The sequence below is a fragment of the Streptomyces sp. NPDC028298 genome (assembly GCF_055565895.1).
Genome location: NZ_JBVHTL010000003.1, coordinates 628,489 through 686,159 on the forward strand (window position 1 = coordinate 628,489; position 57,671 = coordinate 686,159).

Sequence of the window (57,671 nt, forward strand, 5' to 3'; positions counted from 1 at the left end):
CGCCCACGCGGTGAGGCGGGAGACCGACGCCGTGATCTGCCGACTCCGGTTCCGCCTTCCCTGACGCGGAGACCCGTAGGCCAAGGTGGCCCGCTCATCGCCGGGGGAGGCGGGCGCCGACGACTTCCTCGCGAAGGCGGGCCGCCCGGCCGACGGGCTCGGCTCGGACAGGAGCCACACCTGGCCGACGTGAACCATGGATCCTTTCCCGCATGCCAGGTGGAAAGCCGGGCTCGCGGAGAAGATGATGGCGTCCCCCCCTCGGCGCAGTGGGTGATCGGCCGACGCCCGGGGAACGTGACGGACTCCTGGACCGACCCCGCCTACATCAAGGGCCTCGTATGCGCATGCTCGTGAAGGCTGCACGGAGCAGGACTTCCGTGCCCCGCGCGGGACGCCGGAGCGGCCGATGACCGGCACTCCCGACCCCCGGCCGGCCCCGGCACGGCAGATGTGGCCGTTGTACGCGGCCGGGTTCACGACCGCGTTCGGCGCGCACGGCATCGCCGCGAACCTCGGCGGCCACGGGAGCGGTGCGGTCACGTCGCTGATGGTGCTCGGCGGGCTGCTCGCCCTGTACGACGGCGCTGAGGTGTTGCTCAAGCCGGTCTTCGGCACGCTCGCGGACCGTGTCGGGGCCCGTCCGGTCCTGCTCGGCGGGCTCGTCGCGTTCGCCGCCGCCTCCGCCGTGTACGCGGTGGCGGACAGGCCAGGACTGCTGTGGGCGGCGCGCCTGGGCCAGGGCGCCGCCGCGTCCGCCTTCTCGCCCTCGGCCTCCGCGCTGGTCGCCCGGCTCAACCCGGCGGCGAAGCGCGGCAGGGCTTTCGGCAGCTACGGCTTCTACAAGTCCGTCGGCTACACGCTCGGCCCGCTGCTCGGCGGAGTGCTCGTGTGGGCGGGCGGGCTGCGGCTGCTGTTCACGGTCCTCGCGGTGCTCGGCGCGGCCGTCGCCTGCTGGGCGGCGCTCGCCGTTCCCGTGGTGCCGCCGCTGCCGAAGGTCCGTCAGACGGTGCTTGACCTGGCCAGACGGCTCACACATCCGGACTTCCTCCGCCCGACCGCGGCGCTGGCCGCGGCGACCGCCGCCCTGTCCGTCGGCGTGGGCTTCCTGCCCGTCACCGGCCGGGCGGACGGCCTGGACACGGTCGCCACGGGCGCGGCCGTGTCGGTGCTCGCCGCCTGCGCCGCCGTCGTCCAGCCCTGGGCAGGACGCGCCCTGGACGCCGGGCGCCTGACCGCACGGGGCGGGATCACGTCGGGGCTGCTGCTCGCCGCCGCCGGTCTGGGCTGCGCGACCCTGCCGGGCGTTCCGGGGCTGCTCTCCGGCGCGGCCCTGATCGGCACCGGAACGGGCCTGATCACCCCGCTCGGCTTCGCCGCCCTGGCCGCGTCGACCCCCGCCGAACGGCTCGGCCAGACGATGGGCGCCGCCGAGCTCGGCCGTGAACTCGGCGACGCGGGCGGCCCGTTGCTCGTCGCCGTCGTCGCCACGCTCACCACCCTCGATCACGGCTACGCGACCTTGGCGGTCCTCCTGGCCGCCGCACCCGCGGTCGCCCTCGTACGGTCGGCCGCAGGGTCGCGCACCTCTCGTTGACCGACTCAGCACGGCACGTCGAGGGTGACCACGGCTCCCCTGACCCCTCCGGTCCCGACAGAGCTCGCTCGCGAGCTGGTCGCGGCCTCCGGCGCCTACGCGACAAACGGCGGGCCCGCTTCCTGCTACACGTCGATCTGAGAACCCATGATGACCGTGCGGTCCCGGGGGAGGCCGAAGTACTCGGCGGCGTCCGCGGTGATGTACGAGGTCGCGATGAACAGTCGCTTGCGCCAGGGGGCCATCGTCGGTGCCTTGCCCCGGCGGAGCTCGATCGTCGACAGGAAGTAGGACGCCCGGTCGAGCCGCAACGGTCCTTCGGTCCGGGCCGGATCGAGCATGGCCAGGGTGCTGGGTACGTCCGGGGCCCTCGTCGCCGTGGCGCGCGAGGCCGGCGTCCGCGACGCGCTCGACGTGCTGCTGCGCTCCTTCCTGCGCGAGCGCGACTCATAGCGGCGGGCTATGAGCGCATAGCGAGGTTCGCTTTGACCGGCGCGAATGACCCCGAGGATCGTGAACGGCACCTTCCCGCAAAGCCAGTTGAGGAGCCGAGACATGGCCAAGGTGCTCTGCGTCCTGTACGACGACCCCTCCGACGGATACCCGACGACGTACGCCCGCGACGACCTCCCCGCCATCGACCACTACCCTGGCGGCCAGACCACCCCGGCCCCCGAGGCGATCGACTTCACGCCGGGCCATCTGCTCGGCAGCGTCTCGGGCGAACTCGGCCTGCGCGCCTACCTGGAGAAGGCGGGGCACACCCTCGTCGTCACCTCCGACAAGGACGGCGACGGCTCGGTCTTCGAGCGGGAGCTGCCGGACGCGGACGTGGTGATCTCCCAGCCGTTCTGGCCGGCCTACCTGACAGCGGAGCGGATCGCCGCCGCGAAGAACCTGAAACTGGCCGTCACCGCGGGCATCGGCTCCGACCATGTCGACCTCGACGCCGCGATCGCGCACGGGGTGACGGTCGCCGAAGTGACGTACTGCAACAGCATCAGCGTCGCCGAACACGTCGTGATGACGACGCTCTCCCTGGTCCGCAACTACCTGGCGTCCCACCAGGTCGTCCTCGACGGCGGCTGGAACATCGCCGACTGCGTGGCCCGTTCGTACGACCTGGAGGGCATGCACGTCGGGACGGTCGCCGCCGGACGCATCGGCCTCGCGGTCCTGCGCCGTCTCGCCCCGTTCGACGTGAAGCTGCACTACACCGACCGGCACCGGCTCCCGGAGAAGACCGAACGCGAACTGGGGCTCGTCTTCCACGCCTCGGCCGCAGAGATGGTCCCGCACTGTGACGTCGTCACGATCAACGCCCCCCTGCACCCCGAGACCGAAGGCCTCTTCGGTGACGACCTGCTGGCGACGATGAAGCGCGGCGCGTACCTCATCAACACCGCCCGGGCGAAGATCGTCGACCGGGACGCCGTGGACCGCGCGCTGCGCAGCGGGCGGTTGGCGGGCTACGCGGGCGACGTCTGGTACCCGCAGCCGGCCCCCGCCGACCACCCCTGGCGGACCATGCCGCACCACGGCATGACCCCGCACATCTCGGGCTCGTCGCTGTCCGCGCAGGCCCGGTACGCCGCGGGCACCCGCGAGATCCTGGAGTCCTGGTTCGTGGGCCGCCCGATCCGCGACGAGTACCTGATCGCCGACGGCGGCGGGCTGGCCGGAACCGGCGCGCACTCCTACTCCGTCACGAACTGATCCTCGGAGCCGCCCTGGTCCAGGCGGAACGGCGGGTAGGCGTCCGTCATCAGGGTGACGTAGGCGGTGACCCGCAGGACCCACCGGTTGAGGCCGATGATCAGGGCGAACAGGTCCCTCGGGTATTTCTCGGTGAAGGCCAGGATCACGGCCGCGATGATCGTCAGCACGCCGATCAGCCCGCCGGACCACCATCCGAACTGGGCGCCGCCGAGGAAGAAGCCGATGATCACGTACTGCGGGATGGCCAGGAGCCACCACTTGACGAGGACCAGGCCGCGGGAGAGCCGCTCGGGGTAGGCGATGTCCAGCCGTGCCGGGTAGTCCGGTTCCTCGCCCAGGCTGAACGGCGGGTACCGGTCGGTGCCCAGGGCGTCGTACGAGTAGTACGAGACCCGCCAACTCCAGCGCAGCACACCCAGGTTGAAGTCGAACAAGCCGCGGGGGTAGCGCTCGGTGAACAGGATGGCGAAGAACGCGATCACGGTCACCACGGTGAAGGCGATCCAGAGGAAGAACAGCACCACGTAGTGCGGAATGGCGAGGATCCACTTCACGAGCCACAGCCATCGGGACAGTGGCGAGTCGACACGCGCGTTCACCCGGACCGGGCGCTGCGGGAATCCCGCCAGGTTCGTCATGGTGATCAGCTCCTTCACCTCGGCGAGGAGTGGCCGAGGGGGCTCATGACCAGCCTGGACGCTGCCGCCCGATGTCGCGAGGGCAGCGGGGGGCGGCAGGGTCGCCTGACCTACGACGCGGTCGGCGGTTCGGGGCGCAGTCACCCGGACAGGCGGCGGAGCATAAGCGGGCCGCCTGCCATGACCGGCTCACCCGGGCGGTCCGCCCGGGTGCAGTCCTCAGATCCAGCATTGGGCGGCCGGCCCTGGTGAGCAAGCGCTGGCCGGGGGTTTGTGGTGCGCGAGGGGCTCGGAACGGCTGCGCAGTGCGTCGGTCACGACGATGTGTCGCGGGCGTGCAGGGCGCGGGCGGCGAGGCGTTGCCCGTCGCTGTCGGCGACGACGACATTCCAGGCGGTTCCGTCACCGTCGTCGCCGTCCCACCAGCGCGCGAAGTCACGGGCCAGGCCGTGCACGCCCGGTCCCTCGGCTCCGGCGGTGTACGTGGTGGTGAGCTCGACGTCGTAGGCGTCGCCGTCGAGGTGGACCAGCGTGACCTCGGTGAGGTGGTGGGCGGAGTCCGCGGCCTCGTTCTGCCGCGCCCAGCTCCCGAAGCGGTGGAGCAGGTCCGGGTCGGGTTCACGCCGGGTCACGGGACCGCTCGGGGGGTGGGGGACGCTGTTCGCGCTGCCCTGTTTGCAGCCCAGAACCCATGCTCCCCGGTCGAGGTCCACCACGGCCGTGGGCTTCGCGGTGAGGGAGCGCCGGACACACCCACCGTTCACCTCCCGTACCGCGGAGCCCTTGCCGCCGTCCGTGAACAGCCGCTCGCCCCTGGCGAATCCGGCGTCGTACGCCTGCTGGTAGCCGGGCGCGGACGGCCGGCCGGGCCCGCCGGACGGCGCCGCGGACGGCCGGGCGGAGCCGCCCGTGAAACCGCACGCGCTCGCCGCCAGGCATGCCCCTACGACGAGACCGATCGCGCGGGCCCGCCCGGTCGAGCCGGTGGAGGGGTCAGGTGTCGTCGCCATATCGGGTCAGATGGCATTTCTGGAGCCCCCGTTGCCCGGCGGCGCAGGATGGCGCCGTCAGGCGGGAAGGCGTTCCAGCACCCCCGCGAAATCCGTGCCCGGGGGCAGGGTGCCGAAGGCCAGGCCCCGGTCGCCGGCCAGGCGGGAGGCGCAGAAGGCGTCGGACACCGCGGGTGGTGCGTGGCGGATGAGCAGGGAGGCCTGGAGGACGAGGGCGGCGCGTTCGGCGACCCGGCGGGCGCGCAGGGGCGCGTCCTCCGTCAGGACGAGCTCGCCCCGCAACTCCCGCCAGGCGGCGTCGAACCGGGGGTCGGTGCCGGTCGCCTGCTCGATCTCCGCGTGGAACGCCTCCAGCGAGTCGGGCTCACGCGTGAGGGCGCGCAGCATGTCGAGGGCGCTGACGTTGCCCGAGCCCTCCCAGATGCTGTTGAGCGGGGCCTCGCGGTACAGCCGGGGCATGCCGGACGCCTCGTCGTAGCCGTTGCCGCCCAGGCATTCGAGGGCTTCGGCGACCGCGGCGGGCTGGCGCTTGCACACCCAGTACTTGCCGACGGCCGTGGCCAGGCGCAGGAAGGCGCGCTCCCCGGCGTCCCCGCGCTGGGCCCGGTCCGCGGCGCCGGCCAGCCGCAGGGCGAGCGTGGTGGCCGCCTCCGACTCCAGTGCCAGATCGGCGAGGACGTTGCGCATGAGCGGCTGGTCGATCAGCTTCGCGCCGAACGCGGAGCGGTGACGCGCGTGATGGGCGGCCTGGGCGAGGGCCGCGCGGGTACCGGCGGCGGAGCCGAGCACACAGTCCAGGCGCGTCATGGTCACCATCTCGATGATGGTGCGCACGCCCTTGCCCTCGGGGCCGACGAGCCAGGCCACGGTGTCGTCGAACTCGGGCTCGCTGCTGGCGTTGGAACGGTTGCCGAGCTTGTCCTTGAGCCGCTGGACACGGAAGGTGTTGCGGCTGCCGTCGGGCAGCACGCGCGGGACGAGGAAGCAGGAGAGCCCGCCGGGCGCCTGCGCCAGGACGAGGAACAGGTCGTTCATCGGGGCGCTGGTGAACCACTTGTGGCCGCGCAGCCGCCAGGTGCCGTCACTCCGCTCGGTCGCGGTGGTGGTGTTGGCGCGTACGTCACTGCCGCCCTGCTTCTCGGTCATGCCCATCCCGGCGAGCAGGCCGGGCTTCTCGGCCGGGGTGCGCAGTCCGGCCTCGTAGACACGGCTGGTCAGCAGGGGCTCGTAGACCTTGGCGAGTTCGGGGGAGTGACGCAGGGCGGGGACCACCGCGTACGTCATGGAGACGGGGCACAGATGGCCCGGCTCCAGCATCGTGGCCAGCATGAAGCCCGCCGCCCGCGCGACATGGGCGCCGGGGCGGTCGTCCGCCCAGGCGGCGCCCGCGAGGCCCGCGCTCACCGAGGCGTCCATGAGCGCGTGGTAGGCGGGGTGGAAGTCGACCTCGTCCACGCGATGGCCGTAGCGGTCGTGGGTACGCAGTTCCGGCTCGTGACGGTTGGCCTGGTCCGCCCAGGTCTGCGCCTCCGCGCTGCCCACGTACCGGCCGAACCGGTGGAGCTCGTCGAGGTGCCAGGAAGCGCCCTCGCGGTTCACGCCTTCGAGCAGCACGGGGTCGGCCGCGGCGTCGTGACCCGTCAACGGCGGTGCCTGGTTGGTGACTTCGTGGGTCACGGCGGTGGGGTGACTGTGCGCCGTGGTGGTCGCGGTCATGCGGGAACCTCCGGTGTGCGGTCGGCGGGGAGGGGCGGGGATGAGCAGGGAGCGGCGCCCGCGCACCGCAGGGCCATCTCGGTGATTTCCGCGAGGAGTTCGTCCGGTGCTTGCTCCGCCGGGGCGCCGAGCGGGTCCACCAGCACCTCCCCGATCGCGCCGGTGAGCGCCGCGGCGGTGATCTCGCCGTTCTGCGCGGGCAGCAGGCCGGCCGCCATGCCCTGGCGCACCACCTCGGCGAACAACGCGCGGTAGCGGCGCCGGAATGCGAGGCGCTCGGCGCCCACCGCGGCCTCGGCCGGGGCGGCGAGCAGGGCGTAGGCCAAGCCGCGGTTCTCCAAGGCCCGGCGCGCGAACACCTCGATCCCCCGGGCGAGCCGTTCGACGGGGTCGCCCTCGCCGTCCAGGACCTCGCCGAGCACCTCCACCTCACGGCCCGCGGCGCGCCGGAACACCTCCACGGCGAGAGCCGCCTTGGACGGGAAGTGCTGGTACACCGAGCCGGCCGAGATGCCCGCCGAGTCGGCCACCGCGGTCACCGACGTCTGGGCCCAGCCCACCTCGGCCACGACCGCGGTGGCGCAGGCGATCAGGTTCTCTCGGGCCGCTTCCAGCCGGCGGATCTCGGAAGGGGTCTTGCGGTACGCCATGAAAGAAGTGAACCACCATTCAGAGCTTCACGCCAGAGCCCGCCCGGCCCCCGAGGGGCGCAGGGGGAATCGGTCCGGGCACGTCGACTAGGGTCGCGGCATGGCGGAACAGCGGGTGGAGGGCGCACGGCGGGGGCCGGGACGGCCGCGGCAGGAGCACGTCACCGCGGCGGTGCTGGACGCCGTCGTGGAGCTGGTCACGGAGAGCGGCATGGGCGCGCTGACCATGGACGCCGTCGCGGCCCGGGCCGGGGTCAGCAAGCCGGCGATGTACCGGCGCTGGCCCACCAAGCAGGACCTCGTCATCGCCGCCGCCGAGTCGCGGATCGGGTCGCTGAGCGTTCCGGACATGGGTGACTTCCGTGCCGAGCTGCGGGCCGTTCTGACGGCGCGCATGGAGGCGTACCGGCAGCCCGGTGTCGCGCGCCTGCTCGCCGGGGTGATCGGCGCCTCCGCCGAGGCGGGTGCCGAGCCCGCCGCCTACCGCGCCTACACGGCACGGGTCATGAGCCAGACCCGGAACCTGCTGGAGCGCGGTGTCGCCCGCGGCGAGGTGCGTCCCGACGTCGACCTGACGGACGCCTCGACCCTGGTCGCGGCCTCGCTGGTCTTCCGGATGATCGGGGAACTGCGGCTGCCGGACCAGGCGCTCGTCGACTCGATGGTGGACATGATCGCCCGAGCGGTGGCCGTCCGGCCCTGACGTCGGACGCCTGACCTCCGCTTCTCCGGAGCGCCGCAGCCGACCCGCCGGTACGTGACCGGCCACCGGTCCGTGTACAGACCCGCTACCGGTCCTGTGCAGACCCGCTACCGATCCGTGTGCCGACCGGCCACCGGGTCATGCGGCGACCGGCTCGCCCGTACGTGACGGGCTCCGCCCGTACGCGGCTCGGCTGCCGGCCCGTACCTCGCCCCGGTGAAATCCACCCGCCGTACCCCCTTGCCCCGCCGTCGCTCAATATCGATACTGCCGGTTACGTATTTGGTTCGCCGTTGGGAGGAACCCCCGTGCACCCTGTCGTGACCAGTGCCGTCGAGCGCCCGAAGCCCGTCCTGGACAAGCCGCTCATGCACTACGGAAGCCGCGTCCTGGAACGGCTCGCCCCCGGTGCCGCGCCCGCCGCCTATCAGCGCCTGGAGATCGCCCCGCTCACCCCGCACTTCGGTGCCGTGCTCGGCGGAGTCGACCTGACCCGCCCGATCGACGACGAGCTCGCCGAGGAGCTGCGGCAGGCGCTGCTGGAGTGGAAGGTGATCTTCTTCCGCGACCAGACCGGCTTCACCGCCGAACACCAGCTCGCGCTCTCCGCCGTCTGGGGCTCCCCGGAGCCCAACCCCTTCTTCCCGAAGACCGAGACCGCCGGTGTCTCCCGCCTCGCCAAGGACGCGAAGGCCGCCGGCAACAAGAACATCTGGCACAGCGACCACTCCTTCATGGCCAACCCGGCACTCGGCTCCGTGCTGCGCGCCGTCGAGGTCCCCGCCGCGGGCGGCGACACCCTGTGGGCGGACATGGCCGCCGCCTACGACAACCTGCCCGACGACTTGAAGGAGCGCATCGAGCACCTCACCGCCGTCCACGACTGGGAACCCAGTTGGGGCGCGCTCATGAACGACGAGCAGAAGGCCGCCTTCCGCGCACTGTCGCCGCGCGCCGAGCACCCCGTGGCGGTGCGCCACCCGCGCAGCGGCCGCCGGACCCTGTACGTCAACGAGCCCTTCACCACCCGCATCCAGGGCCTGACGGACGCGGAGAGCCGCGAACTCCTCGACATCCTGGTGCTCCAGGCGCGCATCCCCGAGTACCAGGTCCGCTTCCACTGGGAGCCCGACTCGATCGCCGTCTGGGACAACATCGCCACCCAGCACTACGCGATCAACGACTACTACCCGCGGCGTCGCGTCATGGAGCGCATCGCCATCGCGGGCGTCCCGCTGTCCTGAACCCGGCCCGGCCCGGCCCGGCTCGGCCCGATCCGGGCCGGGCCGATCCGATTCGGTCCGGCCCGCACCACTCCGACGGGCCTGCCGCGCAAGGCCGTCGTCCCTCTCCGACAGGAGCAACCATGACCGCGGTACCCACCGTGCACCGGCCGTCGGCCGGGACCTCCCCGGCCACCGGCGGCGGCACCCGCGCCTGGACGGTGACCGCGCTGCTCGTCGTCTTCATGATGGTCAACTTCGCGGACAAGTCCGTACTGGGCCTGGCCGCCGACGAGATCCGCGCCGACCTCGACCTGAGCGCCACTCAGTTCGGGCTCGCCAACAGCGCGTTCTTCCTGCTCTTCTCCGTGGCCGCCGTGGTCGTCGGACTCGCTGCCGACCGGCTGTCCACCAAGACGCTCATCCTCGTGATGGCCGTCCTGTGGTCGGTGGCCCAGGTGCCGGCCGCGTTCGGGGGCGGCCTCGCCGTCCTCGTCGCCTCGCGGATGTTCCTCGGCGCGGCGGAAGGGCCCGCGTTCCCCGTGGCGCAAAAGGCCACTCTGTCGTGGTTCCCCGACGAGCGGCGCAACCTCCCTGGCGCGCTGGTCACCCTGGGCGTCACCCTCGGCGTGATCGTCTCCGCGCCCGGACTGTCCTGGGTGATCCAGCACCACGGATGGCGGGCCGCCCTGTGGGTGCTCGCCGCCGCGGGACTGGTGTGGGCCGTGGCCTGGGCCGCACTCGGCGCCGATGGCGGACACTCCGTCGGCAAGGAATCCGGTACGGAGGCCGGTATGGACGCCGGTGCGGGCGCCGGCACGGAAGCCGGTACGGAAGCGGCAGTCGTCCGGCCGGTGAAGACGCGGGCGGACGTTCCGTACCGGAAGATCTTCGCCAGCCGTACCTGGATCGGCATCACCCTCGCCTACTTCACGAGCTACTGGTGCGTGGCCCTGATGCTCGTCTGGCTGCCCTCCTATCTGCGCAACGCCCTCGGATACTCGGCGGATGCTGCGGGCACCGTCGTGATCGCCCCCTGGCTCGTCGGGGCGCTCGCGCTGCTGGGCCAGGCGGCCGTCACCGGGTGGCTGATGCGGCGCGGGATCGGCAGCCGCCGCGCCCGTGGATGGGTGGGCGGCGGGCTGCTCGCCCTCGGTGCCGCCTGCTGTCTCGCCCTGCCGCTCGCCGACGGCAGGACGGCCACGACCGTCCTGCTCGCCCTCGGCTTCGGCCTCGGCGGTTCGTACCCGACGATCGCCGCGACCACCGTCGCCGAACTCGCCCCGCCGTCCCGCGGGGGCGGCGCCCTGGGCACGATGAACGCCGTGGTCACCGCGGCCGGACTCGCCGCGCCCGCCGTCGTCGGAGCCCTGGTCGACGCCCGGGGCGTCGGCGGATACCAAAGCGCCGTCCTGGTCTCCGGGCTGCTGCTCACCCTCGGTGCCGCCGCCTCCTTCCTGATGGTCGACCCGCAGCGGGACATCGCCCGGCTGGACACCTGACCTCGAAGCCGAGGCCTCACCGGCCCCACCACCGGTCCCCCGCCGGCCCCACCCCCGGCCCTGCGCCATCCGCACCCCCGGTCCCAGGCGCCCCCCACTCCCAACCACGCCCCACACCCCAGGAGTTGCCCCTTGACCACCGCCCCGGCCCTCGACACCGTCTCCCTCGACCGCGCGCTCGCCGACCTGCGCGCCAACGCCGGGAGCTGGACCGCCACCCCGCTGGCGCAGCGGATCGGCCTGCTGGAGCGCATGCTTCCGCGGATCGACGCCGCAGCATCCGCCATGGTCGCCGACGCGGCCCGCGCCAAGGGCTATGACGCGACGGCGGGTTGGGCCGCCGAGGACTGGGTGTCCGCGCCCTGGGCGCTCGCCCAGACCGTGGGCGCCCACCTCCACGTCCTGCGCAGGATCGCGGCCGGCAAGGAACCGCTTCCCGCCCGGGCCGTCCGTGACCGGGACGGCCGGACCGTGGTCGACGTGTTCCCGGCCACCGCCGGGGACCGTCTCCTGCTCAACGGCTTCTCGGCACAGGTGTGGACCCGGCCGGGGACGACGCCCGAGCAGGTACGGGAGCGTGCCGCCGGGCCGTACCGGGGAGCCGCGCCCGGCCCGGCCGTCGGGCTGGTGCTCGGCGCGGGGAACGTATCGGCGATCACGCCGCTCGACGTCCTGCACAAGCTGTATGCGGAAGGGCAGGTCGTCCTCGCCAAGATGAACCCGGTCAACGGCTACCTCCGGCCCCACTTCGAGAAGGTCTTCGAGGAGTTCGTGGACCGCGGCTGGGTCAGGTTCGTCGACGGGGGAGCGGAGGCGGGCGCCTACCTCACCGCCCACGACCACGTCGACGCCATCCACGTCACCGGCAGCGAACGCACCCACGACGCCATCGTCTGGGGCACGGACGAACAGGCCGACGAGCGCCGCAGGGAGAACGCGCCCCGGATCGACAAGCCCCTCACGAGCGAACTGGGCGGTGTGAGCCCCTGCATCGTCGTGCCGGGGCCGTGGAGCGCGGCCGACCTCCGCTACCAGGCCGAACACATCGTGACCAGCAAGATGAACAACTCCGGTCACAACTGCGTCGCCACCCAGATCCTTCTCGTGCCGCGCGACTGGGACGGCACCGAACGGCTGCTCGCCGAGATCCGCCGACTGCTGCGCGCCCTGCCGTCCCGCAGCGACTACTATCCCGGCGCGGCCGACCGCCTGGACGCGGTGGCCCGGGCCCATGGGGAGGCCGAGGCGCTCGGCGACGGAGCCTGCCGCCTCCTCGTGCCCGACATCACCGACCCGGACGACCCGATGCTCACCGACGAGGTGTTCGCCAGCGCCCTGGGCGTGGTCCGGCTGCCCGGCGAGGACCCGGCCGCATTCCTGCGGGCGGCCGTGGAGTTCGCCGACACCCGGCTTCCGGGCACGCTCGGCGCGACCGTGCTGGTCCATCCCCGCACGGAACACGCACACCGGACCGCCGTGAACGAGGCGCTCTCCGCGCTGCGTTACGGCACGATCGGCGTCAACTGCTGGTCGGCGTTCGGGTTTCTGCTCGGCTACACGCCCTGGGGCGCGTTCCCGGGGCACACGCGGCAGGACATCGGCAGCGGCATCGGATTCGTGCACAACGCCTTCATGCTGGAGGACGTGGAGAAGACCGTCCTGCGGGCACCCTTCGCGCCCGCGCCACGCGGCCTGTTCACCGGGTCGCCCTCCCTCTCGCCCCGGCCGCCGTACTACGTCACCAACCGCACGGGCCGCACGACGATGCGCAGGCTCACCGCCTACGCCGCGAGGCGCAGGATGTCCGCCCTGCCCGGCATCTTCCTGTCGGCCCTGCGGGGCTGAGCGTCCGGCCCCGCGGAACCCCGGCCTCACCCGGCGCGTACGCCCTCAGGGGGGCGTGCGCGCCGGTTCCGCGCGCCCTGTCCTGTCGTCGTACGCCCACGCGCCGCGCGGCAGCCCCGCACCGGGCGCCCGTCGCCGTGAGCCGACGCCGGGTGTCATGGGCACCACGGCGCGCTGTGTTCCCGTACGGCCGCGTCGGCAACGTACGGCCGGAGACATTCTCCCGACCGTGTCACGGCTCGGCCCCGGCTCGCCTTCGACGCCGTACAAAGTCGGCTGACCGCTCGTCATACTGGACGAGGCCAGGGGTGGGCTCGGGGCCGAGCATGACGGGGGCGATCACCGGAGATGGCGGAGAGCAGGCTGATCCAGGGCCGGTACCGGCTCCTCGATCCGATCGGGCGCGGCGGAATGGGCGAGGTATGGCGGGCGCGGGACGAATCCCTGGGCCGCCAGGTGGCCGTCAAGTGCCTCAAGCCGCTCGGCCCGCACCACGATCCGTCCTTCGCCCGTGTCCTGCGCGAACGGTTCCGGCGCGAGGCCAGGGTCGCCGCGTCCCTCCAGCACCGCGGAGTGACCGTCGTCCACGACTTCGGAGAGTCCGACGGGGTGCTCTACCTGGTGATGGAACTGCTGGAGGGGCACAACCTCGGCCAGCTCCTCGAGGACAACCGGCCCCACCCGCTCGCGGTCGACGACATCGTCGACATCGCCGACCAGGTGACCGCCGCGCTCGCGTACACCCACCAGCAGAGCATCGTGCACCGCGACCTGAAGCCGGCGAACATCATGCGGCTGACCGACGGCACGGTGAAGATCTGCGACTTCGGCATCGCCCGCCTCGGCCACGACATCGGGTTCACCTCACGGCTCACCGGCACCGGCGTCGCGATGGGCACCCCGCACTACATGTCGCCGGAACAGATCAGCGGAGCGGAGGTCGACCAGCGCAGCGACCTCTACTCCTTCGGCTGCGTGCTCTACGAGATCGCCACCGGAGCCCCGCCGTTCGACCTCGGCGACGCCTGGGCCATCCTCGTCGGCCACCGCGACACCGTGCCCGAGCCGCCGCGCGGCCACCGCTCCGACCTCCCCGAGTACCTGGAGCGGATCATCCTCGACCTGCTCGCGAAACGGCCCGAACAGCGCCCGCAGGACGCAAGTGAACTGGCCCGCCGCATCACCGCCGGGCGCACCGCGCCCCTGTACGTGCCGACCGTGGTCGCCCCGGCCCCGCCGCACCCCGGAGGCGAACGGAACTCCGCCACACCGCGGTTCCCGGCCCGGCCCGAGCTGCCGCCCTCCCGCGCACCCCGGCTGCCGTCCTGGACCCAGGGCATGACGACCGGCCACAAGGCCACCGGCGCGGGATGGCGCGCCACCCCGCCCGACGCGTCCGCCGGTCTCACCGGAGCCTGGACCACCCGCCCCTCCGCCGCGGTCCCGCCCCTCGGAAGCGGCGAAGGACCGGCACCCGCGGCGGAGGCGATCACCGCCCTGGTCGGGCGGCACAACGCGGGCCTGAGCCTCGGCCGGCTCGGCCGGTGGGCCGAGGCGGGCGAGATCCACCGGTCGGTCGCCGCCGAACGGGAGCGACTGCTCGGGCCCGACCACCCGGACACGCTCGCCAGCCGGTACGAGGTCGGCTTCACCCTCAGCCGCACCGGGCGCCCCGGTGAGGCACTCGGCGAGTACGCGCGTGTCGCCCAGGCCAGAGAGCGGGTGCTCGGCGTCGACCACCCCGACACCCTGGCCGCGCGACAGGAGATGGCCTACGTCCTTGGCCAGTTGGGGCGTCACTTCGAGGCCCACCAGGCCTACACGTCGGTCCTCGCCGCCCGGCAGCGCGCGATGGGCCCCGACCACCCGGACACCCTGCGCTGCCGCCACAACCTCGCCTTCAACCTCAGCAGACTCGGACGCCTGGAGGACTCGTACCGCATGGCGGCCGAAGTCGCCGTGGCCCGCGCCCGGGTGCTCGGCCCCGCCCACCCCGACACCCTGGTCACCCGCTACGAAGTTGCCTACGCACTCGGTCAGTTGGGACGCTGGCCGGAGGCGCTGCACACCTACCAGGAGGTGGCCGCGGCCCGCGCGCGGGCGCTCGGCCCCGACCATCCGGACACCCTCGCCGCCCGCTACGAGGTGGGCATCTGCCTGGGCAGACTCGGCCACAGCGCCCAGGCGCTGGAGCTGTACCGCTCGCTCGTCGGCGACCGCACCCGGGCGCAGGGCCCCACCCACCCCGAGACCCTGCGCGCCCGGCACGGGCTCGGTGTGAACCTCGGCCGCCTCGGCCGCTGGGAGGAGGCCCTCGCCGAGTCCCGTGACGTGTGCGTCATCCGCGAGCGCGCCCTCGGCCCCGACCATCCCGACACCCTGGTCAGCCGGCGCGAGGTCGCCGTCGGGCTCGGCTGGCTCGGGCGCTGGGCCGACGCGCTCACCGAGTACCGGCGTGTCGCGGCCGCCCGCGAGCGGGTGCTCGGCGCCGACCACCCCGACACCCTCGCGAGCCGCACCGACGAGGCGCACTGCCTGGAGCAGCTCGGGCACGGACGGGAAGCGGCGGAGCTGTACCGCAGGGTCGCCGCGCTGCGGCAGCGGCGCGCGGCCCAGGGGCGCTGACCGCCGGACCGGGCGCTGCGAGGACAGCCCGTCCGGGCGCCGCGGAGACCGCCGGTGGACGCGCCGATCGACGCAGCCGGTGTTGAAGTGGCCCGCCGGATGGTGCGCTGACCTGCGCTTCTCCACCGATCGCCGTGCGCGAGAAAAAATCTTGGCCGGTGATGTCGAGAACCCGTGGCCCGCTCCGTCCCAGCAGTGAAGGCGACCACAATGGGTCGCACCCGTACCGAGGAGATCACGATGGCCAAGTACCTGCTTCTCAAGCACTACCGGGGCGCCCCGGCCGCGGTCAACGACGTACCCATGGACCAGTGGAAGCCGGAGGAGATCACCGCCCACATCCAGTACATGAACGACTTCGCGGCCCGGCTGGAGAAGACCGGCGAGTTCGTCGACGGCCAGGCGCTCGCCCCCGAGGGCCAGTGGGTCCGGTACGACGGCGAGGGCCGCCCGCCGGTCACCGACGGTCCGTTCGCCGAGACGAAGGACCTCATCGCCGGCTGGATGGTGATCGACGTCGACAGCCACGAGCGTGCCGTCGAGCTGGCCGGGGAGCTGTCGGCCGCCCCGGGCGCGGGCGGCGAGCCGATTCACGAGTGGCTCGAGGTGCGCCCGTTCCTGACCGCCCACCACACGGTCACGGAGTGACCTCACCCATGGACGAGGCTCTGCTCCGGAGCCTCACGCCGAGCGTCCTCGCCGTCCTCGTCCGCCGCGGAGCCGACTTCGCGGCGGCCGAGGACGCCGTCCAGGACGCGCTCGTCGAGGCCGTGCGCGTCTGGCCGGCCGACCGGCCGCGGGACCCCAAGGGCTGGCTGGTCACCGTGGCCTGGCGCCGGTTCCTCGACGCGACCCGGGCGGACGCCGCCCGGCGCCGGCGCGAGGACCTCGTCGAAGAGGAACCGGCGGCCGGACCCGCGACCTCGGTGGACGACACGCTCCAGCTCTACTTCCTGTGCGCCCATCCCTCGCTGACACCGTCGTCCGCGGTCGCGCTCACCCTCAGGGCCGTCGGCGGGCTCACCACCCGCCAGATCGCCCAGGCCTACCTGGTGCCCGAGGCGACCATGGCGCAGCGCATCAGCCGCGCCAAGCGCACGGTGTCAGGCGTGCGGCTCGACCGGCACGGCGACGTCGCCACCGTGCTGCGCGTCCTGTACCTGGTCTTCAACGAGGGCTACTCCGGCGACGTCGACCTCGTCGCCGAGGCCATCCGGCTCACCCGGCAGCTCGCGGCCCAGGTCGACCACCCCGAGGTGGCCGGCCTGCTCGCGCTCATGCTGCTCCACCACGCCCGGCGCGCCGCCCGGACCGCGCCCGACGGCAGCCTGGTGCCGCTGGCCGAGCAGGACCGCGGGCTGTGGGACACCACGGCCATCGCCGAGGGCGTCGCGATCCTCCAGGCGGCCCTCGCCCGCGACCGGCTGGGCGAGTTCCAGGCCCAGGCCGCCATCGCCGCCCTGCACGCCGACGCCCCCACCGCCGAGGAGACCGACTGGGTCCAGATCGTCGAGTGGTACGACGAACTCGCGGGTCTGACCGACAGTCCCGTCGTCCGGCTCAACCGCGCGGTCGCCGTCGGCGAGGCCGACGGACCGCGCGCGGGCCTCGCCGCCCTCGCGGAGCTCGACGACTCGCTGCCCCGCCACACCGCGGTGGCCGCCTACCTCCACGAGCGCGACGGGGACCTGGCGAAGGCGGCACGGCTGTACGCGGAGGCCGCGCGCAAGGCGCCCGACCTGGCCGAACGCGACCATCTGACCCGCCAGGCCGCCCGCCTGAACACCCGTGGGAGACGCTGAGGGACCGATCCGTACGGGTGCCGCCGCTTGCCGCGCACCCCTGGCCGCCGTAGATCATCACGTGCTACGAAGAGGCATGCCTGTACACGAGGGACATGACGTCGTGATCGTCGGCGGAGGCCACAACGGACTGGTCGCCGCCGCTTATCTGGCACGCGCCGGACGGTCCGTGCTGGTGCTGGAGCGCCTGGGGAACACCGGGGGAGCGGCCGTCTCCACCCGGCCGTTCGCCGGGGTCGACGCCCGGCTGTCGCGCTACTCGTACCTGGTGAGCCTGCTGCCCCGGAAGATCGTGCGGGACCTGGGCCTCGACTTCCGGGTCCGGGGCCGGACCGTCTCCTCGTACACCCCCGTGGAACGCGACGGACGGCCCACCGGGCTGCTCGTCGGGGGCGGAGAGCGGCGCACCCGCGAGGCGTTCGCCAGACTGACCGGGTCCGAGCGCGAGTACGAGGCGTGGCAGCGCTTCTACGGGATGACCGGCCGCGTCGCCCGGCGGGTGTTCCCGACGCTCACCGAACCGCTGCCCACCCGCGAGGAGTTGAGGGCGCGCGTGGACGACGAGGACGCCTGGAGGATCCTCTTCGAGGAACCGGTCGGCACGGCCGTCGAGGAGTACTTCGCCGACGACCTCGTGCGCGGTGTCGTGCTCACCGACGCGCTCATCGGCACGTTCGCCGACGCCCACGACCCCTCGCTGCGGCAGAACCGCTGCTTCCTCTACCACGTGATCGGCGGCGGCACCGGCGCCTGGGACGTGCCCGTCGGGGGAATGGGCGCCCTCACCGACGCGATCACCGGCGCGGCGCGCGCGGCGGGCGCGGTGATCGAGACCGGCCACGAGGTGCTGCGGATCGAGACGGACGGGAAGTCCGCCGAGATCACCTACCGGACGGCCGAGGGCGAAGGCGTCGTCGCGGCCCGGCACGTCCTGGTGAACGCCTCGCCGCAGGAGCTCGCCCACCTCACGGGAGACGAGCCGCCGGCCCCGGCGGAGGGCGCGCAGCTCAAGGTGAACATGCTGCTCAAGCGGCTGCCGAGGCTCCGCGACACCTCCGTCGACCCGCGCGAGGCGTTCTCCGGGACCTTCCACATCGCGGAGGGGTACGAGCAACTGGCGGCCGCCCACGCGCAGGCCGCGGCCGGTGAGCTGCCCGCCGCCCCGCCCTCGGAGATCTACTGCCACTCGCTCACCGACCCCAGCATCCTCGGCCGGGACCTCGTCGAGCGGGGCTACCAGACCCTCACGCTCTTCGGCCTCCACACGCCCGCCCGGCTCTTCGAGCGGGACAACGACGCCGTACGCGACGAACTGCTGAAGTCGACCCTGGCGCAGCTCGACGCTCACCTCGCCGAACCGCTCACCGACTGCCTGGCCACCGACGCCGACGGCCGGCCCTGCATCGAGGCGAAGACCCCGCTGGACCTGGAGCGGGACCTGCGGCTGCCGGGCGGCAACATCTTCCACCGCGACCTCGCCTTCCCCTACGCCCAGGAGGACACGGGCCGCTGGGGCGTGGAGACCCGGCACGCCAACGTGATGCTGTGCGGGGCGGGCGCGGTGCGCGGCGGCGGGGTGAGCGGAGTGCCGGGCCACAACGCGGCCAAGGCCGTACTGGAGTCCCTGGGCCAGGGGGGCTAGGCCCAAGGCCCGTCGCCGGGAGGGGCGCACCGCCGTACGGTGTGGGTGCGCCCCGTCCTGCCGTCAGTCCCGTCAGTCCTCGGACGGCACCCATCCCGCCGCCGTGATCCGTCCGGCGTCCGCCGGGCGGGACGCGTCGAAGAGGGTGTGGTCGCCGCACTCGACGCGCAGTTCGCCGACGTACGCGCCGCGGCCGACGTACAGCCGGTCGGTCGTGTACCGCCAGCGCAGGGTGAGCGCCGGTGCGCTCGGCAGGTCGGCGTCGAGCCGGTGCCAGGCGCGGCCCGACCAGCCGGTGGCGGCGCCCGCCGGATGGTCCTGCGGGTCCTCGGTCCGCCGCCGGGTGGTGAAGGGGACCGGTTGCCAGGTCGAGCCGCCGTCGGTGGAGGCTTCCAGGAACAGCGCGTCAGAGCCGGGTTCGGTGTCCCACCACAGCGCGCAGCGAAGACGGGCGGGAGCGGCGGTGGTGTCGAGCGCGGGAAGGGCGAGGGTCGCCGTGGTCGCGCTCGCCATCCCGGAGAACCAGGAGGTACGGCCGTGCGCCGGACGCACCGCGACGGCGCGGGCGAGGTTGTCGCCGGCGGCGACCCGGGGAGCGGATCCGGATCGCCATGTGCGCACGGGGTGGACCGAGTTGCCGAGGACGATCAGGAAGGAGTCGGTCGTCGGGTCCAGGACGAGCGAGGTGCCGGTGAAACCGGTGTGCCCCGCGGTGCGCGGTGTCGCCATGGCGCCCATGTACCAGTGCTGGTAGAGCTCGAACCCGAGGCCGTGCTCGTCGCCGGGGAACGCGGTGTTGTAGTCGGTGAACATCAGGTCCACCGACTCCGGGCGCAGGATGCGCGCCTTGCCGTACGCGCCGCCGTTCAGGAGGGTGCGCCCGAGGACCGCCAGGTCCCAGGCGCTGGAGAAGACCCCGGCGTGACCGGCGACCCCGCCCAGGGAGTACGCGTTCTCGTCGTGGACCTCGCCCCACACGAGCCCGCGGTCCAGTCCCGACCACGGGAGCCGAGCGTCCTCGGTGGCGGCGATCCCCGGCTTCCAGGAGGCGGGCGGGTTGTAGCGGGTGCGGTCCATGCCGAGGGGGCCGGTGATCTCCTCGCGCAGCAGGGTGTCGAGGGTCCGGCCGGTGATCCTCTCCAGGACGAGCTGGAGCGAGATCAGGTTCAGGTCGGAGTACAGGTACGCGGTGCCGGGCGCGGTGGCGGGCTTCTCGTCCCAGATGAGCTGGAGCTTGCCCTCGCGCGTCGGTGCCTTGTACAGCGGGATCCAGGAGCGGAACCCGGAGGTGTGCGTGAGCAGTTGACGGATGGTCACGTCCTGCTTGCCGCCGCCCGCGAACTCCGGGAGGTACGAGGCGACGGGGGCCTCCAGTTCCAGCGTGTCGCGCTCCAGTTGCTGCACCGCGAGGATGGAGGTGAACAGCTTGGACACGGAGGCCAGGTCGTAGACCGTGTCCGCGGACACCGGGATCTGCTGTTCGGCGGGGAACTCGACGCCGGTGTCGGTCTTCTCGTCGTACGCCGCGTAGCGCACGGCCATGCCGATCGGCTCGTGCAGGGCGACGGTGCCGCCCCGGCCCGCGAGCAGGACGGCGCCCGCGTACCACGGGTGTCGGGGTGAGGGGCCGAGGAACGCCTGGGCGTCCGCCACGAGTTGGCGCAGATGGCCGGCGAGCAGTCCGGCCTGCCCAGGAGTGCCGTGCCTCAGTGTGCGGTGGCCCGCCCCCGCCGAGGCCGCCGCCGGTCCCGCGGGGAAGGGGGCGAGTGCCAGTGCCCCGCCCACCGCCAGTACGCCTCTGCCCCACTGACGGCGGGTCAGCCCGCCGCCTGCTCTGTCCTGCCCGCCGTTCGCCGGGCCCTGGACGCCTTCGGTCATCGGGTAGCCTCTCGCTCGCGTCGCCTGAAAGTATCTTTCCGGGTCTGCCGTGCCGAGTGAAACTTTCCCGTCACGGGCGGGCGTGTCAACCCTCCCGGATGGGCGTCCGGATATCTGACGGAGTATCAGAAAAGGCCTTCCCTCGTCCGGACGTCTGCGGCATCCTGCGCCCATGCAGACGGAGCTGAGCAAGGAACTGGGAGTCGAGCACGCCATTTTCGGCTTCACGCCGTTTCCCGCCGTCGCCGCGGCCATCAGCCGTGCGGGCGGGTTCGGTGTGCTCGGCGCGGTCCGCTACACCGCCCCCACCGACCTGGAACGCGACCTCGACTGGATCGAGGCGAACGTCGACGGCCGTCCCTACGGCCTGGACGTCGTCATGCCCGCCAGGAAGGTCGAGGGCGTCAGCGAGGCCGACGTCGAGGCGATGATCCCGGAAGGGCACCGCCGGTTCGTCGCGGACACCCTCGCCAAGTACGGCGTCCCCGAACTCGCCGAGGGCGAGGCCTCCGGCTGGCGCATCACCGGCTGGATGGAACAGGTCGCCCGCGGCCAGCTCGACGTCGCCTTCGACTACCCGATCAGACTCCTGGCCAACGCGCTGGGCTCACCGCCCGCCGACGTCGTCCGGCGCGCCCACGACCGGGGCGTGCTCGTCGCGGCCCTCGCGGGCAGCGCCCGGCACGCGCGCAAGCACGCCGAGGCCGGCATCGACATCGTCGTCGCCCAGGGCTACGAGGCGGGCGGGCACACCGGGGAGATCGCCTCGATGGTCCTCACCCCCGAAGTCGTCGACGCCGTGGGCCCGTTGCCCGTCCTGGCGGCGGGCGGCATCGGCAGCGGAGAGCAGGTGGCCGCCGCACTCAGTCTCGGCGCCCAGGGCGTGTGGCTCGGCTCGGTCTGGCTGACCGTGACGGAGGCCGACATGCACTCCCCGGCCGTCACCCGGAAACTGCTCGCGGCCGGCTCCGGCGACACCGTCCGCTCCCGCGCCCTGACCGGCAAGCCCGCCCGCCAGTTGCGCACCGAGTGGACCGACGCCTGGGACGACCCGGACGGGCCCGGCACGCTCCCCATGCCGCTCCAGGGGCTCCTGGTCGCCGACGCCGTCTCCCGCATCCAGAAGTACGAGGTGGAGCCGCTGCTCGGCACGCCGGTCGGGCAGATCGTGGGCCGGATGAACAGCGAACGCTCCGTCCAGGAGGTCTTCGACGACCTGACCCGGGGCTTCGAGCGAGCCGTCGACCGCATCAACCGCATCGCGGGCAGGGGAGAAGGAGCATGACCACAGCACCCAACGGCTTCTGGGCCCAGGCCGCCGCCGACCCCGGACGCGTCGTCCTGATCACCCCCGCCGGCGAGGAGTGGACCGCCGGGCGGCTGCACGAGGCGGCCAACCGCCTCGTCCACGGACTGCGCGCCGCCGGCCTCGGACGCGGCGACTCCTTCGCGGTCGTCCTGCCCAACGGCGTCGAGTTCCTCGTCGCCTACCTCGCCGCCTCGCAGGCGGGCCTGTACCTCGTCCCGGTCAACCACCATCTCGTCGGCCCGGAGATCGCCTGGATCGTCTCCGACTCCGGGGCCAAGGTCCTCATCGCCCACGAACGGTTCGCCGACGCCGCCCGGGGCGCCGCCGACGAGGCGAAGCTCCCCCCGGAGCGGCGGTACGCCGTGGGCGAGATCGAGGGCTTCCGGCCGTACACCGAACTCCTCGACGGACAGCCCGGCTCCGCACCCGCCGACCGCACCCTCGGCTGGGTCATGAACTACACCTCGGGCACCACCGGCCGCCCGCGCGGCATCCGGCGCCCGCTGCCCGGCAAGCTCCCCGAGGAGTCGTATCTCGGCGGCTTCCTCGCCATCTTCGGCATCCGGCCCTTCGACGGCAACGTGCACCTCGTCTGCTCGCCGCTCTACCACACCGCGGTCCTCCAGTTCGCGGGCGCGTCCCTGCACATCGGCCACCGGCTGGTGCTCATGGACAAGTGGACGCCCGAGGAGATGCTGCGCGTCATCGACGCGCACGGGTGCACCCACACCCACATGGTGCCGACCCAGTTCCACCGGCTGCTGGCCCTCCCCGACGAGGTCAGGGCCCGCTACGACGTCACCTCCATGCGGCACGCCATCCACGGCGCGGCCCCGTGCCCCGACCATGTGAAACGGGCCATGATCGCCTGGTGGGGGGAGTGCGTCGAGGAGTACTACGCGGCCAGCGAGGGCGGCGGCGCGTTCGCGACCGCCCAGGACTGGCTGAAGAAGCCCGGCACCGTCGGCAAGGCCTGGCCCATCAGCGAACTGGCCGTCTTCGACGACGACGGCAACCGGCTGCCGCCCGGTGAACTCGGCACCGTCTACATGAAGATGAGCACCGGCGGATTCTCGTACCACAAGGACGAGACCAAGACCCGCAAGAACCGCATCGGCGACTTCTTCACCGTCGGCGACCTCGGCCTGCTCGACGAGGACGGCTACCTCTTCCTCCGCGACCGCAAGATCGACATGATCATCTCGGGCGGCGTCAACATCTACCCGGCCGAGATCGAGGCCGCGCTGCTCTCCCACCCCGCCGTCGCCGACGCGGCCGCCTTCGGCATCCCGCACGACGACTGGGGCGAGGAGGTCAAGGCCGTGGTCGAGGCCGCGCCCGGACACGAGGCCGGAGCGGCGCTGGCCGCCGACATCCTCGCCCACTGCGAGCGACGGCTCGCCGGCTACAAACGGCCCAAGAGCGTCGACTTCATCGCCGCCATGCCCCGCGACCCCAACGGAAAGCTGTACAAGCGACGGCTCCGCGACCCCTACTGGGAGGGCCGCGACCGCACGATGTGACCCGGCCGCGCGCGGTGCCCGGATCCGCTCCGGGCACCGCGCGTGCCGTCACCTTCCGCCCGGGTTCAGCGCTGGTCGCTCACCCGGACCACCCGGAGCCCCGGCGACGAAAGGATGTCCTTCTCGCAGAACCGGGAGGTCACCCACCGCCCACCCGAGAACAGCCGCGTCTGATCGCTGAAGTGCGGCGAGTTCGGGTTCGAGGACTGGGAGTACGTCAGCAGGGTGCGGGCGACCGGGCAGCGGCCGCCGTCCCAGCCGACGGCCTGGATGTACGAGGACCCCGTGGTGACCTCCGTGTAGCCGCCGGCCGCCGGATTCCACGGCATCTCCACCTTGTTCCACACGCCCAGGGACTCCGTGCCGCCCGGCACCGGGATGCGCCGGCCGTCCCGTACGACGAACTGGCCGGAATCCAGCCGCGCGTCGAGGGCGATGCCCGCCGCCCCGAGCTCCGTCACCGTGTCGGCCAGCGCCGTCGCGAAGCCCGGTACGGAGGTGTCGAGGGTGTTCGGGGTGCGGACCGGATCGGCAGCCGAGAACGGCACCTTCCACAGCCGTGCCGCCGGCACCGTGGCCGTCAGCTTCCGCCAGAAACGGTCGAAGAACAGCGCGCCCCGGCTTCCGGTGTCCATCGAACGGTCCCAGGCCCCCAGCACACCGCACGCCGGACCCACGTCGACGGCCCTGCCGTCGGAGCCCGTCGCCGTGCCGCCCGGCAGCGCGGCACAGGCCCGCGCCGCGTCGGCCGCGACGAGATCACCCGCGGGCACCCGGTTCGCGAACTGCTGCGCCTGGAGATCCCGTACGGTCAGCCGACCCCGCGCGGCCATCGCGGCCACGTCCTCGACGGCGCCGCGCGTGCGCATCGAGCGTTGCGTGCCGATCGTGCCGAACACCCGCTCGTAGCCGGTCAGCGGCCGGTCGGCGTTCGCCAGCCAGGCACTGTCGTTGGAGTTCTCCGCGTACGCGGCGTCCTTCAGCACCGGCATTCTCGCCGGACCGAAGATGCCCGGCTGCACGGCGTCGGGATCGCTGCCGAGCGCGCAGTCGCCGCGCGACCCGTCCAGCACGGCGACCCCGGACGACGGGTACAGGGCCCGGCCCAGCGGCGTCGAGCAGCGCTGGACCAGCTCGTCGGTGATGCGCGGGAGCACCTGCGACTGGGTGAAGAGGGTGTGGCCGCCGGAGTCGGCGGCGATCGTGTTCACCCAGGGCAGGCCCTGGGTCCGGGTGAGCGCCGCGAGGACGCCCGCCGTGTCGCGGGCCCTGCTGAAGCCCAGCGCGGTGTCCGGGGCGCGGAGGTTGGCCGCGTTCGGGTCGTTGAGCGCGTACGCCGTCGTGGCCGTCCACGGCAGCGGCACCTGGGCGCCGAGCGAGGTGACGACGGGGCCGTACCGGGTCCACCACTGGGTGCGCGTCACCGGCGTGCCGTCCCGCACGTCGATGGTGACGCCGCGCCGGGTCATCCGCTCCGGCCTGCCGTCGACGAGATACGTCGTCGGATCGGCGGGATCGAGCGTGAGCTGATGGAGGTCGAGCGTGACGCCCGTCGCGACGGTGTGGCTCCAGGCGATCCGGGCGGTGTGACCGATGGACACCGTCGCCGTGCCGAGCAGGGCGCCGCCCTGGACGTTCAGCTCGCCGGGGATCGTCTGCTGCACCTGCCAGAAGCGGCGTCCGCCCTGCCAGGGATAGTGCGGATTGCCGAGCAGCAGACCGCGGCCGTTCGCGGTCGAGGCACCGCTGAAGGCCACCGCGTTCGATCCCATGTCGGCGGTGTCGAACAACTCGCGTGCGGCGGCGGCGGTGCGCTTCGCGTCGGGCCCGGCGACGCCCGCCGCCGTCGCCGGTCCGGTCGTCGCCCCCGTAGGTGGCTGCGCGGCCGTGATGCCGTCGGCCGCGCGCCCCTGGCCGCCGAGCACGGCCAGCGCGAACCCGCGTGCGGCGACGTCCACCTGGGTCACCGGGCGCACCCAGGCGGCTCCCCGGCATGCCGGATCGGTGACGCGGTTCCGTGCCAGCCACGCGTTGTAGCCGGCCGCCCAGCCCCGCATCAGGTCCTTGACATCGCGGCTGGGGCCGCGCGGCGCGGGCTCGGCGAGCAGGTGCTCGACCGTGCCGGCCTCGCGCACACCGCGGTAGTAGAGGTCGCTGGAGAGATTCGTGGACGCCGAGGAGAGCGAACCGTCCGGTGCCGCGGCGGACCCGAACCAGCGGGACCGCTCGCCGCGCAGGGTCACGAACCCGTCGGCCAGGGTGCACACCTGGTCGGCGGCCTGGGCCCAGCCGGTGCCGAAGCCGAGGTTCGCGTAGTCCTTCGCGACGATGTGCGGAATGCCGTACTCGGTGTAGCGGATCACGGCCGACAGGCCGCCGTGCGAGGGATGTTCCTGTGCGGAGTGCCGCTCGGCGGCGGCCGCGGGCAGCGTGGTCGCGGCCGTCAACAGAGCGACGGCCGCGACGAGTAACCGTCTTGCACGGGTGCGCATCGTGCCTCCCAACATCATTGAGGGAAGGGGCGGTTGAGGGTACCAACGGGTAGTGCGCCGCCGGAGTGTCCGCCGGGCTCGCGCCCGGCCTCCGTCCGGCTTCCGTCCGGCTCGCGTGCGGTGACTTGACCTCCCCCTCCCGTGGACCGAGGATCACGTGACATGACGCCTGGACACGGCAGTACGGTTGACGGGGTGCTGCGGCGCAGTGCCCGGCGCACACCGGCGCGGCGCGCCGTCGACTACCGGGAGCGCTCCTGGACGTACGCGGAACTCGACGAGGCCGTCTCCCGCGCGGCGACCGTCCTCCTCGACGCGGGGCTGAACCCCGGGGACCGCGTCGGCGCCTACGGCCACAACTCGGACGCCTACCTGATCGGCTTCCTCGCCTGCTCCCGCGCGGGACTCGTCCATGTCCCCGTGAACCAGAACCTGACCGGTGACGACCTCGCCTACATCGTCGGCCAGTCGGGATGCGCCCTGGTCCTGACCGACCCCGACCTCGCCGGCCGGCTCCCGGAGGGCGTACGGACCCTGCCGCTGCGCGACGCCGACGACTCGCTCCTCGTACGACTGGAGGCGGCACGCCCGTACGACGGTGACGAGCCCCGCGGCGACACGCTCGTGCAGCTTCTGTACACCTCGGGCACCACCGCGCTGCCCAAGGGCGCGATGATGACGCACCGCGCCCTGGTGCACGAGTACCTGAGCGCGATCACCGCCCTCGATCTGAGCGCCGGGGACCTGCCGGTGCACTCGCTGCCGCTCTACCACTCGGCGCAGATGCACGTGTTCCTGCTGCCCTACCTCGCGGTCGGCGCCTCGAACACGATCCTCGACGCGCCGGACGGCGGACAGATCTTCGACCTGATCGAGGCGGGCCGCGCGGACAGCCTGTTCGCCCCGCCCACGGTGTGGATCGGGCTGTCGAACCGTCCCGACTTCGCCGAGCGCGACCTGAGCGGCCTGCGCAAGGCCTACTACGGCGCGTCGATCATGCCGGTCCCCGTCCTGGAACGGCTGCGCGAACGGCTGCCGAAGCTCGCCTTCTACAACTGCTTCGGGCAGAGCGAGATCGGCCCCCTCGCCACCGTCCTCGGCCCCGACGAGCACAAGGGCCGCATGGACTCGTGCGGGACTCCGGTGCTCTTCGTGGACGCGCGGGTCGTCGACGAGGACGGCAAGGACGTGCCGGACGGGACACCGGGCGAAGTCGTCTACCGCTCACCGCAGTTGTGCGAGGGCTACTGGGACAAGCCCGAGGAGACCGCCGAGGCGTTCCGCGACGGCTGGTTCCACTCGGGCGACCTCGCGGTGCGCGACGCCCACGGGTACTTCACCGTGGTGGACCGGGTGAAGGACGTCATCAACTCCGGTGGGGTGCTGGTCGCTTCACGCCAGGTCGAGGACGCCCTGTACACCCACGAGCAGGTCGCCGAGGTCGCCGTCGTCGGGCTGCCCGACGAGCGCTGGATCGAGGCCGTCACCGCGGTCGTCGTCCCCCGGGGCGAGGTCGGCGAGGACGAACTGATCGCCCACGCACGCGAGAAGCTCGCCCACTTCAAGGCTCCCAAGCGGGTCCTGTTCGTGGACGAGCTGCCGCGCAACGCCAGCGGCAAGATCCTGAAGCGGGAGCTGCGGGACCGCTTCGGCAAGGCGTAGCGGACAGGGCCGCGGGGGTGTCAGGGGCCCCCGCGGCCCTGTCCGTGGCCGGTCAGGCGCGCGGACGCAGGTCCACGATCCGCTTCAGCTTGCCCACCGACCGCTCCAGGGACTCCGGCTCGACGATCTCCACCGTGACCGACACGCCGATCCCGTCCTTGACGCCCGCGGTGATCGCCCGCGCCGCCGCCTCGCGCGCCTCGGGTGTGGCACCCGGCCGGGCCTCCGCCCGCACGGTGAGCGCGTCCAGGCGGCCCTCGCGGGTCAGCCGGAGCTGGAAGTGCGGGGCGACGCCCGGTGTCCGCAGCACGATCTCCTCGACCTGCGTGGGGAAGAGATTCACCCCGCGCAGGATCACCATGTCGTCACTGCGTCCGGTGATCTTCTCCATCCGGCGGAAGACCCGCGCCGTACCGGGCAGCAGCCGCGTCAAGTCCCGTGTCCGGTAACGGATCACCGGCATGGCCTCCTTGGTGAGCGAGGTGAAGACCAGTTCGCCCTCCGCGCCGTCCGGCAGCACCTCGCCGGTGAAGGGGTCGACGACCTCGGGGTAGAAGTGGTCCTCCCAGATGTGCAGACCGTCCTTGGTCTCCACGCACTCCTGGGCGACGCCGGGGCCGATGACCTCCGAGAGGCCGTAGATGTCCACCGCGTCGATCGCGAACCGCTCCTCGATCTCGCGGCGCATCTCCTCGGTCCACGGCTCGGCCCCGAACACGCCGACCCGCAGGGAGGTGCCGCGCGGGTCCACGCCCTGGCGCTCGAACTCGTCGAGGAGGGTCAGCATGTACGAGGGCGTCACCATGATGATCTCGGGCTTCAGGTCCTGGATGAGCTGGACCTGACGTGCCGTCATGCCGCCGGACGCGGGGATCACCGTGCAGCCGAGCCGTTCCGCGCCGTAGTGGGCACCGAGTCCGCCCGTGAACAGCCCGTAGCCGTAGGCGATGTGGACCTTGTCGCCGGGCCGGCCGCCCGCCGCGCGGATCGACCGGGCCACCATGTCGGCCCACATGGACAGGTCGTTCTCCGTGTAGCCGACGACCGTGGGGCGGCCGGTCGTCCCGCTCGACGCGTGGATGCGCCGGATCCGCTCCTGCGGCACGGCGAACATCCCGTACGGGTAGTTCTCCCGCAGGTCCGCCTTCGTCGTGAACGGGAAGCGGGCCAGGTCGGCGAGCGAGCGGCAGTCGTCGGGGCGCAGCCCGGCCTTGTCGAAGGACTCCCGGTAGAAGGGCACGTTCTCGTAGGCGTGGCGCAGCGACGCGCGCAGCCGTTCGAGCTGGAGCGTCCGCAGCGCCTCCGCGTCCAGCCGCTCGCCCGCGTCGAGCAGGCCCTTCGAGTCCGTCGAGCCGCCCGCCATCGCGCCTTCTCCCTCGCCAACCATGCCATACCGGACGACCGATCATTCGGTCGTCCTGCTCCGGACAGTAATGAGGTGTCCGTGGCCGGTGCAAGGGGTCGGCGGCGCTTTTTGCGGCGGCCGGAGCCGGAGCGGGCCCGGCTCCGGGCGGTGGTCAGCGCACCAGGGCGGGTCGCTTGGGGTCGAACTCCCACCCGGGAACCAGGTGGCGCATGGCGACCGCGTCGTCCCGGGCGCCGAGGGCCTCCTTCAGGTACAGCTCGTGGGCCGCCAGCAGCCGGTCCATGTCCAGCTCGACGCCGAGGCCCGGTGCGTCCGGCACCGCGATCTCGCCGTCGACGATGCGCGGCGGCTCGACCGTGAGCCGCTCCAGGCCCTCCTGCCAGATCCAGTGGGTGTCGAGCGCGTTGTACGGGCCCGGCGCCGCGGCTCCGCAGTGGGTGACCATGGCGAGCGAGATGTCGAAGTGGTTGTTCGAGTGGCAGCCCCAGGTCAGGCCCATGGCGTTGCAGAGCTGGGCCACGCGCACCGAGCCCCGCATGGTCCAGAAGTGGGGGTCGGCGAGCGGGATCGAGACCGACTGGAGCGCCAGGGCGTGGGTGAGCTGCCGCCAGTCCGTGGCGATCATGTTGGTCGCCGTCGGCAGGCCCGTCGCCCGGCGGAACTCGGCCAGGATCTCGCGTCCCGAGTAGCCGTCCTCGGCGCCGCAGGGGTCCTCCGCGTAGGCGAGCGTGCCGACCAGGGGCCCGCACAGCTCGATCGCCTCGCGCAGCGACCAGGCGCCGTTGGGGTCGAGCGTGACGCGGGCCTCGGGGAAGCGGTCCTTGAGCGCGCGTACGGCCCTGACCTCCTCCGTGCCTTCCAGGACGCCGCCCTTGAGCTTGAAGTCGCGGAAGCCGTACAGCGCGTGGGCGGCCTCGGCCTGCCGGACGATCGCGGCGGGCGTCAGCGCCTCCTCGTGCCGCAGGCGGTACCAGTCCACGTCGGCGTCGGGCTCGCGGACGTACGGCAGATCCGTGCGGTCCGGGTCGCCGACGAAGAAGAGGTAGCCGAGCACCCGGACCCGGTCACGCTGCTGGCCGTCCCCGAGGAGGGCGGCGACGGGCACGTCCAGGTGCTGTCCGAGCAGGTCGAGAAGGGCCGACTCGACGGCGGTGACGGCGTGGACGGTGGTGCGCAGGTCGAAGGTCTGGGCACCGCGGCCGCCCGCGTCCCGGTCACCGAAGCGGTCCCCGATCTCGCGCAGGACGCGCTGGTGGTCGCCCACCTTCGAGCCGAGGACCAGCGGACCGGCGTCGCGCAGCGTCCGGGTGATCTTCTCCCCGCCCGGCACCTCACCGAGCCCGGTCCGCCCCTCGGAGTCCTTGAGGACCACGACGTTGCGCGTGAACCAGGGGCCGTGGGCGCCCGACAGGTTCAGCTCCATGCAGTCCCGTCCGGCGACGGGGTAGACGGAGAACTCGGTGATCGTCGGTTGCTGACGCTTCATCACATTCCTTGTGTACGAGGGGCGATGGCCGACCGGTGCCGGGGATTCCAGGATGACGGCGGCGGGCGTGGCCGAGGGCCGGTCCGCCCCGCGCCCTGCCGGGCCGTCCCCCGCGTGCCTCAGGAGGGCCGGCGCACGGCTCCGGCCAGGGCCAGCCCGGTGTCGAGGATCCGCTCCAGGGCCGCCAGATCGGCCGGTCCGGGGTCGGTGAGCGGCGCGCGCACCGGGCCGACGGGCAGGCCGCGCAGCCGGGCGGCGGCCTTGACCAGGGACACGGCGTAGCCGGGCACCGTGTCGCGCAGCTCGACGAGCGGGACGTAGAAGTCGCGCAGCAGCTTGGTCACCGTCGCCTCGTCATCGGCATGCAGCGCGGTGAAGAAGGCGCCGGCGATCTCGGGGGCGAAGGCGTGGACGGCCGACGAATAGGCGGGGACGCCGACGGTGGCGTACGCGCGGGCCTGGATCTCGGCGGTGGCGGCCCCGTTGAAGAACAGGAAGCCGTCGGGCGCGGCCAGCGTGAGGCGCTGGAGCCGGTCGAGGTCGCTGTGGCCGTCCTTGAGCCCGATGACGCCGGGGACGGCCGCCAGGGCCCGCAGCCCCGCGGGGGAGAACGTGACCGGTCCGCGCTGGTAGGCGATGAGCGGCAGCCGTGTGCCGGCGGCGATCCGGCGCACCTGCTCGACCAGGCCGGACTCCGGGGCCTCGACGAGATAGTGCGGCAGCACGAGGAGGGCGTCCGCGCCGGCCTCCTCGGCGATCCGCGCGAAGCGCAGCGCCTGCGCCCATCCGTAGCCGGTGCCCGCGACCACGGGCATGCGGCCGTCCGCGATCTCGACCGTGGCGGTGACGACCGCGCGGTACTCGTCCTCGTCCAACGCGCTGAACTCACCGGTCCCGCAGGCGGGGAACACCGCGCCCGGGGCCGTGGCGAGCTGTGCGGTGAGGTAGGCCCGATAGGACTCCAGGTCGAGACCGCCGTCCGCCGTGAAGCTCGTGAGCGGGAACGACAGAACCCCACCCGCCATGCCACCCCGCAACCGCTCGGCCACACTGTCCGGATCCACGCTGAACCCTGCCATGAGTCTCATCCCTGTATGCAGACGTCGTCTATGTATGAGAACACAGGTTAGATTCGTGAACCTCTTGGGTCAATGGGCGGGGCGATGGGGGCATGGAGTTGAGCCCAGCACTTCCGGCGGCAGCGGCACGGCGGTCACCTCGGCGGCCTCGGCGCGAAACCTGGATCGATCTCGATGGAGGAGCCCCCGTGAGCGCAGCGCTCACGGGGGCTCCAACGACGCGCGGGTCAGCCGCTGACTCGAGTGGTCACACCCGCAGTCGAGCTACTCGGCATCGGGCTTATCTGCTGTGGGGAAGCCCGACACCGACGCCAGGAACTGTGCCGACGTGAAGTAGGGATTGTTCGTACCGCCGAGCACCTCGATGAGGATCGCTTCCCCGTCGCACTCCATGACTCGGTACCGGTCACCTGCCCGGAGCGCGAGGCCTTTGCCGTCGTCGCCGTCGGACACGACGTCGAAGACCTGGCCCTTGGTCGAGCACGGAGCATTCCGCTTCTTGGCCGCAGCCTTGGCGGCCTTCCCGCCGGCTTCGACGCCCCGGCCGACGGCCCACCCGCTCAGGGCAGTGAAGGCGAGCAGCGCCGCGGGACCGCCCACCTTCTTCGCCAGCGTCGTCATCAGCTGGTATCCCCCCAGATTGCCCACCCGTGCCTCCTTGTCGGCCGCATCTCAGGGGCAAATCGTATGGAAGGCGGCCAGCTATATGTCCACCGACTGACGGGCCGCCTGCGCGCCGCACCACCGCCATCCTGCGCAACCGCGAGACCTGACCGAGAAGCCCGCCGGATAACGGATCCCGGGAACAGCGCAGCGGGCCCGCGGCCGGTGTGGCTGCGGGCCCGCTGGGTTCGGGCCCGCTGGGTTCGGGCCTGGGTGGTCCGGGGTGGACGGTGATGGGCCGGGGTGGTGGCCGGCCGGGGGTGTCAGGGGGACGTGGGCGAGGTCGCTGGGGTCGGGTTCGAGCCGTACGCGGTCATGAAGCGGTCGCGGAACTTGTTCATCGGCCATTCCGGCGCGTCGTCCGCGGGCTTGAGTCCGTCCGTCCAGCCCCAGTCGGCGATGCGGTCCAGCACCTTCGGGTCGCGGGCGACGACGGTGACGGGCACGTCCCGGTTGGAGGTGCCGCCCGTGACCGTCGGGACGGGCTGGTGGTCGCCGAGGAAGACGAGGACGGTGTTGTCGTCGCCGTAGCGCTGCATCCACTGGGTCAGGCTGTCCAGGGAGTACTGGATCGCCTTGCGGTACTCGGTCCGCACCCGCTTCGAGCTCTTCCAGACCTCCGTGGGGTTCGTCCCCTCCTTCTTGATCTTGTAGAAGATCTTGCCGTCCCCGAGGTCGTTCCAGTCGATCGTGTGGGCGATGGGGGACCAGGGGTTGTGGCTGGAGGCGAGGATGATCTCCGCCATGATCGGGTCGCGGTTCTTCTTGCCGTGCTCCAGTTTCTGGAAGGACTCCAGGCTGAACTGGTCCGGCACCGGCGTCCAGCTGAAGTACGGGCCCTGGTAGCCGAGGTGCGTCGAGTCGTAGATGTGGTCGAGGCCGAAGTACTTGCCCTCGGGCCAGGACTTGCGCACGCCGGGGACGATGCCGACCGTGCGCCAGGCGCCGGTCTTCTGGAAGTAGCTGGTGAGGGTGGCGCGGTCGCTGGTGGTCAGGGACCGGTACCGCTGCTGGTTCTTGACCCAGGTGCCGGACAGGAACGTCGAGTGCGCGAGCCAGCTTCCGGCGCCCGTCACCGGCGACTTGAGCCAGCCGCTGCGTGCCGAGAAGCCCGCCGCCTTGAGCCGCGCGCCGCCCTCCTTGAGCGTCGCGTCGACCTCCGGTCCCATCGTCGGATCGTCGATCGCCACACGGCCGTAGCTCTCGATGAACGTGAGCATCACGTCCTTGCCGCGCAGCCCGGTCAGCAACTGGTCGGACGGGGTCTTGGCGAAGGCGTCGACGGCCATCTGCTTCTTGTAGACGTCGGCGTCGCCGAGTCCGTCACGGACGTACTGCACCCGGTTGGAGAGGTACTGGGCGTAGCCCTTGGTGGCGATCGTGACGCCGCCGGTCTGCAGGCCCATGGTGAAGCAGACGACCCAGGCCACGCCGAGGACGAGCGTGCCGCGTACGGCCCCGGTGCGGTGCCGGGCCAGGACGTTCGCCAGCCGCATCGTGGCGAGCACGCTCAGGGCGAGCACGGCGATGACCAGGACGATCACGCCGACCACCGCCAGCACCTCGCCCGAGCGCCCGAACGAGTCCTTGACCCAGTCCGCCCCGTCGCTCAGCAGGACCCAGTCGAAGACCAGGTCGAACGGCCGGGCCAGGGTCTGGCGGAAGCCCATGTCGAGGCACTTCAGGATGCCGGACAGCCCGAGGAGCACCCCGAGGGCTCCGGCGGTGATCCGCCGCGCCCTCGCCGGCAGGACCAGCAGCACGGCCGCGAGGAAGACGGCCTCGACCGGGAGGCGGAGGAAGGCCCGGACGCTCATCCAGTCGAGGCGGTTGGGCACGATGAGGATCGTGACCACCAGCGCAGCGGCTAGGACGGTCGTGGCCACCCCCGCCGTACGGGCGGCCCGCGGGTAGCGGCGACGCCAGCCGAACCATCCCGGGCGGCCGGCGGAGGCCGCGTCCGCGGCGGGCCCGGCCGCGTCCGCGTCCGTGGGCGCGGGGTCGGCGGGCCGCGTGTCAGTGGGTTCGTCGGCGGGAGCCGACTGCGGTTCGGTGGCATCCGCGTCGTCGGGCCGCTCACCGGTGGGTTCGTTGGCGGTGCTCTTCACGGCCGTGGGTTCCTCCACGGCCACGGCGGGCTCCGGGACGGCGGGTTCCTCCACGGCCACGGCGGGCTCCGGGACGGCGGGTTCGCCTTCGGCCACGGCGGGCTGCGGGACCGTGGGTTCGTCCGTGGCCGCGCCGGGGTGCGGGACCGTCGGTTCGCCGTCGGCGGGGTGGGGGACGGTGGGCTCGGCCGCGGTCGCGCCGCGCGCCGCGCCGCCGGCCGGCTCCTCGGCCCGCTCGCCCGTCCCGGAACTCGCGTGCGTCCCGGTCCGGACGTCCGTACCGGACTCGTCGCGGGTTCCGTCCGTCGCCGTCGCGTCGGGGTCCGGACCCGCGTCGGCATCCGGCAGTTGACGTGGAGGCGTGTGGTGCGACACCCGAAGTCCTTCCGTGCGTAACCCGGTGCTGGTGCGACGGAGGCGATTCCGTCATCCCCCATACGGCTGTCGGCCACCTCCGGTTCAACGAGGCGGCCGGCCGCGCACAGAGTACGTCGCGAGGATCAGCCGGATGACACCGCAGGTCCTACCGGTCCGCGGCCACGGCCACCTCCCGGGCCCACCGGTAGTCGGCCTTGCCGCTCGGCGAGCGCTGGATGGAGTTCGTGATCACCAACTGGCGCGGGACCTTGTACCCGGCCAGCCGGGCACGGCAGTGCGTCTGGATGTCGTCGAGCGACAGCAGCGGCGCGCCCTCGCGGACCTGGACGACGGCCGCCACATGGCTGCCCCACCTCGGGTCGGGCACCCCGGCGACCAGGGCGTCGTACACGTCCGGATGCGACTTCAGGGCCTGTTCGACCTCCTCCGGGTACACCTTCTCGCCGCCGGTGTTGATGCACTGCGAGCCGCGGCCGAGGACGATGACGATGCCCTCCTCGTCCACCGTGGCCATGTCGCCGAGGAGCACCCAGCGTTCGTCGCCCTTGCGGAAGAACGTCTCGGCGGTCTTCTTCGGGTCGTTGTAGTAGCCGAGAGGCACATGTCCGCGCTGCGCGACCCGCCCCGGCTCACCCGCCGCGACCGGCTCGTACGTCACCGGGTCCACCACCTGCGTACGGGCGTTGACGCGGATGCGGAAGCCGCGCTCGGGACCGGAGTCGGCCGTCGCGGTGCCGTTGAAGCCGGACTCCGAGGAGCCGAAGTTGTTGAGCAGCATCACGTTCGGGACGAGCGCCTGGAACTGCTCCCGCACGGTGTCCGACATGATCGCGCCGGACGAGGAGACGCTGAACAGCGCGGAACAGTCCGTGCCCTTCAGCGGGCCGTTCAGCGCGTCGATCAGGGGCCGCAGCATCGCGTCGCCGACCAGCGACACGCTGGTCACCTTCTCCCTCTCGATCGTGCGCAGGACGTCCTCCGGCGAGAACTTGCGGTGCAGCACGACCCGTTGACCGAAGTTGAAGGCGATGAACGCGGTGAGCGTCGACGTCCCGTGCATCAGCGGGGGAGTGGGGAAGAAGGTGATCCCCGCGCCGCCGGCCGCGACGCGCTCGGCGAGCTCCTCCGGCCTCGTCACCGGATCGCCGGTGGGCGCGCCCCCGCCGAGCCCCGCGAAGAAGAGGTCCTCCTGCCGCCACATGACGCCCTTGGGCATTCCCGTCGTGCCGCCGGTGTAGATGATGAACTGGTCGTCCGCGGAGCGCGGCGGGAATCCGCGCAGAGGGGAACCGGAGGCTTCGGCGTCCCCGAAGTCCACGGCGTCCAAGGCGCTTTCGGCCCCCGCCGGGCCCTTCGCGTCCACCGTGCCCGCTCCGGGAGCGGCGGCCCCCACGCGGACGAGATGGCGCAGCCGCGGTGCGCGCGGCCGGGCGGCCGCCACCCGGTCGGCGAACTCCGCGTCGAAGACCAGGGCCGCCAGGTCGGCGTCCTGATAGAGGTAGGCCAGCTCTTCCTCGACGTAGCGGTAGTTGACGTTCACCGGCACGATCCGCGCCTTCAGGCAGGCCAGTACCGTCTGCAGGTACTCGACGCCGTTGTACAGGTGGAGGCCGAGGTGTTCGCCGGGGCGGATCCCGCTGTCGATCAGATGGTGCGCCACACGGTTCGCGGCCGCGTCCAGCTCGGCGTACGTCAGACGGCGCTCGGCGCCCGTGCCCGGGAGGTCGACGTGGACCAGCGCCTCGCGGTCCGGGACCGCGTCGACGACCGACTCGAACAGGTCGGCAAGGTTGTACTCCACCGCTCCTCCTGACCGTGCACGTCCGTGGCCGAGTGCCGCCAGGGCGCCTCGGCCCCGGCCCGACGGTCATCAGAGCAAAGCCCGACCCAAGTGGGAAGGGCCCCGGCACAAGAAATCTGACTGCCTGTCAGAAAACCCTTGTACTGGACGGACGCCTCCTGCAACCTGTTCTCGCATCCGAGACGGGAGGACGCCCATGGGTGGGACCGAACACCTCACCGTGCACCGCGAAGGCGCCACACTGGTGCTCACGCTCAACAGGCCCGAGGCCAGGAACGCGCTCTCGCTGCCGATGCTGGTCGGCCTGTACGACGGCTGGGTCGAGGCCGACGAGGACGACGCCGTCCGCTCGATCGTGGTCACCGGCGCCGGCGGCGCCTTCTGCGCCGGGATGGACCTCAAGGCCCTGGCCGGCCGGGGCATGGAGGGCGAGCAGTACCGGGACCGCCTCAAGGCCGACCCCGATCTGCACTGGAAGGCCATGCTGCGCCACCACCGGCCCCGCAAACCGGTGATCGCGGCCGTCGAGGGGTACTGCGTGGCGGGCGGCACCGAGATCCTCCAGGGCACCGACATCCGGGTCGCGGGCGCCTCCGCGACCTTCGGGCTGTTCGAGGTCAGACGCGGACTCTTCCCCATCGGGGGCTCGACGGTCCGGCTCCAGCGCCAGATCCCGCGCACCCACGCTCTCGAAATGCTGCTCACGGGACGCCCGTACACCGCGCAGGAGGCCGCGGCCATCGGGCTGATCGGTCATGTCGTGCCCGACGGCACGGCGCTGGACAAGGCGCTCGCCGTCGCCGAGCAGATCAACGCCTGCGGTCCGCTCGCCGTCGAGGCCGTCAAGGCGTCCGTGTACGAGACCGCCGAACTCACCGAGACCGACGGGCTCGCCGCCGAACTGCGGCGCGGCTGGCCGGTGTTCGACACCGCCGACGCCAAGGAGGGCTCCCGGGCCTTCGCCGAGAAGCGCCCGCCCGTCTACCGGCGGGCCTGACCCGCAAGCCCGGCCCCGGACGCGCCCGTCCGCCCCGCGGACACGGCCCGGCCGGCCGTTGGAAGGAGAGATCCGGGATGCCCGAAGTCCTCAAGGCCCCCCTCGTCGTCGAGTTCCCCTTCACCCGATCGCTCGGACCCGTGCAGAGCGCCTTCCTCACCGGCCTGCGCGAACAGGTCATCCTTGGTGTACGGACCGCCGACGGACGCACCCTCGTCCCGCCCGTCGAGTACGACCCCGTCACCGCCGAGGAACTGTCCGACCTCGTCGAGGTCGCCCCCACCGGCACCGTCACCACCTGGGCCTGGAACCACGAACCCCGCCGCGGCCAGCCCCTCGGCACCCCCTTCGCCTGGGTCCTGGTCAAGCTCGACGGTGCCGACACCGCGCTGCTGCACGCGCTCGACGCCCCAGGCCCCGACGCCGTGCGCACCGGCATGCGCGTCCGCGTCCGCTGGGCCGCCGAGCGCTCCGGCGCCATCACCGACATCGCCTGCTTCGAGCCCCACGACGGGGCACCCGACGAACCCGCGGGCCACGACGGCCGGTTCGAGGACATGGTGACCGGGATCGTCGCCCCCGCACGGCTCGACTACGTCTACTCACCGGGCCGCGCCCAGGCCGCGTACATCGCGGGCCTCGCCGAGCGGAAGACCCTCGGCGAACGCTGCCCCTCCTGCCGCAAGGTGTACGTCCCGCCCAAGGGTGCCTGTCCCACCTGCGGGGTGGCCACCTCCGAACAGGTCGAGGTCGGCCCGCGCGGCACCGTCACCACGTACTGCATCGTCAACATCAAGGCGAAGAACCTCGACATCGAAGTCCCTTACGTCTACGCGCACATCGCCCTCGACGGCGCCGGCCTCGCGCTGCACGGCCGGATCGGCGGCATCCCCTACGACGAGGTCCGGATGGGCCTGCGCGTGGAGCCCGTGTGGTCCGAGGACGGCCGCTACCCCGACCACTACCGGCCCACCGGGGAATCCGACGCGGACTACGAGACGTACAAGGAGATGCTGTAGATGGAGCCCATCAGGGACATCGCCGTCGTCGCCTTCGCGCAGAGCGACCACCGGCGCACCTCCGACGAGCACTCCGAGGTGGAGATGCTCCTGCCCGTCCTGCACGAGGTCCTCGACCGGACGGGCCTGCGGGCCGGCGACATCGGCTTCACCTGCTCCGGCTCCAGCGACTATCTCGCGGGCCGCGCCTTCTCCTTCACCATGGCGCTCGACGGCGTCGGCGCCTGGCCGCCGATCTCCGAGTCGCACGTCGAGATGGACGGCGCCTGGGCGCTGTACGAGGCCTGGACCAAACTGCTCACCGGCGACGCCGACACCGCGCTCGTCTACTCCTACGGCAAGTCCTCGCCCGGCTCCGTACGCGACGTCCTGACACGGCAGTTGGACCCGTACTACCTGGCCCCGCTGTGGCCCGACTCGGTCGCCCTCGCCGCCCTCCAGGCGCAGGCGCTCATCGACGCCGGCGAGACCGACGAGGCCGGACTCGCCTCCGTCGGCGCCCGCAGCCGGGCCTCAGCGAGCGCCAACTCCCACGCCCAGCTCCGTGGTTCGGTGCCCCAGGGCGACTACCTCGTACGACCCCTCCGCACCGGCGACTGCCCGCCCGTCGGCGACGGCGCCGCCGCCGTGATCCTCGCGGCGGGGGACCGGGCCCGCGAACTGTGCGAGCGGCCCGCCTGGATCCGGGGCATCGACCACCGCATCGAGCCCCACGCCCTCGGCGTACGCGACCTGACCGACTCGCCGTCCGCCCGGCTGGCCGCCGAACGCGCCGGAGCCTTCGAACGACCCGTCGACACGGCCGAGTTGCACGCCCCCTTCACCTCCCAGGAAGTCGTCCTGCGCAAGGCGCTGCGGCTCGACGACAGCGTGCGCGTCAATCCCTCGGGAGGCGCCCTCGCCGCCAACCCGATCATGGCGGCGGGCCTCATCCGCATCGGCGAGGCCGCGGCCCGCATCCACCGCGGGGAGTCCGACCGGGCGCTGGCCCACGCCACCTCCGGCCCCTGCCTCCAACAGAACCTGGTCGCCGTACTCGAAGGGGACGCCCGATGAGCAAGGAACCCGTGGCCGTCGTGGGCATCGGCCAGACCAAGCACGTGGCGGCACGCCGGGACGTGTCCATCGCCGGACTCGTCCGCGAGGCCGCCCAGCGCGCCCTGGCGGACGCCGAGCTGACGTGGGCCGACATCGACGCCGTCGTCATCGGCAAGGCGCCCGACTTCTTCGAGGGCGTCATGATGCCCGAGCTGTATCTCGCGGACGCGCTCGGTGCCACCGGCAAACCGATGCTCCGGGTGCACACGGCCGGTTCCGTCGGCGGATCGACGGCCCTCGTCGCGACCAACCTCGTCGCCGGCCGCGTCCACGGAACCGTGCTGACCCTCGCCTTCGAAAAACAGTCCGAATCCAACGCGATGTGGGGCCTGTCCCTGCCCATCCCCTTCCAGCAGCCCCTGCTCGCCGGCGCCGGCGGCTTCTTCGCCCCGCACGTACGCGCCTACATGCGGCGCACCGGCGCCCCCGACACCGTCGGCTCGCTCGTCGCCTACAAGGACCGCCGCAACGCGCTGAAGAACCCGTACGCGCACCTGCACGAGCACGACATCACCCTGGAGAAGGTCCAGGCCTCGCCCATGCTCTGGGACCCGATCCGCTACTCGGAGACCTGCCCCTCCTCCGACGGGGCCTGCGCGATGATCCTCACCGACCGCGCCGGCGCCGCCCGTTCACCGCGCCCGCCCGCCTGGATGCACGGCGGCGCGATGCGCAGCGAACCGACCCTCTTCGCCGGCAAGGACTTCGTCTCCCCGCAGGCCGGCAAGGACTGCGCGGCCGACGTGTACCGCCAGGCCGGGATCGCCGACCCCCGCCGCGACATCGACGCCGTCGAGATGTACGTGCCGTTCTCCTGGTACGAGCCCATGTGGCTGGAGAACCTCGGCTTCGCCGACGAGGGCGAGGGCTGGAAGCTCACCGAGTCCGGCGTGACCGAACTGGAGGGCGACCTGCCCGTCAACATGTCGGGCGGGGTCCTCTCCACCAATCCGATCGGCGCCTCCGGCATGATCCGCTTCGCCGAAGCCGCCCTCCAGGTGCGCGGCCAGGCCGGAGAACACCAGGTCGACGGGGCCCGCAGGGTGCTCGGCCACGCCTACGGAGGCGGCTCCCAGTTCTTCTCGATGTGGCTGGTCGGCACCGAGCCGCCCACCTCCTGAGACCGTCCCTCCCACATGGCCTGTGCGCGGCACCGGCCGATCGCTAGGCTGGCCGCGGACGACGAACCGGGAGGAGCACGGACGTGGCCGAGAGCACCATCGAGCAGCACCCGCTCGCGGGCTGGGACAAGCCGGAGCTGGACCTCAGCAACGCCGACTGGCAGTCCAGCAGCCGAGGGCGCGGAGATGTCCAGATCGCCTTCGTCGAGGGCTTCATCGCGATGCGCAACAGTGGCCGCCCCCAGAGCCCTTCCCTGATCTTCACGCCCGCGGAGTGGGGGGCGTTCGTATCGGGGGCCCGCGAAGGGGAGTTCGACCTGACCTGAACCGACGACCGCCGGAACCCGCTCCGCCGCCCCGACACCAGCCAGGGCGGCGGCCGGGGTCCCCGCGCCCCGGAGGCCGCCCGCCGTCCGGCCCTCCCACGGCCCCGCCGCCGCGCGAGAGGTTCTGACCTGGAGCGTCCGAACGGGCTGCCCCGTGGATGATCGGGGCGTACGCTGAGGTGCCTGTAGGTCACGGTGCGCATCCGCTCCCCGCGCGGACGCGCGATCGTGGCAGGGGGTGATCATGGGGCAACGAAGCCTTCGCAGCCGTCGGACGCTCTTCGAGCGCGAGAGTGAACTCTCCGCGGCCGACGAGGCGTTGAGCGACCTGGTCGGCCTGCGCCGGGAGCCCGGCGAGCCGCCGGGCCGCCCACGCGGCGCGCTCCTGGCCTTCGCCGGACGCGCCGGCATCGGGAAGACGACCCTGCTCGGCGAGGTCCGCAGGCGCTCCGCGGCCAAGGGCTGCACCGTGCTGAGCGCGCGCGGCGGGGAACAGGAACAGCGCGTCGCCTTCCACGTCGCCCGCCAGCTCCTGCAACCGCAGCTCGCCGGCTACTCCGAGGCCGAACTCCGCGCCTCCCTGGGGAGTTGGTACGCCATCGTCGGCCCCGCGCTCGGCCTGTGCGCGCCGTCCGAGGGCGCCCCACCCGACCAGCAGGGCCTGCGCGCCGGACTCGACTGGGTACTCACCCACCTCGCCGTGCAGCGCGCCCCCATGGTGCTCCTCCTGGACGACGCGCACTGGGCCGACGCCGAGTCGCTGAGCTGGCTCGCCGCCTTCGCACCCCGCGCCGAACAGCTCCCGCTGCTCCTCGTCGTCGCCTACCGCCCGGACGAACTGCCCGAACACGCCGAGGCGTTCAGGGGACTGCCCGGCCGCGCGGGACAGCGCCCCATCGGCCTCGAACCGCTCAGCGCCGCCGCCGTCGCCCGGCTCGTCCGGGAGGACCTCGGCACCCAGGCCGACGACGCGTTCTGCCGCGAGTGCTGGGCGGTCACCGCGGGCAACCCCTTCGAAGCCGTCGAACTGACCGCCAAGGTCCGCGACCGCGGGCTCACCCCGACCGAGGACGGAGCGCACCTCCTGCGCGACCTCGCCGCCGCCGTCAAGGGCAGCGGCATCGTCGCCCGCCTCGAACGCCTCGGCACCGCGACCGTCCGCTTCGCCTGGGCCTGCGCCGTGCTCGGCACCGAGATCCGCCCACCGCTCGCCGCCGCCGTCGCGGGACTCGGCTCCGAGGAGGCCGCCGACGCGGCGGACGCCCTGCGCACCGCCCGCATCCTGACCGGCGTCGACCCCCTCGAATTCGTCCACCCGCTGATCGCCACCGCCGTCTACCGCGACATCCCCGGAAGCGTCCGGGTCGCCCTGCACGGCCAGGCCGCCTGGTGCGTGATCGACGAAGGACTCGGCCCGGCCGCCGCCGCCCGCCACCTCATGGAGACCCACCCGGACGGCGACACCTGGATCGTCCAGCAACTGCGCGCCGCGGCCCGCGAGACCCAGCGCGCCGGAGCCCCCGACGCCGCCCGCCGCTACCTCGCCCGCGCTCTGCGCGAACCCCCGCCCTTCGAGGACCGCGCCGCCGTCCTGTACGAACTGGGCTGCGCGTCCCTGCTCACCGAGCCGGGCACCACGGTCAACCATCTGCGGGCCGCCCTAGAGGAACCGATCACCGACCCCGAGCTGCGCCACAACATCGTCTACCGCCTCTCCCAGGTGCTCGCCCACAGCGACCGCCTCGCCGAGGCCTCCGAGACCCTCGCCCGCGAGATCCCGGTCACCGGCGACGCCCGGGTACGCCTGCGCATGCAGTCCGAACAGTTCATGTGGGACGCCTTCCGCGCCGACGAACCCGACTCGCCCGCCCGCTCCCGGCGCCTGGCCCGCCTCGCCGACCGGCTCACCGGCCACGACCTCACCGAGCGCTATGTGATCGGGCTGCGCGCCTGGGACGCCACCCTGCGCGGCGAACCCGCACCCGTGGCCCTCCACCACGCCGAGCGCGCCCTGGCCGGCGGCCTCGGCTGGGCCGAGGCCGACCGCGGCTTCGAGGTCCCCGTCCTGGTCGCCATGACCTTCATGTACGCCGACCGGCCGGGCCGCACCGAGGAACTCTTCGCCACCGGCATCGCCGACTTCGAATCCCAGGGCTGGCACGGCGCCCACCTCTCGTTCGGCTACACGATCCTCGGATACGTCCGCTTCCGCCGCGGCCGTCTCGCCGAGGCCGAGGACTTCGTCCGCGCGGGCCTCCGGCTCGCCGAACGCGTCGGCCCCGGCACCCCCGTCCACTGGTACGCGGTGGGCACCCTCATCCAGGTCCTGCTCGCCCGGGGCCAGGTCGACGAGGCCGCGCGCACCGGCGAGGCCTACGCCTTCCACGCGCCCTTCCCGGCCGCCGTGACCTTCCCCGACGCCCAGACCGTGTACGGCGAACTGCTGCTAGCCCGCGGCCTCACCAAGGAAGCCGCCGCCGAGCTCGCGTCCGCCGGCCGCCGCCTGGACCCACGCGGCATGCGCAACCCCGCCTGGTGCCCCTGGCAGCTCCACCTCGCCCGCGCCGAGAGCCACGACGCCCCCGAGCGCGCCGTCGCCACGGCACTCGAAGCGGTGAACCGCGCCCGCCAGTACGGCGCCCCCTCCACGATCGGCCAGGCCCTGCGCGTGGCCGCCGAGGTCTCCCCGGGCCCGGACCGCGTCAAGCTCCTCGAGGAGTCCGTCGCCCACCTGGAGCGCTCCCCGGCCGCCTACGAACTGGCCTGCTCCCTGGTCGCCCTGGGCACCGAGCTGCGCCGCGCCGGACGCCCCAGGGAAGCCGCCGAGCACCTGTACCGCGGCCTCGACGCGGCGGTCCAGTGCGGCGCCGACGGACTGATCGAGGACGCCCGCGACGAGCTGGCCTCGGCCGGACTGCGACCGCGACGGCTGCACAGCACCGAGACGGACGCCCTCACCGCCCGCGAGCGCACCGCCGCCTCGCTCGCCGCGATGGACCGGACCCCGGCCCAGATCGCCGAGGAACTGCACGTCGACGAGCACGCCGTCGCCCGGCTCCTGTCCGCGGTCTACCGCAAGGTCGGCACCGACCGCCAGGGACTGGCGGCGGCACTGGGGGAGCAGGCCATCTCCTGACACCGGTGCGGGGCCGCCCTCCGGCCCCGCACCGACTGCGTCCGCGGGGGCCCACCCACAGAGTCCGCGGGGGCCGGTTCCCACGGCGCCCGTGGGGACCGCTACGCGCCCGTGCACGTACCATTGCGGCATGTCCTTCCTCCGCCGCCGCAGCGCCACGCCCGCCGGGCCCGACTTCGATGTTCTGGCCATGGATCCGGGCGACTGGCCCGGCAATCTCGGCGCGGGCCTGCTGCCCGCCCCCGACGGAAGCTGCCAGGGCGTCTTCCTGCGGTACGACCTGTTCGGCGGCCGCGGTCCCGCGATGATCATCGGCAATCTGCCCGAGGGCTCCCAGGCCCGGGACGTCGCCGAGAACGAGGTCCCCTTCGAGGTGGCCCAGCTCCTCATCGCGCTGGAGAACAACGAGGAGGTGACCGTCACCGGGACCGAGGACATGCCGGTGATGCAGGGCGACAACCTCATGATCGTGCGCCGGCTGAAGCTCTCCGAGACCCGTATCTCCTGCGTCCAGTTCGACCGCAGCGACAACGTCCTGGTGACCATCGCCGCCTGGGACCGTCCGATCACGGACGACCTGTACGCACTCCTGAAGCCGCTCCCGGCGGAGTTGTTCCAGCAGGGCTGAGGCCGAACACCCCACCCGGCGTCACAGTTTGAGGGTGAACCAGGTCGTCTTGCCCGCGTCGGTGGGCCGTACGCCCCAGTTGTCGGCCAGCGTGCGGACCAGGATCAGGCCCCGTCCCGACTCCTCGTCCTCGCCGGCCGTGCGGGGCTGCGGCAGATGCGGGCTGCGGTCGCTGATCTCCACGGTCAGGTCGGTCGCGCTGCGGCACAGATGCAGGCCGATGGGCCCCTGCGCGTGCTGCACGGCGTTGGTGAGGATCTCCGAGAGCAGCAGCCTGGCGTCGTCCGCGGCGGGAACGCAGTCCCAGGCGGTCAGCGCCTTGCTGAGGAAGGCGCGGCCCTCCGGGACCGACTCGGGAACCGCGGGCAGGTCGGTGTTGACGGTGGCCAGGGGCCCGTCGGGGAGCCGGGTGAGCAGCAGGGTGACGTCGTCGTTGTGCCCGTCGGCGTCCGGCAGCAGGGCCGACAGCACATGGTCGGCGGCCTCCTCCAGATCGGGCGCGGCGGTGAACAGGTCCGTGAGCGTGGAGGTCAGCTCGGTGAGCTGGTCCTCGATGTCGCTGCCGGGCGTCTCGATGAGGCCGTCGGTGTAGAGGACGAGGGTCGCCCCGGGAGGGATCACCGAGGTCGACTGTTCGTAGAGGATGCCGCCCACACCGAGCGGCGCGTTCACCGGCGCGGCGAGCTGCCGGGCACCGGCGCCGGGCGTGGCCACCAGGGTCGGCAGATGCCCGGCCGAGCAGACGGTCACCTCGCCGGCGTCGGCGGAGATGACCAGATAGCAGCAGGTCACGAGCTGGTCGGGCACGTCCAGATCGCCGACGACGGCCTCCAGGGCCTGCATCAACTGGCGCGGCTGCATACCGGTCTTGGCCAGGGCGTGGGCGGCGGACCGCAGTTGGCCCATCACCGCGGCGGCGTCCAGACCGCGGCCCATCACGTCGCCGATCAGCACACCGACCCGGCCGGCGCCGAGAGGGATCAGGTCGAACCAGTCCCCGCCCACGCCCGCTCCCTGCGTGGCGGGCCGGTAGCGGCTCGCGGTGGTCAGGCCCGGGATGGCGGGCGGCGTTCCCATGAGGCTGCGCTGGAGGGTCAGGGCGATGTGCCGCTGCTGCTCGTACAGGAAGGTCAGCTCCGCCTCGGCCCGCTTGCGGTCGCTGATGTCCCGGACGATCGCGCACGCGCCGATCACCGTGCCGTCCGCGTCCCGGGTGGGCCACAGGGTGATGTCCACGTCCAGCAGGGCGCCCGAGCGCGTCAGCCGCAGGGTCTCGAAGTGCTCGACCTTCTCACCGCTGCGCAGCCGGTCGAGGAGCATGTCGATCTCGCCCCGCCGCTCCGTCGTCGCGAGCAGGGACACGTGCTTGCCCATCACCTCGGCCCGCGAGTAGCCGTACAACCGCTGCGCCGCCGCGTTCCAGTACGTGATGTGACCGTCCAGGGTCTTGGCCAGGATCGCGTCCTGCGAGGACTCCACGAGGCCGGCGAGTTCGTTGATGCGTGCCTCGGCGCGCTTGCGCTCGCTGACGTCGCGGACGGCCGCGGAGACGAGGAGTCCGTCGGTGGTCTCCAGCGGGCTGAGGCTGATCTCGACGGGGAACTCGGTGCCGTTCTTGCGCAGGCCGTGCAGTTCGAGTCCCGCGCCCATCGGGCGGACCTGGCGGTTGTCGGTGTAGCCGTTGCGGTGCTGGTGGTGGTGGCCGCGGAAACGGCCGGGTACGAGGAGCTCCACGGGGTGCCCGAGCAGTTCCTCGCGGCGGTAGCCGAACAGGGCCTCGGTCTGGGCGTTGACGAGTCTGATGGTTCCGGTGTCGTCGACGATGACCATGGCATCGGGTGCCGCCTCCAGCAGACCCCGAAACCTTTCCTCTGCGGCCTTGCGGTCGCTGACGTCGCGGACGGCCGCGGAGACGAGGAGTCCGTCGGTGGTCTCCAGCGGGCTGAGGCTGATCTCGACGGGGAACTCGGTGCCGTTCTTGCGCAGGCCGTGCAGTTCGAGTTCGGCGCCCATCGGGCGGACCTGGCGGTTGTTGGCGTATCCGTCGCGGTGGAAGGTGTGGTGGGCGCGGAAGCGGCTCGGTACGAGGAGCTCCACGGGGCGGCCCAGAAGTTCGTCGCGGGTGTAGCCGAAGAGGACTTCGGTCTGGGCGTTGACGAGCTTGATGGTTCCGGTGTCGTCGACGATGACCATGGCATCGGGTGCCGCCTCCAGCAGACCCCGAAACCTTTCCTCGGCCCCCGCGGGCGCGTCGTTGCGGGGTTCGCCACCGCACTCGCAGCGCCGGGGGACCGCCGTACCGGACGGCCGCGTTGAAGTCTCTTTGACGAAGTTGCCCATGCCTGCCCCAGGGTGTGCCGTGTTCGTGAACGGCCCATCACAGCGTACGGAGAGCAGGCGTGCGGTTACATGTCGTTAACTGACCCGAGCGCGGTCGAACCTGTTCTGGACGTCACTTTCCCTGGTCGCTTGCCGGTGTCATTGTCTTCGGCGATCCGGACGCCGGGCCCGCCCCGCGCGGACCCGGCCCCGGAACGCCGGACGGACTACGGAACCAGGTCCACGTCCGCCGCCCGCACGAACTCCACCCGGTGCCCGAACTGGATCTCGTAGTACATGTCCGTACCGATCACCACCCGGTGCGGCGCGGTGTCGAAGGTCGGTGAGTAGAAGTACTCGCCGGGCACCTTGTCACCGGCCGCGTAGAGCTGGCCGGCGAGGATCTTGTACGGCAGCGGCGAGACGGCCTGGACGGGCACGCCCGCCGGGTACGCCTCCTTCTCCGGGTACGCCCTGCCGTACACGGGGATCTCCGCCAGGCCCTCCTTGGGGGTCACGGCCGGCCCCGACGCCCGCACCGCGGTCGGCTGCTTGCGCGGGTTCTTGAACCAGGCCTTCTGGCCCAGGTACCAGATCGCCGTCCAGTCGCCGTCCCGTCCGGCGAGCGCGTACCGCTGTCCCGTGGAGACACGCGAGCCGACGTCGTTCACGCCGGTCGTCGACGCGTCGCCCTTCGGGTACAGGCCGATGTCCTTGATCAGCGGCGAGGTCTCGTCCGGCTGGGAGTACAGGCGCACCTCGCTGGAACCGTGCGCGGCGCAGGGCTGGCCCTGGGTGACGCAGCCCGTGTACACCGGCTGGTTCGTGTCGAAGTCCGGCAGCACGGTCACCAGCTCGGCGCCCTTGCCGTACGCCGGGTGGAAGGGATGACCGAGGAGGGTGAAGTAGTGCTGCCAGTCCCAGTACGGGCCCGGGTCCGTGTGCATGCCCGGGATGGTGGAGGTCGTCGGACCGGGGACGTTGTCGTGCCCGAGGATGTGCTGCCGGTCCAGCGGGATGTCGTACGTGCGGGCGAGGTAGCGCACCAGGCGCGCGGAGGCCCGGTACATCTCCTCCGTGTACCAGGTGTCGGGCGCGGTCAGGAAGCCCTCGTGCTCCAGACCGATCGACTTCGCGTTGATGTACCAGTTGCCGGCGTGCCAGGCCACGTCCTTGGCCTTCACGTGCTGGGCGATGTGCCCGTCGGTCGAGCGCAGGGTGTAGTTCCACGACACATAGGTCGGGTCCTGGACCAGGTTCAGCACCCCGTCCCAGGTGCCTTCCGTGTCATGGATGACGATGTACCTGATGCTCTGGGAGGCGGGCCGGTCGCCCAGGTCGTGGTTGCCGTAGTCGCCCTCGCCGAACTCCTCGTACGGGGCCGGGATCCACTCGCAGGACACGCTCCGCGGGCACTCCGTGCCGTCGGCGGAGGCCGTCCGCAGTCCCGTCCGGCGCAGTTGCGCGGTGTCGGGGCTCAGCCCGGGCTGGGCGGCGAGCCGCACCTGCTGGCCGGTGTCCGTGGTGCGCGACTCGCCGGTGCGCATCACGTCGTACGCGTCGTCGGCGTAGGTCGCCGCCGTGCCGCTGTCGTCCGCTCCCGAGAAGCGTGCCACCGCGCCGTACCAGTCGGCGGGGTCGTCGCTCAGGGGCTCGCCGAGGTCCCGCTGCGCGGCGGCCAGGAGCGCGGCGCCGCCCGCGACGTTCGCCGCGGCGTCGGTGCGCAGCCGCTCCGCGGGCAGTCCGGTGAGGTCGGCGGCCTTCGTCAAGGTCTTCAGACGTGCGGGCAGTTGGGCGTTCGTGGGCACGGCCGTGTCGGGCCTGAGGGCGGCGCGCGAGCTGTCGCCGCGGGCGTCCTCCGTGCCGTCGCTGTGATGCGGGGCCGCGGCGATGGCCGTACGGGCGTCGGTCAGGTGCATGGGGCCGTAGCCGCCCGTGACGCTCGGGGCTCCGGCGTGCGTGTCCCAGCGGGACTGCAGATAGGAGACGGCGAGCAGCACGCTCGACGGAACGTGGTACTCGGCGGCAGCGGCGGTGAACGCGCCCTGCAGCCCGTTCGCGGGCGCCTCCTCGGCCGAGCTCGAAGGCGCCGCGCCGAGCAGCGGCAGCAGCAGCGCCGCCGAGGCGACGGCTCCCGCGGATCTGCGCACGCGTCTGCGCCTGGTGGTGCCGGTGTCCTTGGGGTCGGTGGCGGACCGATGCAAAGCAGCCTCCTGGGACGGTCGAGCGCGGTGGGGCGTGCGAGAGCCGAACGCGTCAGTGCTACCGGCTCTCCGACGATCCGTCAATCATGCGCAGCAGGAGGCGATTTCCCATGTCAGCGTGGGGTGAGCGGGGTTTCGTGGCGGCGGCCTCCCGGCCTGCGGGGCGTCAGTGGCCTGGACCAATGCCCCGAACGGCGGGTCGTGCAAGAGGAGGTCCGCGGTGCGCCCGTGTGCCGGCGTCACCGCGGACCTCCGTCCCCTTCAGCGAGTGCCGACCGCCGCACGCACGGCCCGGCGGGCCATCTGGCAGTCGTCGTGCAGCCGCCTCAGCAGCAGCCGCTGTTCCTCGCCGGACGGCGCGGCAGCCGGGTGGGTGGGGCCCGCTGCCGCCGGGGCCGCGTCGTGCAGGGAACGCTGCACGGCCATCTCGTACGTACGGATCTCGCGGGTCAGGACGATCATCAGGTTCACCAGGAAGGCGTCCCGTGCCGTCGGGCCCGCCGACTGCGCGAGCTGGCTGATCTGACGGCGGGCCACGGGGGCGTCGCCGAGGACCGCCCACAGGGTCGCCAGGTCGTAGCCCGGCAGATACCAGCCCGCGTGCTCCCAGTCCACCAGCACTGGACCGGCCGGTGAGAGAAGGATGTTCGACAGGAGGGCGTCGCCGTGGCAGAACTGACCCATGCCCTGGCGTCCGGAGGTCGTGGCGATACCGTGCACCAGCTTCTGCAGGTCGCCCATGTCCCGGTCGGTGAGCAGCCCCAGCTCGTGGAAGCGGGAGATCCGTTCCGCGTAGTCCAGCGGGGCGTTGAAGGTCCCTGCCGGCGGCCGCCAGGCGTTCAGCCGGCAGATGGCGCTCAGCGCGGCACGGATGTCCGCGCGGGGCGGTGCCTCGACCGGGTGCCGCTGGAGCGCGGCCACCCGGCCCGGCATGCGCTCGATCACCAGTGTGCAGTTGTCCGGATCCGCCGCGATCAGCCGGGGCACCCGAACAGGCGGGCGGTGCCGGACGAACAGACGGTATGCAGCTATTTCGTGCCGGATCCGCTCGGCCCAGACGGGGGATTGGTCCAGTAAGCACTTGGCGACGGCCGTGCTGCGCCCCGTCGTGCCGACGAGGAGCACGGAGCGTGCGCTGCGGCGCAGTACCTGCACCGGCGCGAACTCCGGACAGATCCGGTGCACCGACGCGATCGCCGTGCGGAGCTGGGCCCCCTGTGGGCCGGACAAGTCGAGTCTCCCGCTGAGCGGTTGGGTGCCGAGCCCCGGCACGCGCCGCGTCCGGCCGGCGCCGAGCACGGGGGCCGCCTGACGCGTGGGGTCGAGATAAGGGCCGCTGCCCACCGGGCGGGGGTGCAACGACCGGGGCGGAGCGGACACGGAGGACGATGCTGTGTACATGGGCGAAACAGATCCCTTCGTGTGCCTGCGAGTTGCCGCGCTGCCCGCCCCGGCCGCCTGGTTCATCCTGGGGAATGTCCCTGGCAACCGGGTCGGGGTGGCGCATTCCTACCTGACACCCGATGTCCACTGGCACACCATCTGGCGCACCCTGGCGAACCCTGGCGAATAGTCGCTCAGCAACTGACAGGCGGTTACTGTCGAAATCAGCCGAGAACCTGGGGGCTTGACGTGAACGGACAACCCAACACTCGTCTGTCGGACCTGTTCGGCCTGGCCGGCTGGTCCAAGGGTGAGCTCGCGAGGCTGGTCAACCGGCAGGCGGCGGCCATGGGCCATCCGCAGCTCGCGACCGACACCTCGCGGGTGCGGCGGTGGATCGACATGGGAGAGATCCCGCGCGATCCGGTGCCGCGGGTGCTGGCGGCCCTGTTCACCGAGCGTCTCGGCCGTGTCGTGACCATCGAAGACCTCGGTCTGGTCCGGCACGGGCGCGCGGGGAAACGGCAAGGCGCCGCCGGGAGTGTGGAACATCCCGACGGAATGCCGTGGGCGCCCGACCGGACTGCCGCGGTCCTCACCGAATTCACGGGAATGGACCTCATGCTCAACCGACGCGGCTTGGTGGGCGCGGGTGCCGCGCTCGCCGCGGGCTCCGCACTCAGCTCTGCCATGTACGACTGGCTTCACACCGATCCGGCCCTGACGGCCGACGCTCCGACGTTCGAAGACCCCCTGCACGCCGACCCCGCCGGGTTCGACCGCTACGAGGCCGCCCCCATCGGGTCGCAGGAGATCGAGGAACTGGAGCGTTCCGTCGAGGTGTTCCGGGCCTGGGACGCGTCCCGGGGCGGCGGGCTGCAACGCAAGGCCGTGGTGGGCCAGCTCAACGAAGTGGGAGGCATGCTCTCCTACCGGCACCCCGACCATCTCCAGCGGCGCCTGTGGGGCGTCGCCGCCAACCTCGCCGTCCTCGCGGGCTGGATGTCGCACGACGTCGGCCTGGAGCCCACGGCTCAGAAGTACTTCGTCATCGCCGCCCACGCGGCCCGTGAGGGCGGCGACCGGCCCCGTGCGGGGGAGGCGCTCTCCCGGGCGGCCCGCCAGATGGTGCACCTGGGCCGGCCCGACGACGCTCTCGACCTCATGAAGCTTGCCAAGTCCGGTTCGGGGGACGAGGTACTGCCCCGTACCCGGGCGATGCTGCACACCATCGAGGCGTGGGCGCAGGCGTCCATGGGCAAGGGCCAGGCCATGCGGCGCACCCTCGGTGTGGCGGAGGACCTGTTCGTCTCCGACCGCGGGGACGTCCCGCCGCCCAGTTGGATGCAGTTGTTCGACGAGGCCGACATGCACGGCATGCAGGCGCTCGCCTACCGCACGCTCGCCGAGCACGAGCCGGCCGCCGCGGCGATCGCGCAGCGGCACGCCAAGGAGGCTCTGAAACTGCGGGAGTCGGGGCGGGACCGGTCGAAGATCTTCGACCACATCTCGCTGGCGTCGGCCTGCTTCATCGCCGACGATCCCGAACAGGCCGATCGGTACGCGCGACTGGCCCTGACGTCGATGGGCTCGAACTCCTCCCATCGCACCTGGGACCGGCTGCGGGAGATGTACCGGCTCACCGGGCAGTACTCCAGCTATCCGAAGATCAGCGATCTGCGTGAGGAGATCAAACTCGCGCTGCCGAAGGGGTCGCTCAAGCCCCGGCGCGGCGACAGCACACGCGTTTAGGGCCCGGCGGCCCGGCTGACATCGGCGTCAGCCGCCGTGGGGGATGGATGCCGGTCCCGGCTTCCGTGCCGTCCCCGGTGTCTTCACGGTCCCGGCCGACTCCCGTGTCTCCACCGTCCGTCCGGATCCGGTGCCTTCGGACTCCGGTGTTCTCGGCGTTCCCGTCGGCCTCGTCGCGCCGGGCGTCCTCGGCGTGCCCTGCCTCAGGAGCCGATCCGGGCGATGAGCACGCAGGCGTCGTCCTCGCGCTCGGTCCCGCCGAACTCCTCGACAACCATCCGAATACAGTCCTGGGCCGTACGGGCCTCGCCGAAGCGTGGGGCCAGGTCGAGCAGCCTCTGGACGGCCCTCGCTCCTTCCTGACTCCCGGTCTCCTCCTGGTGCGGGGCCGCTGTTGGCCGGGGTACCAGTCCCTCGGTGTGCAGGAGCAGCAGGTCGCCCGCGCGGAGGCTTTCCTCGGCCTGCCCGTAGACGGCGCCGGAGGTCGCTCCCAGCAGGACGCCGTCCGGTGCGGACAGCGCGCGCCCCGTCCCGTCGCGGTACAGCAGCGGGGCGGGGTGTCCCGCCTGCGCCCAGCTCAGGGTGCGGGTCGCGGGGACGTAGCGGCAGCAGACGGCGCTGCCCAGCGCGGGCTGGACGGTGGAGTCGAGCAACTGGTTGAGCCAGGAGAGGAGTTGACCCGGCTGGGTGCCGGCGACCGCCATGCCGCGCAGGGCGCCGAGCAGCATCGCCATGCCCGATGTCACGGTGACCCCGTGGCCGGTGAGGTCGCCGACGCTCAACAGGGTCTCCCCGTCGGGGAGTTCGAGGGCGTCGTACCAGTTGCCGCCGATGAGGGCGCTGCTCGACGAGGGCAGATAGTGGGCCGCCACGTCCAGCGCCCGGGGTCCCCGGCGGGGGAGGCGCAGGGAGCCGCGCCAAGGCGGCAGGACGGCCTCCTGGAGTTCGACCGCGAGCCGGTGCTCGGTCCGGGCGAGGTGCCGCTGCCGCTGGAGGGACTCCCCGGTCTCGCCCACCGTCCGCTGGGTGCGGCGCAGTTCGCTGACGTCGCGCAGCACGGCCCACATCGAGGCGGTGCTGCCGTCGGCGTCCAGCACGGGTTCACCCATCATGTGCACGGTCCGCACGCCGCCGTCGGGCCGCACGATACGGAACTCGCCGTCGATGGGCTTGGCGTCGATGAGGCAGTCGGTGACCATCGCCGTCAGCATCGGCCGGTCCTCGTCCTGGACCAGTGAGGGCAGTTCGTCGAGGGTGAGCGGGGGAGCGGCGGCGTCGCGGCCCAGGATCTCGTAGAGCTCACCGGACCAACTGGCCTCGTCCGTCAGCAGGTTCCACTCGGCGCTGCCGACCCGGCTCAGCAGCGAGCCGGCCGGGGGCGCGGCCTGCGCGGTCCGCGCGGCGGCGGTGGCCTCGGGCGGGACGGGCAGCTCCGTCGGCCCGTCCCGGAGTTGGGCCAGGTGCGCGTCCAGGTCGTTGAGCTGATGCAGCGCCAGGTTGCACAGCGCGCGCTGCCAGCGCCCTTGGGCGTCCTCCTCGTCGGCGGGCGCCTCGCGCCGTACCGCGTCCACCTCGCCGCGCAGGGCGCGGGTCTGCGAGATGAGCGCGTCGACCGTGCCGCGGCTGGGCGGCTGGCCGGCGGGGCGGTCCGCAGAGAGATGGGGTGGCATGACGTACTCCGATGCGGGGACGGTACGACCTCGGTGACGGAAGGACCGCTACGACTGTCGCACAGCCCGCGACGCACTGTAAGTGGTTTGGCAACACCCGATACGGTCATGCTTCTGGCATATGCCGCAGTCCTCCCGGAGTGGGTGACCGGTCCCGATGCGGTAGTCGCCGTGTGATGTCAAGTCGTAGACACCGTACGCGACTTGGGGGGCGCGGGCAGTCCCCGGCGGGGCTTTCATTCTGCTGTTCGAAGGGCGTTTGTGCGAGTGTCCGGGGTTCGTTCAGAGCGATCGCGCGAAGTCCGTCAGCTCGGCCTCGTACAGATAGGACGGATCGATGCCCATCGACGCGAAGTTGCCCTCGATCTCCAGGGCGACCATGCCGTGCAGATGGGCCCATAGGAGGGTGGAGCGCGCGGCGACCGCCTCCGGCACGTCCTCGAAGCCGTGCCGCTCGCGCCACTCCAGGAATCCCGCCGCCGCGCCGTCCGGGGCCCGCGGATCCGGCTCGGCCAGGGCGCTCACCGCGTCGAGGAGCACGGCCATGGCCGGCTGCGAGGCCTCCACCAGGGTCGCGGCCTGGGCGTCGTAACCCTGGAGCGGGGCCCGGAAGAGCAGGCGGTAGCGGTGCGGCTCGGCCAGCGCCCAGGCCCGGTAGGCGTGCACCAGCCCGGCCAGCCGGGCGGCCGGGTCCGCCGGGCCGCTCTCGGCGGCCCGGGCGAGACTCGACGCGAGGTCCCCGTAGGCGTCGACGACGAGGTCGGTCAACAGGCTGTCGCGGTTGGCGAAGTAGCGGTAGAGCGCGGGCCCCGTCATGCCGAGCTGCTTGGCGATCGCGTTGAGGGACAGCGCTTCCGGACCGCCCTCGGCGAGCTGGCGCAGCGCCGCGGTCTTCACTTCCTGGCGCACCTGTGCGCGGAACCGGTCGCGCGGGCCGGTGCCGTTCCGGCTGTCTGCGGCCACGGGCGTCGCCTCTTCGTGTCGGGGTGCGGAACATCGGTCTGTTAGATCCTATCACGGATGCGATAGGCCATAACGGAGTCGCGGACTCGACTCGACCGGAACGCCCCCGACGGCGCGCCGGTCAGGCGTAGAGAGCCGGGCGCGCGACGAGTTCGACGGTCGTCCGGATGCCGCTCTCCAGCGCCCGGACTCCCGCCTCGGCGACGGCGGACGCCGCGTACCCGTCCCAGATCCCGGGGCCCGTGACCCGGCCGGCCCGGGTGGCGTCCACCCATGCCTGCACCTCGCGGTCGTAGGCGTCGGCGAAGCGCACGAGATAGTCCTGCGCCACCTCCTCGCTGCGGCCGCCCGCCGCGGTCACGGCCATGGAGCGTTCGTCCCCGATCCGCGCGCTCCCCGACTCGCACACGGCCTCGCACCCCACCTGGTAGCCGAATCCGCAGTTCACGAAGACCTCGACGTCGACCAGCGCGCCGCCGGCCGTCTCGAACAGGACGAACTGAGGGTCGATCAGCCCCTCGGGCGCGGTCGCCGACGACCGGGGGCGCACCACGGTCACCGCGGTGATCTCCTGCCCCAGCAGCCAGCGCGCCGCGTCGATCTCGTGCGAGACGGAACTGTTGACGAGCATCGCCGAGGTGAAGCCGGGCGGCGAGGAGACGTTGCGATGCGTGCAGTGCAGCATCAGCGGGCGGCCCAGCCGGCCGCCGTCCAGCAGGGACTTCAGGCGCTGGTACTCGGCGTCGTAGCGGCGCATGAACCCGACCTGCGCCAGCCGTCGCCCGAGCCGCACCTCCGCCTCCATCACCCGCAGCGCCCCGGCCGACTCCGGCGTCAGCGGCTTCTCGCACAGCACCGGAAGTCCCCGGGCGAACGCCGCGAGGAGGGCCTCCTCGTGCGCGGGGCCGGGGGAGGCGACGAGGACGGCCTCCACCCCGGGTGCGTCGAGCGCGGCCGCCGGCTCGGCGTGGACCGAGGCGCCGTCGATACCGGCGACCGCCTCCTCGGCGCGCCCGGTGTCAGGATCCGCCACGGCGGCCACCCTGGCGCCGCTCACCACCCGGTCCAGGCGGCGTACATGGTCGGCCCCCATATGTCCGGCACCCAGTACCGCCACACCCAACAGCTCGCTCACGCGGTGCGCACCTCTCCGACGACTGCCGAGACCGCTCCGGCCCGGTGATCCGATTGTCGGCCGCGGGCATCGGCGACGCAGCACCCGGGTGCCGGTCCTCGCCGCACATTCCGGGCAATTGGTTGTTAATGTCGCTCAGGTCGCCAGATGACGTTGCCGCATCGTGGTCGCGCACGACGATGCCCTCCCCGCAGGACAGCCATGACGCAGGTCGACACCGAATCCGAGGCGGCACCGGCCGCCAAGCTGACCCTGGTCACGCTCTCCATGATGGTCGTCGGCTCCATGGTCGGCGCCGGGGTGTTCTCCCTCCCGCGGCGGTTCGCCCAGGAGACGGGTGTCGCGGGCGCGCTGATCGCCTGGGCCGTCGCCGGCACCGGCATGCTGATGCTCGCCTTCGTCTTCCAGCGGCTCGCCGTCAGCAGGCCCGACCTCGACGCGGGTGTCTACGCCTACGCCAAGGCCGGCTTCGGCGAATACCTCGGCTTCTTCTCGGCCTTCGGCTACTGGGCCAGTGCCTGCGTGGGCAACGTGACCTACTGGGTGCTCATCATGTCGACCATCGGGGCCATCGCGCCCGCACTGGGCGACGGGGACACCGTCCTTGCCGTCGTCCTCTCCTCGGTCGGCCTGTGGGCCTTCTTCCTCCTGATCCGGCGAGGCGTCAAGGAAGCGGCCGCCATCAACCGGATCGTCACGGTCGCCAAGGTCGTGCCGATCCTCGTCTTCGTCGTCCTGGCGCTCTTCTATCTCAAACCCCATGTCTTCGCCGAGAACTGGGGCGGCGCCGCGTACGCGGGTTCACTCTTCGATCAGGTCAGGGGCACCATGCTGGCCACCGTCTTCGTGTTCCTCGGCGTCGAGGGGGCGAGCGTCTACTCGCGCCACGCCAAGCGCCGCGAGGACGTCGGCCGGGCCACCGTCCTCGGGTTCCTCAGCGTGTTCGCCGTCTTCGCCTCGGTCACGATCGTGTCGTACGGGCTGCTGCCCATGGCGGAGATCGCCGAGCTCAGACAGCCGTCGATGGCCGGGGTCCTGGAGAGCGCGGTCGGCACCTGGGGCGAGGTCTTCGTCAGCGTCGGCCTCATCGTCTCGGTGCTCGGCGCCTACCTCGCCTGGACGCTGATGGCCGCCGAAGTGCTGTTCGTCGCCGCCAAGGACGAGGACATGCCCCGCTTCCTGGCCCGCTCCACCCGGGCCGACGTGCCCGTGCCCGCGTTGCTGCTGACCACCCTGCTCACCCAGGTGGTCCTGGTCGTCACCCTCTTCTCGGACGACGCCTTCAACTTCGCGCTCGACCTGACCAGCGCCCTGACCCTGATCCCGTTCCTGCTGGCGGCGGCCTTCGCCCTGAAGATCGCCCGGCGACGCTTCGGCGGGGATCTCGTCGTCGCCGCCCTCGCCACCGTCTACACCGCCTTCCTGCTCTACGCGGCCGGACTCAAGTACCTCCTCGTCTCCTTCATCATCTACGCGCCCGCCACCGTGCTGTTCGTGATGGCG

The 57,671-nt window shown here is 72.4% G+C and carries 43 protein-coding genes (2 of these 43 only partly in view); 24 read left to right on the forward strand and 19 right to left on the reverse strand.

Annotated elements, in window-relative coordinates; all coding sequences use genetic code 11:
* Together ACZ4TO_RS17915 and ACZ4TO_RS17920 are read left to right on the forward strand one after the other, a co-directional pair.
* Nucleotides 1-64: the end of an APC family permease gene (locus tag ACZ4TO_RS17915; protein ID WP_468024675.1), read on the forward strand. It extends 1,784 nt beyond the left edge of the window; 64 of the gene's 1,848 nt are visible here — the last part of the coding sequence; its start codon lies beyond the left edge, outside the window; the stop codon is at nucleotides 62-64.
* A gap of 345 nt (nucleotides 65-409) precedes the next feature.
* Nucleotides 410-1,597, forward strand: coding sequence for an MFS transporter (locus ACZ4TO_RS17920; RefSeq protein ID WP_468024676.1), 1,188 nt, complete (start codon nucleotides 410-412; stop codon nucleotides 1,595-1,597).
* Between the two features lie 125 nt (nucleotides 1,598-1,722).
* Here the strand turns inward: ACZ4TO_RS17920 and ACZ4TO_RS17925 are convergent, their stop codons facing one another.
* Complete coding sequence (locus ACZ4TO_RS17925) at nucleotides 1,723-1,938, reverse strand: KUP/HAK/KT family potassium transporter (protein ID WP_468024677.1); 216 nt, start codon at nucleotides 1,936-1,938, stop codon at nucleotides 1,723-1,725.
* A gap of 214 nt (nucleotides 1,939-2,152) precedes the next feature.
* Between ACZ4TO_RS17925 and ACZ4TO_RS17930 the strand changes: the two genes are divergently transcribed.
* Entirely contained in the window at nucleotides 2,153-3,313 is a 1,161-nt protein-coding gene (locus tag ACZ4TO_RS17930) for an NAD-dependent formate dehydrogenase (RefSeq protein WP_468024678.1), read from the forward strand.
* On the opposite strand, the gene ACZ4TO_RS17935 is transcribed toward ACZ4TO_RS17930, so the two are convergent.
* The 4 genes from ACZ4TO_RS17935 to ACZ4TO_RS17950 form a co-directional block, all read right to left on the reverse strand.
* Entirely contained in the window at nucleotides 3,295-3,954 is a 660-nt protein-coding gene (locus ACZ4TO_RS17935; RefSeq protein ID WP_385044054.1) for a DUF4389 domain-containing protein, read from the reverse strand. The two genes, ACZ4TO_RS17930 and ACZ4TO_RS17935, sit on opposite strands and share 19 nt — an antisense overlap.
* A 314-nt stretch (nucleotides 3,955-4,268) precedes the next feature.
* Nucleotides 4,269-4,964, reverse strand: coding sequence for a hypothetical protein (locus ACZ4TO_RS17940; protein ID WP_468024679.1), 696 nt, complete (start codon nucleotides 4,962-4,964; stop codon nucleotides 4,269-4,271).
* Between the two features lie 57 nt (nucleotides 4,965-5,021).
* Nucleotides 5,022-6,680 carry an acyl-CoA dehydrogenase family protein gene (locus ACZ4TO_RS17945; protein WP_468024680.1) on the reverse strand — a complete coding sequence of 553 codons (1,659 nt, stop codon included), beginning with the start codon at nucleotides 6,678-6,680 and terminating at the stop codon, nucleotides 5,022-5,024.
* Complete coding sequence (locus ACZ4TO_RS17950; RefSeq protein WP_468024681.1) at nucleotides 6,677-7,330, reverse strand: TetR/AcrR family transcriptional regulator; 654 nt, start codon at nucleotides 7,328-7,330, stop codon at nucleotides 6,677-6,679. Before ACZ4TO_RS17950 ends, ACZ4TO_RS17945 begins: the two co-directional genes overlap by 4 nt.
* Nucleotides 7,331-7,430: 100 nt before the next feature.
* Between ACZ4TO_RS17950 and ACZ4TO_RS17955 the strand changes: the two genes are divergently transcribed.
* The 8 genes from ACZ4TO_RS17955 (at nucleotide 7,431) to ACZ4TO_RS17990 (ending at nucleotide 18,672) form a co-directional block, all read left to right on the forward strand.
* Nucleotides 7,431-8,033, forward strand: a complete 603-nt coding sequence (locus ACZ4TO_RS17955; RefSeq protein WP_468024682.1) for a TetR/AcrR family transcriptional regulator — start codon at nucleotides 7,431-7,433, stop codon at nucleotides 8,031-8,033.
* Between the two features lie 368 nt (nucleotides 8,034-8,401).
* A complete protein-coding gene (locus ACZ4TO_RS17960) occupies nucleotides 8,402-9,277 on the forward strand; it encodes a TauD/TfdA dioxygenase family protein (protein ID WP_468024801.1) in 876 nt (291 codons plus the stop codon).
* A gap of 122 nt (nucleotides 9,278-9,399) precedes the next feature.
* Complete coding sequence (locus tag ACZ4TO_RS17965) at nucleotides 9,400-10,758, forward strand: MFS transporter (protein WP_468024683.1); 1,359 nt, start codon at nucleotides 9,400-9,402, stop codon at nucleotides 10,756-10,758.
* A gap of 132 nt (nucleotides 10,759-10,890) precedes the next feature.
* Nucleotides 10,891-12,603 (forward strand): aldehyde dehydrogenase family protein, encoded by a 1,713-nt coding sequence (locus ACZ4TO_RS17970; protein ID WP_468024684.1) that lies wholly within the window; start codon nucleotides 10,891-10,893, stop codon nucleotides 12,601-12,603.
* A 348-nt stretch (nucleotides 12,604-12,951) separates the two neighbouring features.
* On the forward strand, nucleotides 12,952-15,228 hold the full coding sequence (locus tag ACZ4TO_RS17975; RefSeq protein ID WP_468024685.1) for a serine/threonine-protein kinase: 2,277 nt from the start codon (nucleotides 12,952-12,954) through the stop codon (nucleotides 15,226-15,228).
* A 240-nt stretch (nucleotides 15,229-15,468) separates the two neighbouring features.
* On the forward strand, nucleotides 15,469-15,876 hold the full coding sequence (locus ACZ4TO_RS17980) for a YciI family protein (RefSeq protein WP_382796654.1): 408 nt from the start codon (nucleotides 15,469-15,471) through the stop codon (nucleotides 15,874-15,876).
* 8 nt (nucleotides 15,877-15,884) lie between these two features.
* The gene (locus ACZ4TO_RS17985; protein WP_451075844.1) at nucleotides 15,885-17,030 is read left to right on the forward strand and encodes an RNA polymerase sigma factor; all 1,146 of its coding nucleotides are present in this window, start codon (nucleotides 15,885-15,887) and stop codon (nucleotides 17,028-17,030) included.
* Between the two features lie 76 nt (nucleotides 17,031-17,106).
* On the forward strand, nucleotides 17,107-18,672 hold the full coding sequence (locus tag ACZ4TO_RS17990; RefSeq protein ID WP_468024686.1) for a phytoene desaturase family protein: 1,566 nt from the start codon (nucleotides 17,107-17,109) through the stop codon (nucleotides 18,670-18,672).
* A 72-nt stretch (nucleotides 18,673-18,744) separates the two neighbouring features.
* Here ACZ4TO_RS17990 and ACZ4TO_RS17995 read toward each other — a convergent pair whose 3' ends face one another.
* Nucleotides 18,745-20,550, reverse strand: a complete 1,806-nt coding sequence (locus ACZ4TO_RS17995; protein ID WP_468024687.1) for a serine hydrolase domain-containing protein — start codon at nucleotides 20,548-20,550, stop codon at nucleotides 18,745-18,747.
* A gap of 172 nt (nucleotides 20,551-20,722) precedes the next feature.
* Here ACZ4TO_RS17995 and ACZ4TO_RS18000 point away from each other — a divergent pair, with 172 nt between their 5' ends.
* Nucleotides 20,723-21,835, forward strand: coding sequence for an NAD(P)H-dependent flavin oxidoreductase (locus tag ACZ4TO_RS18000; protein WP_468024688.1), 1,113 nt, complete (start codon nucleotides 20,723-20,725; stop codon nucleotides 21,833-21,835).
* A complete protein-coding gene (locus ACZ4TO_RS18005; RefSeq protein WP_451075808.1) occupies nucleotides 21,832-23,382 on the forward strand; it encodes an acyl-CoA synthetase in 1,551 nt (516 codons plus the stop codon). Before ACZ4TO_RS18000 ends, ACZ4TO_RS18005 begins: the two co-directional genes overlap by 4 nt.
* A gap of 65 nt (nucleotides 23,383-23,447) precedes the next feature.
* On the opposite strand, the gene ACZ4TO_RS18010 is transcribed toward ACZ4TO_RS18005, so the two are convergent.
* A complete protein-coding gene (locus tag ACZ4TO_RS18010) occupies nucleotides 23,448-25,874 on the reverse strand; it encodes a penicillin acylase family protein (RefSeq protein ID WP_468024689.1) in 2,427 nt (808 codons plus the stop codon).
* A gap of 162 nt (nucleotides 25,875-26,036) precedes the next feature.
* Here ACZ4TO_RS18010 and ACZ4TO_RS18015 point away from each other — a divergent pair, with 162 nt between their 5' ends.
* Entirely contained in the window at nucleotides 26,037-27,536 is a 1,500-nt protein-coding gene (locus tag ACZ4TO_RS18015; RefSeq protein ID WP_382796562.1) for an acyl-CoA synthetase, read from the forward strand.
* A 52-nt stretch (nucleotides 27,537-27,588) separates the two neighbouring features.
* Here the strand turns inward: ACZ4TO_RS18015 and paaK are convergent, their stop codons facing one another.
* The 6 genes from paaK to ACZ4TO_RS18045 form a co-directional block, all read right to left on the reverse strand.
* The gene (gene paaK, locus ACZ4TO_RS18020; RefSeq protein ID WP_382796564.1) at nucleotides 27,589-28,899 is read right to left on the reverse strand and encodes a phenylacetate--CoA ligase PaaK; all 1,311 of its coding nucleotides are present in this window, start codon (nucleotides 28,897-28,899) and stop codon (nucleotides 27,589-27,591) included.
* Nucleotides 28,900-29,053: 154 nt separating this feature from the next.
* Nucleotides 29,054-30,388, reverse strand: coding sequence for an enolase C-terminal domain-like protein (locus tag ACZ4TO_RS18025; RefSeq protein WP_468024690.1), 1,335 nt, complete (start codon nucleotides 30,386-30,388; stop codon nucleotides 29,054-29,056).
* Between the two features lie 119 nt (nucleotides 30,389-30,507).
* On the reverse strand, nucleotides 30,508-31,467 hold the full coding sequence (locus ACZ4TO_RS18030; protein WP_468024691.1) for a 5-dehydro-4-deoxyglucarate dehydratase: 960 nt from the start codon (nucleotides 31,465-31,467) through the stop codon (nucleotides 30,508-30,510).
* A 264-nt stretch (nucleotides 31,468-31,731) separates the two neighbouring features.
* Nucleotides 31,732-32,115 (reverse strand): hypothetical protein, encoded by a 384-nt coding sequence (locus tag ACZ4TO_RS18035; protein ID WP_468024692.1) that lies wholly within the window; start codon nucleotides 32,113-32,115, stop codon nucleotides 31,732-31,734.
* Between the two features lie 278 nt (nucleotides 32,116-32,393).
* Nucleotides 32,394-34,238: an alkaline phosphatase family protein gene (locus ACZ4TO_RS18040; protein ID WP_468024802.1), complete on the reverse strand. Its 1,845-nt coding sequence runs from the start codon at nucleotides 34,236-34,238 to the stop codon at nucleotides 32,394-32,396.
* 523 nt (nucleotides 34,239-34,761) lie between these two features.
* Nucleotides 34,762-36,417: an acyl-CoA synthetase gene (locus ACZ4TO_RS18045; protein ID WP_382796572.1), complete on the reverse strand. Its 1,656-nt coding sequence runs from the start codon at nucleotides 36,415-36,417 to the stop codon at nucleotides 34,762-34,764.
* 196 nt (nucleotides 36,418-36,613) lie between these two features.
* Here ACZ4TO_RS18045 and ACZ4TO_RS18050 point away from each other — a divergent pair, with 196 nt between their 5' ends.
* The 7 genes from ACZ4TO_RS18050 to ACZ4TO_RS18080 all read left to right on the forward strand — a co-directional run bounded on the left by ACZ4TO_RS18050 (nucleotide 36,614) and on the right by ACZ4TO_RS18080 (nucleotide 44,742).
* Nucleotides 36,614-37,414, forward strand: a complete 801-nt coding sequence (locus ACZ4TO_RS18050; protein ID WP_468024693.1) for a crotonase/enoyl-CoA hydratase family protein — start codon at nucleotides 36,614-36,616, stop codon at nucleotides 37,412-37,414.
* Nucleotides 37,415-37,491: 77 nt separating this feature from the next.
* Nucleotides 37,492-38,433: a Zn-ribbon domain-containing OB-fold protein gene (locus ACZ4TO_RS18055; RefSeq protein ID WP_468024694.1), complete on the forward strand. Its 942-nt coding sequence runs from the start codon at nucleotides 37,492-37,494 to the stop codon at nucleotides 38,431-38,433.
* Nucleotides 38,434-39,489 (forward strand): thiolase domain-containing protein, encoded by a 1,056-nt coding sequence (locus ACZ4TO_RS18060; protein ID WP_382796576.1) that lies wholly within the window; start codon nucleotides 38,434-38,436, stop codon nucleotides 39,487-39,489.
* The gene (locus ACZ4TO_RS18065; RefSeq protein ID WP_382796578.1) at nucleotides 39,486-40,652 is read left to right on the forward strand and encodes a thiolase domain-containing protein; all 1,167 of its coding nucleotides are present in this window, start codon (nucleotides 39,486-39,488) and stop codon (nucleotides 40,650-40,652) included. Before ACZ4TO_RS18060 ends, ACZ4TO_RS18065 begins: the two co-directional genes overlap by 4 nt.
* Nucleotides 40,653-40,735: 83 nt before the next feature.
* Nucleotides 40,736-40,978 carry a DUF397 domain-containing protein gene (locus tag ACZ4TO_RS18070; protein WP_037615767.1) on the forward strand — a complete coding sequence of 81 codons (243 nt, stop codon included), beginning with the start codon at nucleotides 40,736-40,738 and terminating at the stop codon, nucleotides 40,976-40,978.
* Between the two features lie 244 nt (nucleotides 40,979-41,222).
* Nucleotides 41,223-44,114, forward strand: a complete 2,892-nt coding sequence (locus ACZ4TO_RS18075) for an ATP-binding protein (protein ID WP_382796580.1) — start codon at nucleotides 41,223-41,225, stop codon at nucleotides 44,112-44,114.
* A gap of 130 nt (nucleotides 44,115-44,244) precedes the next feature.
* Nucleotides 44,245-44,742, forward strand: a complete 498-nt coding sequence (locus ACZ4TO_RS18080) for a hypothetical protein (RefSeq protein ID WP_382796582.1) — start codon at nucleotides 44,245-44,247, stop codon at nucleotides 44,740-44,742.
* 21 nt (nucleotides 44,743-44,763) lie between these two features.
* Here the strand turns inward: ACZ4TO_RS18080 and ACZ4TO_RS18085 are convergent, their stop codons facing one another.
* The 3 genes from ACZ4TO_RS18085 to ACZ4TO_RS18095 form a co-directional block, all read right to left on the reverse strand.
* Entirely contained in the window at nucleotides 44,764-47,082 is a 2,319-nt protein-coding gene (locus ACZ4TO_RS18085; RefSeq protein ID WP_468024695.1) for a SpoIIE family protein phosphatase, read from the reverse strand.
* Between the two features lie 206 nt (nucleotides 47,083-47,288).
* Nucleotides 47,289-49,265, reverse strand: coding sequence for an N-acetylmuramoyl-L-alanine amidase (locus ACZ4TO_RS18090; RefSeq protein ID WP_468024696.1), 1,977 nt, complete (start codon nucleotides 49,263-49,265; stop codon nucleotides 47,289-47,291).
* 261 nt (nucleotides 49,266-49,526) lie between these two features.
* On the reverse strand, nucleotides 49,527-50,666 hold the full coding sequence (locus ACZ4TO_RS18095; protein ID WP_382796587.1) for an aminoglycoside phosphotransferase family protein: 1,140 nt from the start codon (nucleotides 50,664-50,666) through the stop codon (nucleotides 49,527-49,529).
* On the opposite strand from ACZ4TO_RS18095, the gene ACZ4TO_RS18100 reads away from it, so the two are divergent.
* Both ACZ4TO_RS18100 and ACZ4TO_RS18105 read left to right on the forward strand, forming a co-directional pair.
* The gene (locus tag ACZ4TO_RS18100) at nucleotides 50,665-50,838 is read left to right on the forward strand and encodes a hypothetical protein (protein ID WP_382796658.1); all 174 of its coding nucleotides are present in this window, start codon (nucleotides 50,665-50,667) and stop codon (nucleotides 50,836-50,838) included. The genes ACZ4TO_RS18095 and ACZ4TO_RS18100 overlap by 2 nt on opposite strands.
* Before the next feature lie 59 nt (nucleotides 50,839-50,897).
* Nucleotides 50,898-52,400, forward strand: coding sequence for a DNA-binding protein NsdB (locus ACZ4TO_RS18105; protein ID WP_382796589.1), 1,503 nt, complete (start codon nucleotides 50,898-50,900; stop codon nucleotides 52,398-52,400).
* A 203-nt stretch (nucleotides 52,401-52,603) separates the two neighbouring features.
* Here the strand turns inward: ACZ4TO_RS18105 and ACZ4TO_RS18110 are convergent, their stop codons facing one another.
* The 3 genes from ACZ4TO_RS18110 to ACZ4TO_RS18120 all read right to left on the reverse strand — a co-directional run bounded on the left by ACZ4TO_RS18110 (nucleotide 52,604) and on the right by ACZ4TO_RS18120 (nucleotide 56,168).
* Nucleotides 52,604-54,070 (reverse strand): PP2C family protein-serine/threonine phosphatase, encoded by a 1,467-nt coding sequence (locus tag ACZ4TO_RS18110; protein WP_468024697.1) that lies wholly within the window; start codon nucleotides 54,068-54,070, stop codon nucleotides 52,604-52,606.
* 282 nt (nucleotides 54,071-54,352) lie between these two features.
* Nucleotides 54,353-55,033, reverse strand: a complete 681-nt coding sequence (locus ACZ4TO_RS18115; RefSeq protein WP_382796593.1) for a TetR/AcrR family transcriptional regulator — start codon at nucleotides 55,031-55,033, stop codon at nucleotides 54,353-54,355.
* A gap of 121 nt (nucleotides 55,034-55,154) precedes the next feature.
* A complete protein-coding gene (locus ACZ4TO_RS18120; protein ID WP_468024698.1) occupies nucleotides 55,155-56,168 on the reverse strand; it encodes a Gfo/Idh/MocA family protein in 1,014 nt (337 codons plus the stop codon).
* 201 nt (nucleotides 56,169-56,369) lie between these two features.
* Here ACZ4TO_RS18120 and ACZ4TO_RS18125 point away from each other — a divergent pair, with 201 nt between their 5' ends.
* Nucleotides 56,370-57,671, forward strand: the 5' portion of a protein-coding gene (locus ACZ4TO_RS18125) for a basic amino acid/polyamine antiporter (protein ID WP_382796596.1). The gene runs 117 nt beyond the window's last position; 1,302 of the gene's 1,419 nt are visible here — the first part of the coding sequence; its start codon is at nucleotides 56,370-56,372; its stop codon lies off the right edge, out of view.

Coding starts and splice junctions, on each gene's coding strand:
- ACZ4TO_RS17920 (WP_468024676.1), top strand. CDS start 410: ATGACCGGCACTCCCGACCCCCGGCCGGCCCCGGCACGGCAGATGTGG.
- ACZ4TO_RS17925 (WP_468024677.1), bottom strand. CDS start 1,938: ATGCTCGATCCGGCCCGGACCGAAGGACCGTTGCGGCTCGACCGGGCG.
- ACZ4TO_RS17930 (WP_468024678.1), top strand. CDS start 2,153: ATGGCCAAGGTGCTCTGCGTCCTGTACGACGACCCCTCCGACGGATAC.
- ACZ4TO_RS17935 (WP_385044054.1), bottom strand. CDS start 3,954: ATGACGAACCTGGCGGGATTCCCGCAGCGCCCGGTCCGGGTGAACGCG.
- ACZ4TO_RS17940 (WP_468024679.1), bottom strand. CDS start 4,964: ATGGCGACGACACCTGACCCCTCCACCGGCTCGACCGGGCGGGCCCGC.
- ACZ4TO_RS17945 (WP_468024680.1), bottom strand. CDS start 6,680: ATGACCGCGACCACCACGGCGCACAGTCACCCCACCGCCGTGACCCAC.
- ACZ4TO_RS17950 (WP_468024681.1), bottom strand. CDS start 7,330: ATGGCGTACCGCAAGACCCCTTCCGAGATCCGCCGGCTGGAAGCGGCC.
- ACZ4TO_RS17955 (WP_468024682.1), top strand. CDS start 7,431: ATGGCGGAACAGCGGGTGGAGGGCGCACGGCGGGGGCCGGGACGGCCG.
- ACZ4TO_RS17960 (WP_468024801.1), top strand. CDS start 8,402: ATGCACTACGGAAGCCGCGTCCTGGAACGGCTCGCCCCCGGTGCCGCG.
- ACZ4TO_RS17965 (WP_468024683.1), top strand. CDS start 9,400: ATGACCGCGGTACCCACCGTGCACCGGCCGTCGGCCGGGACCTCCCCG.
- ACZ4TO_RS17975 (WP_468024685.1), top strand. CDS start 12,952: ATGGCGGAGAGCAGGCTGATCCAGGGCCGGTACCGGCTCCTCGATCCG.
- ACZ4TO_RS17980 (WP_382796654.1), top strand. CDS start 15,469: ATGGCCAAGTACCTGCTTCTCAAGCACTACCGGGGCGCCCCGGCCGCG.
- ACZ4TO_RS17985 (WP_451075844.1), top strand. CDS start 15,885: ATGGACGAGGCTCTGCTCCGGAGCCTCACGCCGAGCGTCCTCGCCGTC.
- ACZ4TO_RS17990 (WP_468024686.1), top strand. CDS start 17,107: ATGCCTGTACACGAGGGACATGACGTCGTGATCGTCGGCGGAGGCCAC.
- ACZ4TO_RS17995 (WP_468024687.1), bottom strand. CDS start 20,550: ATGACCGAAGGCGTCCAGGGCCCGGCGAACGGCGGGCAGGACAGAGCA.
- ACZ4TO_RS18000 (WP_468024688.1), top strand. CDS start 20,723: ATGCAGACGGAGCTGAGCAAGGAACTGGGAGTCGAGCACGCCATTTTC.
- ACZ4TO_RS18005 (WP_451075808.1), top strand. CDS start 21,832: ATGACCACAGCACCCAACGGCTTCTGGGCCCAGGCCGCCGCCGACCCC.
- ACZ4TO_RS18010 (WP_468024689.1), bottom strand. CDS start 25,874: ATGCGCACCCGTGCAAGACGGTTACTCGTCGCGGCCGTCGCTCTGTTG.
- ACZ4TO_RS18015 (WP_382796562.1), top strand. CDS start 26,037: ATGACGCCTGGACACGGCAGTACGGTTGACGGGGTGCTGCGGCGCAGT.
- paaK (WP_382796564.1), bottom strand. CDS start 28,899: ATGGCGGGCGGCTCGACGGACTCGAAGGGCCTGCTCGACGCGGGCGAG.
- ACZ4TO_RS18025 (WP_468024690.1), bottom strand. CDS start 30,388: ATGAAGCGTCAGCAACCGACGATCACCGAGTTCTCCGTCTACCCCGTC.
- ACZ4TO_RS18030 (WP_468024691.1), bottom strand. CDS start 31,467: ATGGCAGGGTTCAGCGTGGATCCGGACAGTGTGGCCGAGCGGTTGCGG.
- ACZ4TO_RS18050 (WP_468024693.1), top strand. CDS start 36,614: ATGGGTGGGACCGAACACCTCACCGTGCACCGCGAAGGCGCCACACTG.
- ACZ4TO_RS18055 (WP_468024694.1), top strand. CDS start 37,492: ATGCCCGAAGTCCTCAAGGCCCCCCTCGTCGTCGAGTTCCCCTTCACC.
- ACZ4TO_RS18060 (WP_382796576.1), top strand. CDS start 38,434: ATGGAGCCCATCAGGGACATCGCCGTCGTCGCCTTCGCGCAGAGCGAC.
- ACZ4TO_RS18065 (WP_382796578.1), top strand. CDS start 39,486: ATGAGCAAGGAACCCGTGGCCGTCGTGGGCATCGGCCAGACCAAGCAC.
- ACZ4TO_RS18075 (WP_382796580.1), top strand. CDS start 41,223: ATGGGGCAACGAAGCCTTCGCAGCCGTCGGACGCTCTTCGAGCGCGAG.
- ACZ4TO_RS18080 (WP_382796582.1), top strand. CDS start 44,245: ATGTCCTTCCTCCGCCGCCGCAGCGCCACGCCCGCCGGGCCCGACTTC.
- ACZ4TO_RS18085 (WP_468024695.1), bottom strand. CDS start 47,082: ATGGGCAACTTCGTCAAAGAGACTTCAACGCGGCCGTCCGGTACGGCG.
- ACZ4TO_RS18100 (WP_382796658.1), top strand. CDS start 50,665: ATGGGCGAAACAGATCCCTTCGTGTGCCTGCGAGTTGCCGCGCTGCCC.
- ACZ4TO_RS18095 (WP_382796587.1), bottom strand. CDS start 50,666: ATGTACACAGCATCGTCCTCCGTGTCCGCTCCGCCCCGGTCGTTGCAC.
- ACZ4TO_RS18110 (WP_468024697.1), bottom strand. CDS start 54,070: ATGCCACCCCATCTCTCTGCGGACCGCCCCGCCGGCCAGCCGCCCAGC.